General features: G+C 52.3%; 47 protein-coding genes, 5 tRNA genes, 3 rRNA genes and 3 pseudogenes (1 of these 58 running past the window's edge). 35 read left to right on the top strand and 23 right to left on the bottom strand.

The features are described from left to right. Positions 1 to 187: 187 nt before the first annotated feature. The 7 genes from FHN83_RS16020 (at position 188) to dkgB (ending at position 6,426) form a co-directional block, all read left to right on the top strand. Positions 188 to 1,723 (top strand): 16S ribosomal RNA (locus FHN83_RS16020). 70 nt (positions 1,724 to 1,793) lie between these two features. Next, positions 1,794 to 1,870: transfer RNA gene (locus FHN83_RS16025), tRNA-Ile, on the top strand. A 105-nt stretch (positions 1,871 to 1,975) separates the two neighbouring features. Continuing rightward, positions 1,976 to 2,051, top strand: a tRNA-Ala gene (locus FHN83_RS16030). 196 nt (positions 2,052 to 2,247) lie between these two features. Continuing rightward, positions 2,248 to 5,147 (top strand): 23S ribosomal RNA (locus FHN83_RS16035). Positions 5,148 to 5,212: 65 nt separating this feature from the next. Further along, a 5S ribosomal RNA gene (rrf, locus tag FHN83_RS16040) occupies positions 5,213 to 5,328 on the top strand. Together the 16S, 23S and 5S rRNA genes with 3 tRNA genes alongside form the textbook arrangement of a ribosomal RNA operon. Positions 5,329 to 5,383: 55 nt before the next feature. Beyond that, positions 5,384 to 5,460, top strand: a tRNA-Asp gene (locus FHN83_RS16045). 162 nt (positions 5,461 to 5,622) lie between these two features. Next, on the top strand, positions 5,623 to 6,426 hold the full coding sequence (gene dkgB, locus FHN83_RS16050; RefSeq protein WP_139564366.1) for a 2,5-didehydrogluconate reductase DkgB: 804 nt from the start codon (positions 5,623 to 5,625) through the stop codon (positions 6,424 to 6,426). Position 6,427: 1 nt separating this feature from the next. Here the strand turns inward: dkgB and yafC are convergent. Further along, positions 6,428 to 7,359: pseudogene (gene yafC / locus FHN83_RS16055) on the bottom strand (DNA-binding transcriptional regulator YafC). Positions 7,360 to 7,464: 105 nt separating this feature from the next. On the opposite strand from yafC, the gene FHN83_RS16060 reads away from it, so the two are divergent. From FHN83_RS16060 to FHN83_RS16070, 3 genes are all read left to right on the top strand, one after another. Next, positions 7,465 to 8,640, top strand: a complete 1,176-nt coding sequence (locus tag FHN83_RS16060) for an MFS transporter (RefSeq protein ID WP_039032073.1) — start codon at positions 7,465 to 7,467, stop codon at positions 8,638 to 8,640. A 139-nt stretch (positions 8,641 to 8,779) separates the two neighbouring features. Beyond that, the gene (locus FHN83_RS16065; RefSeq protein ID WP_039032074.1) at positions 8,780 to 9,580 is read left to right on the top strand and encodes an endonuclease/exonuclease/phosphatase family protein; all 801 of its coding nucleotides are present in this window, start codon (positions 8,780 to 8,782) and stop codon (positions 9,578 to 9,580) included. Between the two features lie 76 nt (positions 9,581 to 9,656). Further along, entirely contained in the window at positions 9,657 to 10,427 is a 771-nt protein-coding gene (locus FHN83_RS16070) for a class I SAM-dependent methyltransferase (protein ID WP_139564367.1), read from the top strand. A 53-nt stretch (positions 10,428 to 10,480) separates the two neighbouring features. Here FHN83_RS16070 and mltD read toward each other — a convergent pair whose 3' ends face one another. Both mltD and gloB read right to left on the bottom strand, forming a co-directional pair. Beyond that, positions 10,481 to 11,848 carry a murein transglycosylase D gene (gene mltD, locus FHN83_RS16075; protein ID WP_039032075.1) on the bottom strand — a complete coding sequence of 456 codons (1,368 nt, stop codon included), beginning with the start codon at positions 11,846 to 11,848 and terminating at the stop codon, positions 10,481 to 10,483. Between the two features lie 71 nt (positions 11,849 to 11,919). Continuing rightward, positions 11,920 to 12,675, bottom strand: a complete 756-nt coding sequence (gene gloB, locus FHN83_RS16080; protein WP_039032076.1) for a hydroxyacylglutathione hydrolase — start codon at positions 12,673 to 12,675, stop codon at positions 11,920 to 11,922. Positions 12,676 to 12,707: 32 nt separating this feature from the next. Between gloB and FHN83_RS16085 the strand changes: the two genes are divergently transcribed. Next, positions 12,708 to 13,424: a class I SAM-dependent methyltransferase gene (locus tag FHN83_RS16085; protein WP_039032077.1), complete on the top strand. Its 717-nt coding sequence runs from the start codon at positions 12,708 to 12,710 to the stop codon at positions 13,422 to 13,424. Here the strand turns inward: FHN83_RS16085 and rnhA are convergent, their stop codons facing one another. Further along, positions 13,425 to 13,892, bottom strand: a complete 468-nt coding sequence (rnhA, locus tag FHN83_RS16090) for a ribonuclease HI (RefSeq protein ID WP_039032078.1) — start codon at positions 13,890 to 13,892, stop codon at positions 13,425 to 13,427. A gap of 145 nt (positions 13,893 to 14,037) precedes the next feature. On the opposite strand from rnhA, the gene dnaQ reads away from it, so the two are divergent. Next, on the top strand, positions 14,038 to 14,781 hold the full coding sequence (gene dnaQ / locus FHN83_RS16095; protein WP_138370696.1) for a DNA polymerase III subunit epsilon: 744 nt from the start codon (positions 14,038 to 14,040) through the stop codon (positions 14,779 to 14,781). A gap of 130 nt (positions 14,782 to 14,911) precedes the next feature. After that, positions 14,912 to 14,988, top strand: a tRNA-Asp gene (locus tag FHN83_RS16100). Between the two features lie 97 nt (positions 14,989 to 15,085). Here FHN83_RS16100 and FHN83_RS16105 read toward each other — a convergent pair. Both FHN83_RS16105 and fadE read right to left on the bottom strand, forming a co-directional pair. After that, complete coding sequence (locus FHN83_RS16105; RefSeq protein ID WP_039032080.1) at positions 15,086 to 15,856, bottom strand: amidohydrolase; 771 nt, start codon at positions 15,854 to 15,856, stop codon at positions 15,086 to 15,088. Positions 15,857 to 15,965: 109 nt separating this feature from the next. Beyond that, complete coding sequence (gene fadE, locus FHN83_RS16110) at positions 15,966 to 18,410, bottom strand: acyl-CoA dehydrogenase FadE (protein WP_139564368.1); 2,445 nt, start codon at positions 18,408 to 18,410, stop codon at positions 15,966 to 15,968. 238 nt (positions 18,411 to 18,648) lie between these two features. On the opposite strand from fadE, the gene lpcA reads away from it, so the two are divergent. Further along, positions 18,649 to 19,227, top strand: a complete 579-nt coding sequence (gene lpcA / locus FHN83_RS16115) for a D-sedoheptulose 7-phosphate isomerase (RefSeq protein WP_039032082.1) — start codon at positions 18,649 to 18,651, stop codon at positions 19,225 to 19,227. Positions 19,228 to 19,272: 45 nt separating this feature from the next. Next, positions 19,273 to 20,040, top strand: coding sequence for a class II glutamine amidotransferase (locus FHN83_RS16120; RefSeq protein WP_039032083.1), 768 nt, complete (start codon positions 19,273 to 19,275; stop codon positions 20,038 to 20,040). Here the strand turns inward: FHN83_RS16120 and dpaA are convergent. Continuing rightward, positions 20,011 to 20,751, bottom strand: a complete 741-nt coding sequence (dpaA, locus tag FHN83_RS16125) for a peptidoglycan meso-diaminopimelic acid protein amidase (protein WP_039032084.1) — start codon at positions 20,749 to 20,751, stop codon at positions 20,011 to 20,013. The genes FHN83_RS16120 and dpaA overlap by 30 nt on opposite strands. Before the next feature lie 424 nt (positions 20,752 to 21,175). Here dpaA and FHN83_RS16130 point away from each other — a divergent pair, with 424 nt between their 5' ends. The 7 genes from FHN83_RS16130 to nqrM are packed head-to-tail and all read left to right on the top strand — an operon-like array spanning position 21,176 to position 27,232. Further along, positions 21,176 to 22,519, top strand: a complete 1,344-nt coding sequence (locus FHN83_RS16130; RefSeq protein ID WP_139564369.1) for a Na(+)-translocating NADH-quinone reductase subunit A — start codon at positions 21,176 to 21,178, stop codon at positions 22,517 to 22,519. A gap of 3 nt (positions 22,520 to 22,522) precedes the next feature. After that, positions 22,523 to 23,761: an NADH:ubiquinone reductase (Na(+)-transporting) subunit B gene (locus FHN83_RS16135; RefSeq protein ID WP_039032086.1), complete on the top strand. Its 1,239-nt coding sequence runs from the start codon at positions 22,523 to 22,525 to the stop codon at positions 23,759 to 23,761. Then, a complete protein-coding gene (locus FHN83_RS16140) occupies positions 23,754 to 24,548 on the top strand; it encodes a Na(+)-translocating NADH-quinone reductase subunit C (RefSeq protein ID WP_039032087.1) in 795 nt (264 codons plus the stop codon). Before FHN83_RS16135 ends, FHN83_RS16140 begins: the two co-directional genes overlap by 8 nt. Next, a complete protein-coding gene (locus FHN83_RS16145) occupies positions 24,541 to 25,179 on the top strand; it encodes an NADH:ubiquinone reductase (Na(+)-transporting) subunit D (RefSeq protein ID WP_032616678.1) in 639 nt (212 codons plus the stop codon). Before FHN83_RS16140 ends, FHN83_RS16145 begins: the two co-directional genes overlap by 8 nt. 6 nt (positions 25,180 to 25,185) lie before the next feature. Continuing rightward, positions 25,186 to 25,782 carry an NADH:ubiquinone reductase (Na(+)-transporting) subunit E gene (gene nqrE / locus FHN83_RS16150; protein WP_039032088.1) on the top strand — a complete coding sequence of 199 codons (597 nt, stop codon included), beginning with the start codon at positions 25,186 to 25,188 and terminating at the stop codon, positions 25,780 to 25,782. 11 nt (positions 25,783 to 25,793) lie between these two features. Further along, positions 25,794 to 27,017: an NADH:ubiquinone reductase (Na(+)-transporting) subunit F gene (gene nqrF / locus FHN83_RS16155; RefSeq protein WP_039032089.1), complete on the top strand. Its 1,224-nt coding sequence runs from the start codon at positions 25,794 to 25,796 to the stop codon at positions 27,015 to 27,017. Continuing rightward, positions 27,017 to 27,232 (top strand): (Na+)-NQR maturation NqrM, encoded by a 216-nt coding sequence (nqrM, locus tag FHN83_RS16160; RefSeq protein WP_176556498.1) that lies wholly within the window; start codon positions 27,017 to 27,019, stop codon positions 27,230 to 27,232. Before nqrF ends, nqrM begins: the two co-directional genes overlap by 1 nt. Before the next feature lie 33 nt (positions 27,233 to 27,265). On the opposite strand, the gene FHN83_RS16165 is transcribed toward nqrM, so the two are convergent. Further along, positions 27,266 to 28,111, bottom strand: coding sequence for a glycerophosphodiester phosphodiesterase family protein (locus tag FHN83_RS16165; RefSeq protein WP_139564371.1), 846 nt, complete (start codon positions 28,109 to 28,111; stop codon positions 27,266 to 27,268). A gap of 159 nt (positions 28,112 to 28,270) precedes the next feature. On the opposite strand from FHN83_RS16165, the gene dinB reads away from it, so the two are divergent. Beyond that, on the top strand, positions 28,271 to 29,329 hold the full coding sequence (gene dinB / locus FHN83_RS16170) for a DNA polymerase IV (RefSeq protein ID WP_139564372.1): 1,059 nt from the start codon (positions 28,271 to 28,273) through the stop codon (positions 29,327 to 29,329). Between the two features lie 146 nt (positions 29,330 to 29,475). Here the strand turns inward: dinB and pepD are convergent, their stop codons facing one another. Beyond that, the gene (pepD, locus tag FHN83_RS16175; RefSeq protein WP_039032092.1) at positions 29,476 to 30,933 is read right to left on the bottom strand and encodes a cytosol nonspecific dipeptidase; all 1,458 of its coding nucleotides are present in this window, start codon (positions 30,931 to 30,933) and stop codon (positions 29,476 to 29,478) included. 260 nt (positions 30,934 to 31,193) lie between these two features. Between pepD and gpt the strand changes: the two genes are divergently transcribed. The 3 genes from gpt (at position 31,194) to crl (ending at position 33,455) form a co-directional block, all read left to right on the top strand. Further along, positions 31,194 to 31,652, top strand: coding sequence for a xanthine phosphoribosyltransferase (gene gpt, locus FHN83_RS16180; RefSeq protein ID WP_032616685.1), 459 nt, complete (start codon positions 31,194 to 31,196; stop codon positions 31,650 to 31,652). Positions 31,653 to 31,751: 99 nt separating this feature from the next. After that, the gene (frsA, locus tag FHN83_RS16185; protein WP_039032093.1) at positions 31,752 to 32,996 is read left to right on the top strand and encodes an esterase FrsA; all 1,245 of its coding nucleotides are present in this window, start codon (positions 31,752 to 31,754) and stop codon (positions 32,994 to 32,996) included. 57 nt (positions 32,997 to 33,053) lie between these two features. Further along, the gene (gene crl / locus FHN83_RS16190) at positions 33,054 to 33,455 is read left to right on the top strand and encodes a sigma factor-binding protein Crl (protein ID WP_039032094.1); all 402 of its coding nucleotides are present in this window, start codon (positions 33,054 to 33,056) and stop codon (positions 33,453 to 33,455) included. A gap of 66 nt (positions 33,456 to 33,521) precedes the next feature. Here the strand turns inward: crl and phoE are convergent. After that, positions 33,522 to 34,573 (bottom strand): annotated as a pseudogene (gene phoE / locus FHN83_RS16195) (phosphoporin PhoE). 303 nt (positions 34,574 to 34,876) lie between these two features. Here phoE and proB point away from each other — a divergent pair. Both proB and proA read left to right on the top strand, forming a co-directional pair. Then, the gene (proB, locus tag FHN83_RS16200) at positions 34,877 to 35,980 is read left to right on the top strand and encodes a glutamate 5-kinase (RefSeq protein ID WP_039032096.1); all 1,104 of its coding nucleotides are present in this window, start codon (positions 34,877 to 34,879) and stop codon (positions 35,978 to 35,980) included. 10 nt (positions 35,981 to 35,990) lie between these two features. Then, positions 35,991 to 37,244, top strand: coding sequence for a glutamate-5-semialdehyde dehydrogenase (gene proA, locus FHN83_RS16205; protein ID WP_139564373.1), 1,254 nt, complete (start codon positions 35,991 to 35,993; stop codon positions 37,242 to 37,244). Between the two features lie 34 nt (positions 37,245 to 37,278). On the opposite strand, the gene FHN83_RS16210 is transcribed toward proA, so the two are convergent. Continuing rightward, a complete protein-coding gene (locus tag FHN83_RS16210) occupies positions 37,279 to 39,912 on the bottom strand; it encodes an EAL domain-containing protein (protein WP_327062091.1) in 2,634 nt (877 codons plus the stop codon). 307 nt (positions 39,913 to 40,219) lie between these two features. Here FHN83_RS16210 and FHN83_RS16215 point away from each other — a divergent pair. The 5 genes and pseudogenes from FHN83_RS16215 (at position 40,220) to FHN83_RS16235 (ending at position 45,566) form a co-directional block, all read left to right on the top strand. Further along, positions 40,220 to 40,295 (top strand) — tRNA-Thr (locus FHN83_RS16215). Positions 40,296 to 40,458: 163 nt separating this feature from the next. After that, positions 40,459 to 41,679, top strand: coding sequence for a tyrosine-type recombinase/integrase (locus tag FHN83_RS16220; protein WP_139564374.1), 1,221 nt, complete (start codon positions 40,459 to 40,461; stop codon positions 41,677 to 41,679). Between the two features lie 241 nt (positions 41,680 to 41,920). After that, positions 41,921 to 43,093, top strand: coding sequence for an ABC-three component system protein (locus FHN83_RS16225; RefSeq protein ID WP_139564375.1), 1,173 nt, complete (start codon positions 41,921 to 41,923; stop codon positions 43,091 to 43,093). Continuing rightward, positions 43,093 to 43,602, top strand: a pseudogene (locus tag FHN83_RS28615) (three component ABC system middle component). The gene FHN83_RS16225 and the pseudogene FHN83_RS28615 overlap by 1 nt, the downstream one beginning before the upstream one ends. Next, on the top strand, positions 43,602 to 45,566 hold the full coding sequence (locus FHN83_RS16235; RefSeq protein ID WP_139564377.1) for a DUF3732 domain-containing protein: 1,965 nt from the start codon (positions 43,602 to 43,604) through the stop codon (positions 45,564 to 45,566). The pseudogene FHN83_RS28615 and the gene FHN83_RS16235 overlap by 1 nt, the downstream one beginning before the upstream one ends. 557 nt (positions 45,567 to 46,123) lie before the next feature. Here FHN83_RS16235 and FHN83_RS16245 read toward each other — a convergent pair. Continuing rightward, on the bottom strand, positions 46,124 to 46,375 hold the full coding sequence (locus tag FHN83_RS16245) for a DUF1471 domain-containing protein (RefSeq protein ID WP_139564378.1): 252 nt from the start codon (positions 46,373 to 46,375) through the stop codon (positions 46,124 to 46,126). Between the two features lie 141 nt (positions 46,376 to 46,516). Further along, positions 46,517 to 47,290: an SDR family oxidoreductase gene (locus FHN83_RS16250; RefSeq protein ID WP_139564379.1), complete on the bottom strand. Its 774-nt coding sequence runs from the start codon at positions 47,288 to 47,290 to the stop codon at positions 46,517 to 46,519. A gap of 148 nt (positions 47,291 to 47,438) precedes the next feature. Here FHN83_RS16250 and FHN83_RS16255 point away from each other — a divergent pair, with 148 nt between their 5' ends. Then, positions 47,439 to 48,332 (top strand): LysR family transcriptional regulator, encoded by an 894-nt coding sequence (locus FHN83_RS16255; protein ID WP_139564380.1) that lies wholly within the window; start codon positions 47,439 to 47,441, stop codon positions 48,330 to 48,332. A 34-nt stretch (positions 48,333 to 48,366) separates the two neighbouring features. On the opposite strand, the gene FHN83_RS16260 is transcribed toward FHN83_RS16255, so the two are convergent. From FHN83_RS16260 to FHN83_RS16300, 9 genes are all read right to left on the bottom strand, one after another. Beyond that, on the bottom strand, positions 48,367 to 49,356 hold the full coding sequence (locus FHN83_RS16260; protein ID WP_139564381.1) for an aldo/keto reductase: 990 nt from the start codon (positions 49,354 to 49,356) through the stop codon (positions 48,367 to 48,369). Between the two features lie 26 nt (positions 49,357 to 49,382). Further along, entirely contained in the window at positions 49,383 to 50,234 is an 852-nt protein-coding gene (locus tag FHN83_RS16265; RefSeq protein ID WP_139564382.1) for an aldo/keto reductase, read from the bottom strand. A 228-nt stretch (positions 50,235 to 50,462) separates the two neighbouring features. Further along, positions 50,463 to 51,569, bottom strand: coding sequence for a PTS fructose transporter subunit IIC (locus FHN83_RS16270; RefSeq protein ID WP_039032103.1), 1,107 nt, complete (start codon positions 51,567 to 51,569; stop codon positions 50,463 to 50,465). Positions 51,570 to 51,612: 43 nt separating this feature from the next. Beyond that, on the bottom strand, positions 51,613 to 51,924 hold the full coding sequence (locus FHN83_RS16275; protein WP_039032104.1) for a PTS fructose transporter subunit IIB: 312 nt from the start codon (positions 51,922 to 51,924) through the stop codon (positions 51,613 to 51,615). 49 nt (positions 51,925 to 51,973) lie between these two features. Next, positions 51,974 to 52,444 carry a PTS sugar transporter subunit IIA gene (locus FHN83_RS16280; protein ID WP_139565446.1) on the bottom strand — a complete coding sequence of 157 codons (471 nt, stop codon included), beginning with the start codon at positions 52,442 to 52,444 and terminating at the stop codon, positions 51,974 to 51,976. A gap of 182 nt (positions 52,445 to 52,626) precedes the next feature. Further along, positions 52,627 to 53,304, bottom strand: coding sequence for a D-allulose 6-phosphate 3-epimerase (gene alsE, locus FHN83_RS16285; RefSeq protein WP_039032106.1), 678 nt, complete (start codon positions 53,302 to 53,304; stop codon positions 52,627 to 52,629). Positions 53,305 to 53,326: 22 nt separating this feature from the next. Continuing rightward, on the bottom strand, positions 53,327 to 54,589 hold the full coding sequence (locus tag FHN83_RS16290; RefSeq protein WP_139564383.1) for a PTS ascorbate transporter subunit IIC: 1,263 nt from the start codon (positions 54,587 to 54,589) through the stop codon (positions 53,327 to 53,329). Between the two features lie 31 nt (positions 54,590 to 54,620). Further along, a complete protein-coding gene (locus FHN83_RS16295) occupies positions 54,621 to 54,887 on the bottom strand; it encodes a PTS sugar transporter subunit IIB (RefSeq protein WP_039032108.1) in 267 nt (88 codons plus the stop codon). Between the two features lie 7 nt (positions 54,888 to 54,894). Further along, positions 54,895 to 55,338 (bottom strand): PTS sugar transporter subunit IIA, encoded by a 444-nt coding sequence (locus FHN83_RS16300; RefSeq protein WP_039032109.1) that lies wholly within the window; start codon positions 55,336 to 55,338, stop codon positions 54,895 to 54,897. Between the two features lie 221 nt (positions 55,339 to 55,559). On the opposite strand from FHN83_RS16300, the gene FHN83_RS16305 reads away from it, so the two are divergent. Further along, the gene (locus FHN83_RS16305) at positions 55,560 to 56,612 is read left to right on the top strand and encodes a LacI family DNA-binding transcriptional regulator (protein WP_139564384.1); all 1,053 of its coding nucleotides are present in this window, start codon (positions 55,560 to 55,562) and stop codon (positions 56,610 to 56,612) included. Positions 56,613 to 56,725: 113 nt separating this feature from the next. On the opposite strand, the gene FHN83_RS16310 is transcribed toward FHN83_RS16305, so the two are convergent. After that, positions 56,726 to 57,671, bottom strand: the 3' portion of a protein-coding gene (locus FHN83_RS16310; protein WP_139564385.1) for an alpha/beta hydrolase. It continues 119 nt past the right edge of the window; the window shows 946 of its 1,065 coding nt (coding positions 120-1,065); its start codon lies off the right edge, out of view — the gene reads right to left on this strand; the stop codon is at positions 56,726 to 56,728.

Below are 57,671 nucleotides of genomic sequence, written 5' to 3' on the forward strand. Positions count from 1 at the left end.
AATATACGCCACCTCGCAACGGTGAGCGAAAGCCGCGTTGCACTGCTCTTTAACAATTTATCAGACAATCTGTGTGGGCACTCAAAGTGACATGGATTCTTAATGTCTTCGGACAATAAATGAATACCAAGTCTCTGAGTGAACATACGTAATTCATTACGAAGTTTAATTCACGAGCATCAAACTTAAATTGAAGAGTTTGATCATGGCTCAGATTGAACGCTGGCGGCAGGCCTAACACATGCAAGTCGAACGGTAGCACAGAGAGCTTGCTCTCGGGTGACGAGTGGCGGACGGGTGAGTAATGTCTGGGAAACTGCCTGATGGAGGGGATAACTACTGGAAACGGTAGCTAATACCGCATAACGTCGCAAGACCAAAGAGGGGACCTTCGGGCCTCTTGCCATCAGATGTGCCCAGATGGGATTAGCTAGTAGGTGGGGTAACGGCTCACCTAGGCGACGATCCCTAGCTGGTCTGAGAGGATGACCAGCCACACTGGAACTGAGACACGGTCCAGACTCCTACGGGAGGCAGCAGTGGGGAATATTGCACAATGGGCGCAAGCCTGATGCAGCCATGCCGCGTGTATGAAGAAGGCCTTCGGGTTGTAAAGTACTTTCAGCGAGGAGGAAGGTGTTGAGGTTAATAACCTCAGCAATTGACGTTACTCGCAGAAGAAGCACCGGCTAACTCCGTGCCAGCAGCCGCGGTAATACGGAGGGTGCAAGCGTTAATCGGAATTACTGGGCGTAAAGCGCACGCAGGCGGTCTGTCAAGTCGGATGTGAAATCCCCGGGCTCAACACGGGAACTGCATTCGAAACTGGCAGGCTAGAGTCTTGTAGAGGGGGGTAGAATTCCAGGTGTAGCGGTGAAATGCGTAGAGATCTGGAGGAATACCGGTGGCGAAGGCGGCCCCCTGGACAAAGACTGACGCTCAGGTGCGAAAGCGTGGGGAGCAAACAGGATTAGATACCCTGGTAGTCCACGCCGTAAACGATGTCGACTTGGAGGTTGTGCCCTTGAGGCGTGGCTTCCGGAGCTAACGCGTTAAGTCGACCGCACGGGAGTACGGCCGCAAGGTTAAAACTCAAATGAATTGACGGGGGCCCGCACAAGCGGTGGAGCATGTGGTTTAATTCGATGCAACGCGAAGAACCTTACCTACTCTTGACATCCAGAGAACTTAGCAGAGATGCTTTGGTGCCTTCGGGAACTCTGAGACAGGTGCTGCATGGCTGTCGTCAGCTCGTGTTGTGAAATGTTGGGTTAAGTCCCGCAACGAGCGCAACCCTTATCCTTTGTTGCCAGCGGTTAGGCCGGGAACTCAAAGGAGACTGCCAGTGATAAACTGGAGGAAGGTGGGGATGACGTCAAGTCATCATGGCCCTTACGAGTAGGGCTACACACGTGCTACAATGGCGCATACAAAGAGAAGCGACCTCGCGAGAGCAAGCGGACCTCATAAAGTGCGTCGTAGTCCGGATTGAGTCTGCAACTCGACTCCATGAAGTCGGAATCGCTAGTAATCGTAGATCAGAATGCTACGGTGAATACGTTCCCGGGCCTTGTACACACCGCCCGTCACACCATGGGAGTGGGTTGCAAAAGAAGTAGGTAGCTTAACCTTCGGGAGGGCGCTTACCACTTTGTGATTCATGACTGGGGTGAAGTCGTAACAAGGTAACCGTAGGGGAACCTGCGGTTGGATCACCTCCTTACCTTAAAGAACCTGCCTTTGCAGTGCTCACACAGATTGTCTGATGAAAATTAGCAGTAAAAAATCTCTGCAGGCTTGTAGCTCAGGTGGTTAGAGCGCACCCCTGATAAGGGTGAGGTCGGTGGTTCAAGTCCACTCAGGCCTACCAAATTTTTACTGATGCTGCGTTGCGGCGACACTCACATACTTCAGTATGCTTCGTGTCACCACGCCTTGCCTCAGAAAAAATTACCGGTACAGAGATGACCACGATGGGGCTATAGCTCAGCTGGGAGAGCGCCTGCCTTGCACGCAGGAGGTCTGCGGTTCGATCCCGCATAGCTCCACCATCTTTACTGCGACAACATGAAAACTTCAGAGTGTACCTGCGAAGGTGCGCTGCGAAGTTTTGCTCTTTAAAAATCTGGATCAAGCTGAAAATTGAAACGACACACTGTGTCTGTTCTCCGTAACAGGAACAGATGGAAAGTGTGTTCGAGTCTCTCAAATTTTCACAACGCGAAGTGAAACAGCTTCGGGTTGTGAGGTTAAGCGACTAAGCGTACACGGTGGATGCCCTGGCAGTCAGAGGCGATGAAGGACGTGCTAATCTGCGAAAAGCGCCGGCGAGGTGATATGAACCTTTGACCCGGCGATGTCCGAATGGGGAAACCCAGTGCAATCCGTTGCACTATCGTTAACTGAATACATAGGTTAACGAGGCGAACCGGGGGAACTGAAACATCTAAGTACCCCGAGGAAAAGAAATCAACCGAGATTCCCCCAGTAGCGGCGAGCGAACGGGGAGCAGCCCGGAGTCTGAATCAGCTTGTGTGTTAGTGGAACGGTCTGGAAAGTCCGACGGTACAGGGTGATAGTCCCGTACATGAAAGCACACATGCTGTGAACTCGAAGAGTAGGGCGGGACACGTGGTATCCTGTCTGAATATGGGGGGACCATCCTCCAAGGCTAAATACTCCTGACTGACCGATAGTGAACCAGTACCGTGAGGGAAAGGCGAAAAGAACCCCGGCGAGGGGAGTGAAAAAGAACCTGAAACCGTGTACGTACAAGCAGTGGGAGCACCCTTGTGGTGTGACTGCGTACCTTTTGTATAATGGGTCAGCGACTTATATTCTGTAGCAAGGTTAACCGTATAGGGGAGCCGCAGGGAAACCGAGTCTTAACTGGGCGTTAAGTTGCAGGGTATAGACCCGAAACCCGGTGATCTAGCCATGGGCAGGTTGAAGGTTGGGTAACACTAACTGGAGGACCGAACCGACTAATGTTGAAAAATTAGCGGATGACTTGTGGCTGGGGGTGAAAGGCCAATCAAACCGGGAGATAGCTGGTTCTCCCGAAAGCTATTTAGGTAGCGCCTCGTGAACTCATCTCCGGGGGTAGAGCACTGTTTCGGCTAGGGGGCCATCCCGGCTTACCAACCCGATGCAAACTGCGAATACCGGAGAATGTTATCACGGGAGACACACGGCGGGTGCTAACGTCCGTCGTGAAGAGGGAAACAACCCAGACCGCCAGCTAAGGTCCCAAAGTCATGGTTAAGTGGGAAACGATGTGGGAAGGCACAGACAGCCGGATGTTGGCTTAGAAGCAGCCATCATTTAAAGAAAGCGTAATAGCTCACTGGTCGAGTCGGCCTGCGCGGAAGATGTAACGGGGCTAAACCATGCACCGAAGCTGCGGCAGCGACACTATGTGTTGTTGGGTAGGGGAGCGTTCTGTAAGCCGTTGAAGGTGTGCTGTGAGGCATGCTGGAGGTATCAGAAGTGCGAATGCTGACATAAGTAACGATAAAGCGGGTGAAAAGCCCGCTCGCCGGAAGACCAAGGGTTCCTGTCCAACGTTAATCGGGGCAGGGTGAGTCGACCCCTAAGGCGAGGCCGAAAGGCGTAGTCGATGGGAAACAGGTTAATATTCCTGTACTCGGTGTTACTGCGAAGGGGGGACGGAGAAGGCTATGTTGGCCGGGCGACGGTTGTCCCGGTTTAAGCATGTAGGCGGAGGTTCCAGGTAAATCCGGTACCTTGTTAACGCTGAGGTGTGATGACGAGGCACTACGGTGCTGAAGCAACAAATGCCCTGCTTCCGAAAAGCCTCTAAGCATCAGGTAACATCAAATCGTACCCCAAACCGACACAGGTGGTCAGGTAGAGAATACCAAGGCGCTTGAGAGAACTCGGGTGAAGGAACTAGGCAAAATGGTGCCGTAACTTCGGGAGAAGGCACGCTGATATGTAGGTGAAGCCCCTGCGGGTGGAGCTGAAATCAGTCGAAGATACCAGCTGGCTGCAACTGTTTATTAAAAACACAGCACTGTGCAAACACGAAAGTGGACGTATACGGTGTGACGCCTGCCCGGTGCCGGAAGGTTAATTGATGGGGTTATCCGTAAGGAGAAGCTCTTGATCGAAGCCCCGGTAAACGGCGGCCGTAACTATAACGGTCCTAAGGTAGCGAAATTCCTTGTCGGGTAAGTTCCGACCTGCACGAATGGCGTAATGATGGCCAGGCTGTCTCCACCCGAGACTCAGTGAAATTGAAATCGCTGTGAAGATGCAGTGTACCCGCGGCAAGACGGAAAGACCCCGTGAACCTTTACTATAGCTTGACACTGAACACTGGTCCTTGATGTGTAGGATAGGTGGGAGGCTTTGAAGCGTGGACGCCAGTCTGCGTGGAGCCATCCTTGAAATACCACCCTTTAATGGCTGGTGTTCTAACGTGGACCCGTAATCCGGGTTGCGGACAGTGTCTGGTGGGTAGTTTGACTGGGGCGGTCTCCTCCTAAAGAGTAACGGAGGAGCACGAAGGTTAGCTAATCCTGGTCGGACATCAGGAGGTTAGTGCAATGGCATAAGCTAGCTTGACTGCGAGAGTGACGGCTCGAGCAGGTGCGAAAGCAGGTCATAGTGATCCGGTGGTTCTGTATGGAAGGGCCATCGCTCAACGGATAAAAGGTACTCCGGGGATAACAGGCTGATACCGCCCAAGAGTTCATATCGACGGCGGTGTTTGGCACCTCGATGTCGGCTCATCACATCCGGGGCTGAAGTAGGTCCCAAGGGTATGGCTGTTCGCCATTTAAAGTGGTACGCGAGCTGGGTTTAGAACGTCGTGAGACAGTTCGGTCCCTATCTGCCGTGGGCGCTGGAGAATTGAGGGGGGCTGCTCCTAGTACGAGAGGACCGGAGTGGACGCATCACTGGTGTTCGGGTTGTCATGCCAATGGCACTGCCCGGTAGCTAAATGCGGAAGAGATAAGTGCTGAAAGCATCTAAGCACGAAACTTGCCCCGAGATGAGTTCTCCCTGACCCTTCAAGGGTCCTGAAGGAACGTTGAAGACGACGACGTTGATAGGCCGGGTGTGTAAGCGCAGCGATGCGTTGAGCTAACCGGTACTAATGAACCGTGAGGCTTAACCTTACAACGCCGAAGCTGTTTCGGTGGGATTTGAGACGATTTTCAGCTGATACAGATTACAGAATTTGCCTGGCGGCTGTAGCGCGGTGGTCCCACCTGACCCCATGCCGAACTCAGAAGTGAAACGCCGTAGCGCCGATGGTAGTGTGGGGTCTCCCCATGCGAGAGTAGGGAACTGCCAGGCATCAAATTACGCAGTGAACCGGGGCAATAAACCGGTGTTTGTAGAAGTATTCGGTGGAGCGGTAGTTCAGTCGGTTAGAATACCTGCCTGTCACGCAGGGGGTCGCGGGTTCGAGTCCCGTCCGTTCCGCCACTTATAAGAAGCCCTGAGCTAACGCTCAGGGCTTTTTTCTTGCCTGTCGTTTGATTATTGCTTCTAACGCAAAAATCCTCTGCTTAATACGCTCTTTTTTCACATAGCACCGATAGCGATAATCCTCTTCATTAACAAACATGATGAAGAAAAGAGGAATTCATGACTATCCCTGCATTCGATCTTGGCACTTTCCGCCTGAAAGACGACGTTGTTATCGCATCCGTTAAAAACGCCCTTGAATTGGGCTATCGCGCAGTTGATACCGCCCAGATCTACGACAACGAAGCAACTGTCGGTCAGGCCATCGCAGAAAGCGGTGTATCGCGTGACGAACTTTTTATCACGACCAAGATCTGGACTGAGAACCTCAGTAAAGAGAAATTAATCCCAAGCCTCAAAGAGAGCCTGAAGAAACTGCGTACGGAGTATATTGATCTGACGCTGATCCACTGGCCATCACCGAACGATGCCGTCTCCGTTGAAGAATTTATGCAGGCATTACTGGAAGCCAAAGCTCAGGGGCTGACGCGTGAAATTGGTATCTCCAACTTCACTATCCCATTGATGGAAAGAGCGATTGCCGCCGTTGGCGCAGAAAATATCGCCACCAATCAGATCGAACTTTCACCTTATCTGCAAAACCGTCAGGTGGTGGAGTGGGCGAAGCAGCACAGCATCCATATTACCTCTTACATGACCCTGGCTTACGGCAAGGCGCTGAAAGATGAAACCATTCTGCGCATTGCTGCTAAGCATAATGCAACCGCAGCGCAGGTGATTCTGGCATGGGCGATGGGCGAAGGTTATGCGGTGATCCCGTCTTCAACTAAACGTGAAAACCTGGCGAGCAACCTACTGGCGCGGGATCTGAAGCTGGATCAGGATGACAAAAAAGCGATCGCTGCGCTCGATTGCAACGATCGTCTGGTTAGTCCGGAAGGCCTGGCACCGAACTGGGATTAAATTAACCCGCCCTCTGTACTCCAAACCCTCTTACAGCTCCTTCGGGAGCTGTTTTACATGCTCGCTCAGAAAATCAATAAAGGCCCGGATCCGGGTACTCACCGCTCTGTCGCTGTAATAGACCGCGCTGAAGGGCATCTGAACCGGCAGGCGCTTATCCGCCATCAGTTCGACTAATTCACCCCGCGCGATCTCTTTATCAATCATATAATCCGACAGGCAAGCAATCCCATTTCCTTCAAGGCATAACTGTTTGAGCGTCTCGCCGCTGTTCGATGATAAACCGCAGACCACTTCATGCAGCTGGCCATCGTGGCAGGCAACGGGCCAGGTATTTAGCGATACCGGCTCCGTGAAGCCTAGGCACAGATGCTGCTTCAGCTCATCAATCGTCTCAGGCTTGCCGAAGCGGGCAATATAGTCCGGAGAGGCGATAATTTTGCGATAGCTGGTAAACAGAGGACGAGCCCGCAGACTGGAATCCGTTAATGTCCCGGCGCGGATCGCCACATCCACCTTGCGTTCGATCAGATTGATAAAGGTTTCCGAAGAGACCAGTGAGAGCGTCATTTCCGGATAACGTTCGCGGAAAGGCTTAATAAGAGGCATCAGGAAATGCAGCACAACGGGGGTCGCTGCATCAATACGTAATAGTCCTCGCGGTGTGCTGCGCGTTTCCATGATCTCTGTTTCGGCGGCGGCCATCTCCTGCAGGATGGACTGTACGCGCCGGAAATAGCGTTCACCTTCTTCTGTCAGGCTGAGCTGGCGGGTTGTCCGGTTCAGCAGACTGACGCCCAGCTTCATCTCCAGCTTTTTGACAGAGCGGCTGACGGCAGAATTGGCCTGTCCCAGCTGTTCAGCCGCACGGCTAAAACTGCCGCTCTCAACGACGGCGACGAATATCGCCAGCTCCTCAGAGGTTGCTTTCATTGTTGCTTTATCCGCAAAATTTTATTGATACTTTGAGCATTTTTGTTATTTAAACACTGGCGCATACTTCGTGTCATCTTAATCCTGATGAGACGGAGTTTTTTTATGCCTCTGGCGCTACTTGCCCTGACGATCAGTGCCTTTGCAATCGGCACGACTGAATTTGTTATTGTAGGTCTGGTTCCAACGATTGCTGACCAACTTGCTATCTCGCTGCCTTCAGCGGGTCTACTGGTTTCTATCTATGCTCTTGGCGTGGCAATCGGCGCGCCGGTGCTGACCGCGCTTACAGGCCGTCTACCGCGTAAGCAGCTGCTGATGGCATTGATGGTGCTGTTCACCGCGGGCAACATCCTTGCCTGGCAGGCACCGGATTATACGACGCTGGTCATTGCCCGCCTGCTGACGGGTCTTGCTCATGGCGTCTTCTTCTCTATCGGATCAACAATTGCCACAAGTCTGGTGCCGAAAGAGAAGGCCGCCTCCGCCATCGCCATTATGTTTGGCGGTTTAACCGTCGCGCTGGTCACGGGTGTCCCGTTGGGCACCTTTATCGGGCAGCATTTTGGCTGGCGCGAAACTTTTCTTGCGGTCTCACTGCTGGGCGTGATTGCGCTGATTAGCAGTCTGGTACTGATCCCGTCCAATATTCCGGGGCGTGCGGCAGCGACGTTGCGCGATCAACTGAAGGTACTGACACATCCTCGTTTGCTGATGATCTATGCTATTACGGCATTGGGTTACGGCGGGGTCTTTACCGCGTTTACCTTCCTGGCACCCATGATGCAGGACCTGGCCGGGTTCTCACCGAGCGCCGTCAGCTGGATCCTGCTGGGCTATGGTGTTTCGGTGGCGATCGGCAATATCTGGGGTGGCAAGCTGGCGGATAAGCATGGTGCAGTCCCGGCATTGAAAATTATCTTTGCCGCCCTGGTTGTGCTGCTTTTGGTCTTCCAGTTTACCGCCTCCATGCAGTATGCCGCGCTGGCGACGGTACTGGTGATGGGGATCTTCGCCTTCGGCAACGTACCGGGTCTCCAGGTGTACGTTGTGCAGAAAGCCGAGCTGTATACGCCCAACGCTGTGGATGTGGCCTCCGGTTTGAATATCGCCGCGTTTAACGTCGGTATCGCGCTGGGTTCGATTATCGGTGGGCAGACGGTTGAGCATTTCGGTCTGTCGCAAACACCGTGGATTGGGGCGGTCATTGTTCTCGTGGCATTTCTGTTGATTGGTCTTAGTGGCCGCCTGGATAAGCCTGCTCGCGTCGCTCTGGGATAGCTTAATGTAAGTACTTACTGACAAAACTACTCAGGAGTTTCTTAGTAATTGCGTTGAAAGTGTGAGCTGAAAACCCTATAACATTAGAACCCGCTACTGATTCTGGACGGGTTCTTGTTGATAGAGGTCGTTTCACACCGTGCGAAAAAATACCTATGCCATGCGTTATGTTGCCGGACAACCCGCGGAGAGGATCTTACCTCCGGGGTCGTTTGCGAGCATTGGCCAGGCATTACCTGCGGGGGCGCCTTTAAGCAGCGACGAAAAAATTCGCGTGCTGGTATGGAATATCTTCAAACAGCAACGTGCTGAATGGTTATCTGTCCTGCAGAATTTTGGCAAAGATGCTCATCTGGTGCTGTTGCAGGAGGCGCAAACCACGCCTGAACTGGTCAGGTTTGCAACCACCAACTATCTCGCTGCCGACCAGGTTCCGGCGTTTGTCTTACCCCAGCATCCATCAGGAGTAATGACGCTTTCTGCTGCGCATCCCGTTTATTGCTGCCCATTGCGCGAACGCGAACCGCTTCTGCGCCTGGCGAAATCCGCCCTCGTCACCGTCTATCCGCTGCCGGATACCCGTCTGCTGATGGTGGTGAATATCCACGCGGTCAACTTCAGTCTCGGCGTGGATGTGTACAGTAAGCAGTTGCTGCCTATTGGCGATCAGATTGCGCATCACAGCGGCCCGGTGGTGATGGCCGGTGATTTCAATGCCTGGAGCCGCCCGCGAATGAATGCGCTGTATCGCTTTGCGCGTGAGATGTCGCTGCGCGAAGTACGCTTTACCGATGACCAGCGGCGCAAGGCCTTTGGTCGCCCCCTCGATTTTGTCTTCTATCGTGGTTTGAACGTGAGCGAAGCCTCTGTGCTGGTGACTCGCGCGTCCGATCACAATCCGCTACTAGTTGAATTCAGTCCCGGCAAACCTGAGAGATAGAGGTGCGTCAGGTCTGCCGTGGGGCAGGCCTGCGCGGGTGCTGCCCTTTATTTTTCATCAACCGAAGGACAGCAAAATGACAACACAGTCCCATCATGACAACGTAGAAAAACAGTTTGGCTCCCAGGCTAAGGCCTATCTGACGAGCGCGGTGCACGCATCCGGGCGCGATTTGCAGCGGCTGGCTGAACGTCTGGCCGATTTTCCTGAGGCCAGCGTCCTTGATTTAGGCTGCGGGGCGGGTCATGCCAGCTTCGTGGCGGCGCAGCAGGTGGCGCATGTGACCGCATACGACTTGTCCAGCCAGATGCTGGAGGTGGTATCAGCCGCGGCCAGTGAGAAGGGATTAAGTAATATCACCACCCGTCAGGGCTATGCGGAATCCTTACCCTTTGACGATCAAACGTTTGATATTGTGATTAGCCGCTATTCGGCGCACCACTGGCATGATGTCGGCCAGGCGTTGCGCGAGGTTAAAAGGGTACTGAAGCCGGGTGGTCTGGTTATCATCATGGATATCATGTCGCCGGGCCACCCGGTACGTGATATCTGGTTACAGACGGTGGAAGCGCTGCGGGATACTTCGCATGTCCGCAACTATTCCAGCGGCGAGTGGTTGTCCATGTTAACCGAGGCGGGGCTGATCTCGCGATCGTTGCAGACTGACCGGTTGACGCTGGAGTTTTCTTCGTGGATCGCCCGTATGCGCACCCCAGAGGCTCTGAGCCAGGCGATTCGCCTGTATCAGGATAGCGCCTCTGCCGAGGTCAAAGCCTACTTTGAGCTGCAGGAAGAGGGCTCGTTTACCAGCGATACCATTCTGGCGGAAGCCCAAAAGGCGGGATAAACAAAAAAGGCACCGAGGGGAATCGGTGCCTTTTTCACAGCTGGTCTCTGAAATCAGGAGTCCGGGGTGGCGTTATTTTTCACAAACAACGTTATCCGGTCGCCAGGCTGCAGATTGTCCGTATCGCTGTTCCAGCGCATCACATCTTTGATGTTCACGCCATGACGCTTAGCAATACTGGAAAGCGAATCACCTTTTTGTACGCGATAGGTAATGCTATCGCTGTTATTGGCGAGACGCTGCGCGCTGTTACCTGCGCCAATCGTCAGGTTCTGGCCCACTTTAAGGCTAGAGCCGCGCAGCTTGTTCCACTGCTGCAGATCTTTAGTGCTCACGCCGAGACGTGATGCGATGCCTGAAAGCGTATCGCCTGTACGTACCTGATAGCTACGGCTGTTAAGCGGTGTGTTATCCGCAATCAACGTAGACTGAACCGCTTCAATTTCACCCGCCGCCAGAGATACCCGTAACTGTTCAGCGTGTTTCTGCGGCACCAGAACGTACTTCGGTCCGCTGTTACCAAGCGTAGAGCCTTTAACACCTGCGTTGAAGGCTTTCAGTTTGGTCACCGAGATACCTGCCATATCCGCAACCTGTCTCAGTTCAACAGGGTTGTTGATACGCACTCTCGCCAGCGCACGACTTTCGTCTGAGGTCGGCAACTGCACGCCGTACTGTTTGCTGTTTTTGAATATTTCACTCAAAGCCAGCATTTTAGGTACGTATAATTTGGTTTCCCGTGGCAGTGGAAGCGACCAAAAGTCGGTAGGTTTACCCCGTGCTTTATTCGCTTTCATTGCCTTCAGTACACGACCCTCACCGCTATTATAAGCAGCGACCGTCAGCAGCCAGTCACCGTCGAACATCTTGTTCAGACGTTGCATCATGTCGAGAGCGGCAGTCGTCGAAGCGACTACATCACGACGCGCATCGTAGTTGCGGGTCTGTTTTAAACCATAATTTCGCCCTGTGCTCGGTATGATCTGCCAAAGACCTGCGGCCTTGGCGCCAGACGTTGCGTGCGGGTCAAAAGCGCTCTCCACTATGGGTAGTAGTACCAGTTCCATGGGCATGTTACGTTTCTTAACTTGCCCTGCTATCCAGTACATATACGGCTCTGCCCGTAAAGTTACATCGTGGAGATAGCTCTTATTGCTTAAATACTTCTGTTTCTGTTCGCGAATCCGGCTGTTTTCCGGAATTCCCATCTTTAGCTCGTCGCCAATAGAGACCCACAAGTCTTGATCCTGTGCGAAAGACGTCCCATCGTCTGCCCATCGCGATTGACTTGTAAACTTCCCTGCTTCCCCTTGACCAGCTGCAGAAAGGCTCTGTGCGTGCTGTTGTACGTTGCCAGTGTTCTGAGACGCCTGGCAACCCACAAGCAGGACAGAGGCGAGTAATATCGCTTTTGCCTTCATGTGTGTGTCAATAGTTGCTTAAAAGACGAGCGATGATAACGACGAATAATTAAAAAGGCAACCCGCAATTGTCAGAAGTCATCTTTCTTTGACCTTAACCATGCAAAACAATCCTCAGGTTGTAACATATTTGTTTCTTCTTTAATTTTTTTAACTAAATCAACATCATCTGTTCTGAGAAATAAATTAATTTTACGTTCATTTTTCAGAGTTACGGGGAGTGTTTTTTGGTTTTTTGCGCGTAACTCATTCACTTTGCGATAATATTCCTGAATCGCTGTATCCTCTGGCAGGATGTGCATCGCAAACTTCATATTCGCTAAAGTGTATTCATGTGCGCAACAAATCAGAGTATCTTCGGGCAGGGCGTCAATTTTCTTAAAGGACTGATACATCTGGGATGGCGTGCCTTCGAACAGCCTTCCGCAGCCCCCAGAGAACATTGTGTCCCCACAGAAAAGATAAGGAAAACTGAAGTACGAAATATGTCCGGAAGTGTGACCAGGTGTGGCAATTACAGAAAATTCCAACCCAAGAATGAGGATCTTTTCGCCATCTTTGACTACGCGCGTTGTTCCCTTATTTTGTGTCTCTGCGGGACCGTATACCACAAGATGCGGAAATTTTGCGCAGATAGCCGCCACGCCGCCAACGTGGTCATGATGGTGGTGCGTCAGCAAAATCGCTTCCGGCTGCCACTGGTTTTGCTCAATGGCTTTCAACACCGGCTCAGCCTCGCCAGGATCGACAATCACACAACGACCATCATCATTGCTCAAAACCCAGATGTAATTGTCCTGAAAAGCAGAAATACTGTTAAGATTCATACATTACCTCTCATAGCGTGGCGGGTGTTTTGATGAAACCGGCAAGGATACCTCAGATTGTTACCGCACCGAAACACTGGGCGGAGTTGCCCTGGGGTGAATACTATCGTGAAGCGCTTGAGCAGCAGCTTAAGCCCTGGTTTGCGAAAATGTATGGTTTCCACCTGCTTAAGATTGGCAATCTGAGCGCGGAAATCAACTCTGAAAGCTGCGCGATTTCGCATCAGGTCAATGTTTCTCTGGGCGGTGAGCCCGTTCAGGTGAAGGCCAACCCGTTACAGCTGCCGTTTGCTGAGAAATCCGTTGATGCCTGCCTGCTGGCGCATTCGCTGCCCTGGTGCGATGATCCGCACCGGTTGCTGCGGGAAGCCGATCGGGTGCTGATTGACGACGGCTGGCTCGTGATCAGCGGATTTAACCCGATGAGCCTGATGGGGCTCCGAAAGCTGGTGCCGGTGCTGCGCCGCACCCCGCCGTATAACAGCCGCATGTTTACCCTGATGCGCCAACTGGACTGGCTCTCGCTGCTCAATTATGAGGTGATGTACCAGAGCGGTTTTCAGGTGATACCCTGGACGCGGCAGGGGGGGAAGATGCTCAGCACCCATTTTCCGGCGCTGGGCTGTATGCAACTGATTGTGGCACGTAAGAGAACGATCCCTCTGACGCTAAATCCCATGAAGCAAAGCAAGGCAAAAACGCGGTTGCGTGCCGCCGTCGGCGCCACGCGACAGTACCGAAAGCCCTGATCAGGCTTCCGGTTTGTATCCTACATCCTCATGCTGAGGATTCATTGCGGCAGCGCGCGCCAGTTCGTCGCAACGTTCGTTTTCAGGATGTCCGGCGTGGCCTTTCACCCATTCCCACTGGATTTTATGCTGGCTAAGCGCCGCATCCAGGCGTTGCCAGAGATCGACATTCTTCACCGGTTTTTTATCCGCGGTTTTCCAGCCGCGTTTTTTCCAGTTATGGATCCACTGGGTGATCCCCTGGCGTACATACTGGCTGTCGGTGCTCAGCACGATATCACAGTGCTCTTTCAGCGCCTCGAGAGCCACAATCGCGGCCATCAACTCCATACGGTTGTTGGTCGTCAGGCGAAAACCTTCGTTGAAGGTTTTTTCGTGTTCACGATAACGCAAAATCGCACCGTAGCCGCCCGGCCCCGGGTTGCCGAGGCACGATCCGTCGGTGTAAATCTCTACCTGTTTACGCATCCTGGCAGACATCCTGTAATCAAAACGGTAAGTCTGACATAAATGGTCGCCATCAGCACTGCAAAATAAAGTCCCTGTGAATTAGCCTTTGAACGCCTGGTCAGGTTGTTTACAATGTCGTCGTTAAAACGAACAGGCTGACAGAATGAGTATTGCAGACACACATAACGCCGACAGGATCATTGTCCTCGATACCGAAACCACCGGTATGAACCAGATCGGTGCCCACTATGAAGGGCATAAGATCATTGAGATCGGTGCGGTGGAGGTGGTTAACCGCCGTCTTACCGGCAATAACTTTCACGTTTATCTGAAGCCAGACCGGCTGGTGGACCCGGAAGCCTTTGGGGTTCACGGGATTGCCGATGAATTTCTGCTGGATAAACCCACCTTTGCTGACGTCGCCGATGAATTCATCGACTACATCAAAGGCGGCGAGCTGGTCATTCATAATGCCTCGTTCGATATCGGCTTTATGGATTATGAATTCAGCAAGCTCAACCGAGGCCTGCCGAAGACAGACACCTTCTGCAAGGTCACCGATAGCCTGGCGATGGCAAGGAAGATGTTCCCCGGCAAGCGGAACAGCCTTGATGCATTGTGCTCACGCTATGAAATAGACAACAGCAAACGAACGCTACACGGGGCACTGCTCGATGCCCAGATCCTGGCAGACGTCTATCTGATCATGACGGGCGGCCAGACCGCCCTGGCATTTAGTTCCGATAGCGATGCACAGCAGCAGTCCGGCGAAAGCGAAATTCAGCGCGTTATTCGTCAGTCCAGTGCGCTGCGCGTCATACTTGCCAGCGATGAGGAGTTAATGGCGCATGAATCCCGTCTCGATCTGGTGCAGAAGAAGGGCGGAAGCTGCCTCTGGCGCGGATAAAAGTGGCTGAAACGCTGGTAAAATGACCGTTCGGATCGTTTTTGCAGCAAACGATTCAAAAGCTGAGAAAAAGCATTGACGGGATCGAGGGCAAACCGTAATATCTGCCTCGTTCCCAAGGGAACACAGCGGAGCGGTAGTTCAGTCGGTTAGAATACCTGCCTGTCACGCAGGGGGTCGCGGGTTCGAGTCCCGTCCGTTCCGCCACTATTCAGAAGGCCTGAGTCAGCAATGACTCAGGCCTTTCTCATTTTATTCGCCAGGTAAAATTTGCCGGGCAACCTCCAGGCCACCCGGCACACAGTTAACCGATACTGAACGGATCGGCATCCTGCCAGGCAGGAAACTTCTCCCGGTACTCTCGCAACGCGGTCAGCGACAGCTCGGCATCAATACGTGTGGCGTGATGCGGCTCAGCGGAGGCAATAATCTCGCCCTGCGGACTAATCACCCGGCTGTCGCCACGGTAGTGATGACCATTGCCGTCGGTACCCACCCGGTTGCAGCCAGCGACATAGGCCTGGTTTTCAATCGCCCGTGCCGTCAGCAGCGCCTGCCAGTGCAGCGAGCGTGGGGCAGGCCAGTTAGCGACATACAGGGCCAGATCATAATCGTTACGGTTACGCGACCACACCGGGAAGCGCAGGTCGTAACAGACCAACGGCAGGATGCGCCAGCCGCGCCACTCAAATACGACGCGCTCGTTACCCGCTTCGTAATGCTGGTGCTCGTCCGCCATGCGGAACAGGTGGCGCTTGTCGTAGAAATGCACCTTGCCTTCGGGCTCTACCAGCAGAAAACGGTTAACCGGCCCGCGCTCGGTCTGCAGCGCGGCGCTGCCAGCAATTAATGCCTGGGTTTGCTGCGCTCTGGCCTGCATCCAGGCGATCAGCTCGTCCTGTGGCAGGGACTGTTTAGCTGCTTCCATGGCAAACCCGGTGGTGAACATTTCCGGCAGGATAATGACGTCGCGTCCGGCGATCTCTTCCAGTTGACGATCAAAATGGCGCAGGTTGGCCGGACCATCCATCCACACCAGCGGTTGTTGCAAAAGCGTAATCTTCAAACCAGGCACAGTTAAGACTCCTCGAATAACCCCATTTTGACACTGTAGCACGACAATCACAGAAACGGGTGGCAATAAAAAACCCCGCACCAGGCGGGGTTTTGTCTACTGAAACGGGTTAGGCGGCTTCAGGTTTACGCACTATCTCTTTCAGCTTTACCGGCTGCGTCGCCAGCTCTTCAGCGTCAAAATCATCAACGTTAATACTGCGCAGACGGCTCTCTTCCGCTTTGATCAGCAGGTCTGCTTCATCTTTAGTAATGATGCCGCCCGCCAGGGCTTCTTTAGCCAGTTCGTTCAGACGGGTGAACGGCAGGTTTTTACCCAGCTGTTTGCAGATCTTCTGATGAATCGGATCGGCAGCCATCACGTCCAGCAGCGCCTCTTCCAGCAGACCGACCGGGTTATGCTCGGTCGGGGCCAGATACTGACCGCGGCCGATACGTGAGCGGGTGGCGCTCGGAACCTGCAGGATCTTCGCAACTTTATGATCCAACTTATCGGACGGTGCCAGATAGTGACGGCCGGTCGGGAAGATCACCACGCGCAGGGCGCCCGCCACAAAGCGGTTCGGGAAGTTCACCAGCAGATCGTCGATAGCCTGTTCCGCCTGATACAGCGCATCCTGCACGCCCCAGTGCACCAGCGGCAGATCCGCTTCATGACGGCCTTCATCGTCGTAGCGCTTCAGCACTGCCGAGGCGAGGAAGATCTGGCTCAGCACATCACCCAGACGAGCAGAAATACGCTCCCGACGCTTCAGGCTACCGCCCAGTACCGCCATCGACACGTCAGAGAGCAGCGCAAGGTTGGCACTCAGACGGTTCAGATGCTGGTAGTAACGACGGGTCGCATCGCCGGTTGGCGTGGCGCTCGTCAGGCCGCGGGTCAGACCCAGCCACAGGCTGCGCATTTTGTTACTGCCGACGTGACCGATATGTTTAAACAGCAGCTTATCGAACGCATCAACATCGTTGTTCTGGGCGGCAGCCATCTCTTCCAGCACGTAGGGATGGCAGCGAATTGCGCCCTGGCCGAAGATCATCATGCTGCGGGTCAGAATGTTCGCCCCTTCAACGGTGATGGCAATCGGTGCGCCCTGATAGCCACGCGCCAGGAAGTTGCCTTCACCCAGCATAATACCTTTACCGCCGGCAATATCCATCGCATCGATGATGGACTGCTGTGCACGGTGGGTACAGTGGTACTTCACGATAGCTGACAGCACAGCCGGTTTTTCGCCCAGCATGATGCCGTAGGTAATTAAGGAAGCGGCGGCATCCATCACGTAGGCGTTGCCTGCGATACGGGCCAGCGGCTCCTCGATCCCTTCCATCTTACCGATAGAGATTCTGAACTGACGGCGGATGTGAGCGTAAGCGCCAATCCCCATTGCTACCGATTTCAGACCGCCCGTGGAATTCGACGGCAGGGTAATGCCGCGGCCAACGGACAGACATTCCACCAGCATGCGCCAGCCCTGACCGGCCATTTTCGGCCCGCCGATGATGTAATCAATCGGTACAAAGATATCCTGACCGCGGGTCGGACCGTTCTGGAACGGCACGTTCAGCGGGAAGTGACGACGACCAATCTCAACGCCAGGGGTGCTGGTTGGGATCAGCGCACAGGTGATGCCCAGATCCTCTTCGCCGCCTAACAGTTTGTCCGGGTCAGAGAGTTTAAACGCCAGGCCCAGCACGGTGGCAATGGGTGCCAGCGTAATGTAACGCTTGTTCCAGGTCAGACGCATACCCAGAACCTGCTCGCCCTGCCACTCGCCCATGCAGACCACGCCGGTATCCGGAATAGCGCCCGCATCGGAACCCGCCTCCGGGCTGGTGAGTGCAAAGCAAGGGATCTCGAGGCCACGCGCCAGACGCGGCAGGTAGTGATTTTTTTGCTCTTCGGTACCGTAATGTTGCAGCAGTTCACCCGGGCCTAAGGAGTTAGGCACGCCGACGGTGATCGCCAGGATCCCGGAGACGCCAGACAGTTTTTGCAGCACGCGAGCCTGGGCGTAAGCAGAGAACTCCAGCCCGCCGTACTCTTTCTTGATGATCATCGCGAAGAAGCGATGCTCTTTTAAAAATGCCCACAGTTCCGGCGGCAGATCGGCCATCTCATGGGTGATCTGGAAGTCATTCGCCATGCGGCAGGCTTCTTCAACCGGGCCGTCAATAAACGCCTGTTCTTCAGTAGTAAGGCGCGGCTGCGGGTAGTTATGCAGCTTTTTCCAGTCTGGGTTGCCCTGGAACAGCTCGCCTTCCCACCAGGTGGTGCCCGCGTCAATCGCCTCTTTTTCGGTACGCGACATCGGCGGCATCACTTTGCGGAAGCCACGGAATACCGGTGCAGAAATCAGCGATTTACGCATGGAAGTGACGTTGAACGGCACCAGAATAATCGCCAGCGGAACCAGCACCCAGGTGTTCCAGATGCCGGTTACGCCCAGCGCAGCGGTCCAGGCCAGTAAGATAAGGCTGCTCAGAATTAAGCTGACCCGGTGATAGAACAACACCCCGAGCAGAACAACGGTTAAGAGAATACTTAAAATCATCATAAAGAATTGCTCCCTGTCTTGTAGGAGGTCTGACCACTTGTGATGATATGGTTGTAGTGGATGTTATTTCTTTTAGCAATGCATTCACAAAATAATTACAACCTGGTTCACATTGTTCAGGTTTTACCCGGCACAAAAAAGCAAAACGTCCGACGATTCGCGCGGCTTTAGCTTCTCGCTTTTACCGCTATCCGGTAAACTTGCTCTGTTATTTCATCAATACTGAAGGATTATCCTCATGTACCAGGATCTTATTCGTAACGAACTGAACGAAGCGGCGGAAACGCTGGCCAACTTTCTGAAAGATGAAGCCAATATCCACGCTATTCAGCGCGCGGCGGTCCTGCTGGCCGACAGCTTCAAAGCGGGCGGTAAAGTCCTCTCCTGCGGCAATGGCGGTTCGCATTGCGATGCCATGCACTTTGCCGAAGAGCTGACCGGCCGTTATCGCGAAAACCGTCCGGGCTACCCGGCGATTGCGATCTCTGACGTCAGCCACATCTCCTGCGTGGGCAATGACTTCGGTTACGATCACATCTTTTCGCGTTATGTTGAAGCCGTGGGCCGTGAAGGGGATGTTCTGCTGGGGATTTCCACCTCAGGCAACTCCGCCAACGTGATCAAAGCGATCGAAGCCGCACGTGAAAAAGGGATGAAAGTGATCACCCTGACCGGTAAAGACGGCGGCAAAATGGCCGGTTCTGCGGATATCGAAATCCGCGTGCCGCATTTCGGTTACGCTGACCGTGTTCAGGAAATTCACATCAAAGTGATTCATATCCTGATTCAACTGATCGAAAAAGAGATGGTTAAGTAAGACTTCGCTGGGGGCAATATGCCCCCGCTGTTGTGGAGGTGATGTATGTGCGAACTGCTCGGGATGAGCGCCAATGTGCCAACCGATATCTGCTTTAGTTTCACCGGGCTGGTGCAGCGCGGTGGAGGAACCGGGCCGCATAAAGACGGCTGGGGTATTACCTTCTACGAAGGAAAAGGCTGTCGCACGTTCAAGGATCCACAACCCAGCTTCAATTCACCCATTGCCAGACTGGTGCAGGACTATCCCATTAAATCCTGCTCGGTGGTAGCGCATATCCGCCAGGCCAACCGGGGTGAAGTGGCGCTGGAAAATACCCATCCTTTTACCCGCGAGCTGTGGGGACGCAACTGGACCTACGCCCATAACGGCCAGCTGAGCGGTTATAAATCACTGGAGACGGGCAACTTCCGTCCGGTGGGGGAAACCGACAGCGAAAAGGCCTTCTGCTGGCTGCTGCACAAGCTGACCGAACGCTATCCGCGCACGCCGGGCAACATGACCGCGGTCTTTAAATACATCGCCTCGCTGGCGGCGGAGCTGCGGGAGAAAGGTGTCTTTAATATGCTGCTGTCGGACGGGCGTTATGTGATGGCGTTCTGCTCGACGAACCTGTTCTGGATCACCCGGCGGGCGCCCTTTGGTGTGGCAAAACTGCTGGATCAGGATGTGGAAATTGATTTTCAGACCGAAACCACACCCAACGATGTGGTCACGGTTATCGCTACTCAGCCGCTGACGGGCAATGAAGCCTGGCAAAAAATCATGCCAGGCGAGTGGATCTTATTTTGTCTCGGGGAGAGAGTAGTTTGACGCCAGCTGTGGCTGGACGACCTCGTGGCTCAGCGGCTTGCTGACCACGTAACGTCCATCCACCACCGAAACGGTCGGGGGCTTATGCGTCTGCTGGAAGTAGTCATAACCCGGCTTCAGCTGTTTCCAGAAATCGGCGTAGTATGAGCTCTTGTGACGCTGCATATTGGCATCGGTCATGCGGAACGGATAGATGCTCACCTGCACGGCAGACTGGCCAAACACCAGCGCGCCGGTCACAAACTGGAAGATCTCATCAATACCGCTGTCCGTCATCGCGTAGCAACCCACCGACACGCAGGCACCGTGGATCATCAGGTATTTCCCGTCATAACCATGCGCACGGTCAAAGGCATTCGGGAAACCAATGTTGATGGCTTTATAGAAGCGGCTGTCGGGTTTTAGCTGGCTACGCTGAACGCTGTAGAACCCCTCCGGGCTTTTGAAATCGCCCTGACGCTGTTTCGGGCCGAGGCCGCCGGAGTAGTTACAGATTTTATAGCTGTCGAGCAGCTGATACGTCTCACCCATCTTCACGAACAGGTCTAACGTGCGCTCTTCCTTATAGATCTGGATATAGACTGGAGAGCCCATCAACTGCTGTTTGTATTCTTTGCTAATCGGCGTTGTTGAGCTGTTGCTGCTGAGCAGCCCGGCAAACGAAACGCACGGAATAAGAAGCATCGCAATGAACAATGCGATTTTACGCATACTACATGTTCCTTGATAAAACCTAACCAACTTGCCAGGACGGCAAAAGAGACCCGAACTCAGAATTATCTGTATTAGGAGCGCTCACATTAGCACCACTGCATTTTTTCGCAAGCGTCGGCGCGTGGGTTTACAAAATAGTTTTACCTTATAACCTGGATTGACTCCGCTGGCATTGAGAACTTTGCGTAATCGGTCGCATTTTAGCACCCGCCGCTGCGTTATCTCTGCCTCATGATGGTGGAAAATGGTACACTGCGCGCGTCTTACGACCGAAGGTCAAGAAAGGGAGCTTTTTCAGGATCATCCGCGATCCTGCTGGTCACATCAGCGACTTCTCGCCACCTTTCTTTTCCTGTGCAACGACTTCTGACTTGTCCGGCTTGCTGGCCGGAACGGTTATTCATGGATATCAATTAACACTATGATTAGAATCAGAAAAGGACTTGATTTGCCGATTTCCGGCATTCCAGAACAGCAGATTTCTCCCTGCGCGCCGCCCCGCCACGTTGCGATTCTGGGGGATGATTACGTGGGCATGCGTCCCACTATGCTGGTGCAGGAAGGCGACAGCGTCATCAAGGGGCAGGCGTTATTCGAGGATAAAAAAAATCCTGGGGTCCTCTTTACTGCGCCCGCCAGCGGGACGGTGGTCGCCATCAATCGTGGCGAGCGCCGGATATTGCAGTCGGTAGTGATCCGGACTGAAGGGGAGGGTGAGCGAGAGTTTACCCGCCACGAATCTTCGGATCTCGCCACGCTCACCCGCCAGGCCGTACAGTCGCAACTGCTGGAATCGGGGCTGTGGACGGCATTTCGTACCCGCCCCTTCAGCAAAACCCCGGTGCCCGACACCGTTCCGGCCGCTATCTTTGTCACCGCCATCGACACCAATCCGCTCTGCGCCGACCCGCAGCCCATTATTCTGGCCGAGCGTCAGGCTTTTGATGCCGGGCTGACCGTGCTTACGCGCCTGACGGAGGGCAAGGTGCATGTCTGCCAGGCGAGCGGCGGCAAACTGGGCGGGCATCCGCAGGGGCAAGTGACCTTCAACACCTTTGCCGGGCCGCATCCGGCAGGCCTTCCAGGCACTCATATCCATTTCCTGGAGGCGGTCAGCCTGACCAAACAGGTGTGGCATCTGAACTACCAGGACGCTATCGCCATCGGCAAGCTGTTCACCACCGGCCAGCTTTGCACCGAGCGAGTGATCGCCCTGGGCGGCCCGCAGATGCGCAATCCGCGTCTGGTGCGCACCTGTATGGGCGCGGACATCAACGAGCTGCTGGTGGACGAAACCCTCGAGGGCGAAAACCGTCATATTTCGGGCTCTGTGCTGAGCGGCAGGCATGCGGTGGGCACCCAGGCATATCTCGGGCGCTTCCATTTGCAGGTCAGCGTGGTGAAAGAGGGGCGTGAGAAAGAGCTGTTTGGCTGGGTGATGCCGGGCAAAGAGAAGTTCTCCGTGACCCGCACGACGCTGGGCCATTTCCTGCGCAACAAGCTGTTTAACTTCTCAACGGATACCAACGGTGGCGAGCGGGCGATGGTGCCTATCGGCAACTACGAGCGGGTAATGCCTCTCGATATTCTGCCGACCATGCTGCTGCGCGATCTGCTGGCGGGTGATACCGATAGCGCACAGGCGCTGGGCTGCCTGGAGCTGGATGAAGAAGACCTGGCGCTCTGCACCTACGTTTGCCCCGGAAAATACGAATACGGACCCGTATTGCGCGAGGTGTTAACCCGCATTGAGCAGGAAGGATAACTGATGGGCCTGAAACATCTCATTGAAAAAATAGAGCCGCACTTTACCCACGGCGGCAAGCTGGAAAAGTACTACCCGCTGTTTGAAGCGACGGCGACGCTCCTCTATACGCCAGGGCAGGTCACTAAAGGCGCCGCGCACGTGCGTGATGCCATTGACCTCAAGCGCATGATGATCCTCGTCTGGTTCGCCGTGTTCCCGGCAATGTTCTGGGGCATGTACAACGTCGGGCTGCAAACCATTCCGGCGCTGAACCATCTTTATGATGCCCAGCAGCTGCAGCAGATCATCGCGGGCGACTGGCACTACCGGGTGGCGCAGATGTTGGGCGTCAGCTTTGCCGCGGATGCCGGTTGGATCAGCATGATGACGCTGGGGGCAGTCTACTTCCTGCCCATCTACATGACGGTATTTCTGGTCGGTGGCTTCTGGGAAGTGCTGTTCGCCATCGTGCGCAAGCACGAGATCAACGAAGGCTTCTTTGTTACCTCGATTTTGTTCGCCCTGATTGTGCCGCCGACGTTACCGCTATGGCAGGCGGCGATGGGGATCAGCTTTGGCGTGGTGATTGCGAAGGAGATCTTCGGTGGCACCGGGCGCAACTTCCTTAACCCGGCTCTTGCCGGACGCGCGTTCCTGTTCTTTGCTTACCCAGCGCAAATCTCCGGCGATCTGGTCTGGACGGCCGCAGACGGTTTTTCCGGCGCGACGCCTCTGTCCCAGTGGGCTGCCCGCGGCGGGGAAGCGCTGGTCAATAACGCCACTGGACAGCCGGTCAGCTGGTTCGATGCCTTTATCGGCAACATTCCAGGCTCGATAGGTGAAGTCTCCACGCTGATGATCCTGATTGGCGGGGCCATCATTCTGTTTGGCCGCGTCGCCTCCTGGCGCATCGTGGCGGGCGTCATGCTCGGCATGATCCTTACCGCAACGCTGTTTAACCTGATTGGCTCGGCGACGAATCCCATGTTTGCCATGCCGTGGTACTGGCATCTGGTGCTGGGCGGTTTCGCCTTCGGCATGATGTTTATGGCTACCGACCCGGTTTCGGCGTCCTTTACCAATAAAGGAAAATGGTATTACGGGGCGCTGATTGGCGCGATGTGCGTGCTGATCCGTGTCGTTAACCCGGCCTATCCGGAAGGGATGATGCTGGCGATCCTGTTCGCCAACCTGTTTGCGCCGCTGTTCGATTACCTGGTGGTGCGTGCCAACATCAAGCGGAGGAAGGCGCGTGGCTGAGATTAAAAATAATGACAGCATCGGCAAGACGCTGATGGTGGTGGTGGTGCTTTGCCTGGTCTGCTCCATTGTGGTGGCAGGATCTGCGGTGGGACTTAAGTCCCGTCAGCAAGAGCAACGCGCTCTCGATAAACAAAGAAACATCCTGGCCGTAGCGGGGCTGATGAACGGTGAAATGAGCGCTGAAGACGTGGCGCAGACCTTTGCCTCACGCATCACGCCGCGTCTGGTTGATCTCAACACCGGCGAACTGCTCGAGACCGACCCGTCTGGCTATAACCAGGCTCAGGCGCTGAAAGATCCGCAGCGCAGCACCGAACTGGATGCCAGCCAGGATCCGGCAGGTATCAAACGCCGCAGCAATACGGCGGAGATCTATCTGGTGCGAGATGAACAACAGCGCGTTCAGGAGCTGGTCCTGCCGATCTACGGCAACGGCCTGTGGTCGATGATGTATGCCTTTGTGGCTCTGAATACCGATGGCCGCACCGTTAAGGGCATCACCTACTACGATCAGGGCGAAACCCCGGGGCTGGGCGGTGAAGTGGAAAACCCGGCCTGGCGCGCGCAGTTTATCGGCAAAAAAGTGCTGGATGACAACGGCCAGCCGGCGCTGAAAGTGGTGAAAGGTGGAGCGCGTCAGGGTGATGAGTACGCTGTCGACGGCCTGTCGGGCGCCACGCTGACCTCAAACGGCGTGCAGCACAGCTTTGATTTCTGGATGGGCGAGATGGGTTTTGGTCCTTTTCTTAAGAAGGTACGTGAAGGAGAGCTGAACAATGGCTGATGCGGGCGAACTGAAAGAAGTTAAACGGGTTCTTATCGGGCCGCTCATCGCCAATAACCCGATTACCCTGCAGGTGCTGGGTGTCTGTTCGGCGCTGGCGGTCACGACAAAACTGGAAACCGCGGTGGTGATGACCCTGGCGGTGACGCTGGTGACGGCGTTTTCCAGCATGTTTATCTCGATGATCCGCCACCATATCCCGAACAGCGTGCGCATTATCGTGCAGATGGCGATCATCGCTTCGCTGGTGATCGTGGTGGATCAGCTGCTGCGGGCGTTTGCCTACGAAACCTCAAAACAGCTGTCGGTCTTTGTGGGCCTGATCATCACCAACTGCATCGTGATGGGGCGTGCAGAAGCCTATGCGATGAAAATGCCGCCGCTGGCCAGCTTTATGGACGGTATCGGCAACGGTCTTGGCTATGGCGTGATCCTGCTGACGGTCGGTTTCTTGCGCGAGCTTATCGGCAGCGGCAAACTGTTTGGTATCACCGTGCTGGACACCGTGCAAAACGGTGGCTGGTATCTGCCAAACGGCTTGTTCCTGCTGGCGCCCAGCGCGTTCTTCATTATCGGTTTGCTGATCTGGGCGGTGAGAACCTGGCGTCCTGAACAGCAGGAAAAGGAGTAACCGACAATGGCTCATTACATTAGTCTGTTTGTGCGCGCGGTGTTTGTCGAAAACATGGCGCTCGCGTTTTTCCTCGGGATGTGTACCTTCCTCGCGGTGTCGAAAAAGGTGTCGACGGCCTTTGGCCTGGGCGTTGCCGTTACGGTAGTGCTGGGTCTGGCGGTGCCGATCAATAACCTGGTCTTTAATCTGGTGCTGCGCGACAGCGCGCTGGTTGAGGGCGTTGATCTGAGCTTCCTCAACTTCATTACCTTCATTGGGGTGATTGCGGCGCTGGTGCAGATCCTCGAGATGATCCTCGATAAGTACTTCCCGTCACTGTATACCGCGCTGGGCATCTTCCTGCCGCTGATTGCGGTGAACTGCGCCATCTTCGGTGGCGTGTCGTTCATGGTGCAGCGTGATTATAACTTTACCGAGTCGGTGGTGTACGGCTTCGGCTCCGGTATTGGCTGGATGCTGGCTATCGTGGCGATGGCGGGTCTGCGCGAAAAAATGAAGTATGCCAACGTGCCGGCCGGGTTGCGCGGCTTAGGGATCACCTTTATCACCACCGGTCTGATGGCGCTGGGCTTTATGTCCTTCTCCGGTGTGCAGCTGTAAGGGCAAATTGTATGGAAATTATTCTTGGCGTGGTGATGTTCACGCTGATCGTGCTGGTGCTCTCGGGGCTGATTCTGGTAGCGCGATCAAAGCTGGTCAATTCCGGCGATGTGATCATTGAGATTAACGATGAGGCAGACAAGCAGATCCGGACGCCTGCGGGCGACAAACTGCTGAACACGCTCTCTGGCAACGGCATTTTTATCTCCTCTGCCTGTGGCGGCGGCGGCTCGTGCGGACAATGCCGGGTCACTGTTAAAGAGGGCGGTGGCGATATCCTGCCGACCGAGCTGTCGCACATCAGCAAGCGTGAGGCGAAAGAGGGCTGTCGTCTGGCGTGCCAGGTGGCGGTGCGCCAGAACATGAAGATCGAACTGCCGGAGGAGATCTTCGGCGTGAAGAAGTGGGAGTGCGAGGTTATCTCCAACGATAACAAAGCCACCTTCATTAAAGAGCTGAAACTGCGCGTGCCCGATGGCGAAGATGTGCCGTTCCGTGCGGGCGGCTACATTCAGATCGAGTGCCCGGAACATACTGTCGCCTATAAAGATTTTGATGTGCCTGAGCAGTACCGCGGCGACTGGGACAGATTCAACCTGTTCCGCTTTGTCTCTGAGGTCAAAGAGCCGACGCTTCGCGCCTACTCCATGGCTAACTACCCGGAAGAGAAGGGCATCATTATGCTCAACGTGCGTATTGCTACGCCGCCGCCAGGCGTGCCGGATGCACCACCGGGGATCATGTCTTCCTATATCTGGTCGCTGAAAGCGGGGGATAAAGTCACCATCTCCGGGCCGTTTGGTGAGTTCTTTGCCAAAGAGACCGACGCCGAAATGGTCTTTATCGGCGGCGGAGCCGGAATGGCGCCGATGCGCTCGCACATTTTCGACCAGCTTAAGCGTCTCGGCAGCCAGCGTAAAATCAGCTTCTGGTACGGCGCCCGCTCCCTGCGCGAGATGTTCTATCAGGAGGAGTTTGAGCAGCTGGCGCGGGATAACCCGAACTTTAGCTTCCATATTGCGCTTTCCGATCCGCAGCCGGAAGACAACTGGACCGGCTATACCGGCTTCATTCATAACGTGCTGTATGAAAACTATCTGAAGCACCACGCCGCACCGGAAGACTGCGAGTTCTACATGTGTGGTCCGCCAATGATGAACGCAGCAGTCATTAAAATGCTGCAGGATCTGGGCGTGGAAGATGAGAACATCATGCTGGATGATTTTGGAGGCTGATGATGATGACCTTCGTGCTGACCTTTGTCGTCTTTGTGCTGGTGATCTTCGGCATGTCGCTCGGCTGGCTGATTAAGCGCAAAAGCATTCAGGGCAGCTGCGGCGGCATCTCTTCCCTGGGGATGGAGAAAGTCTGCGATTGTCCTGAGCCTTGCGACGCGCGCAAAAAGCGCATGGAGCGAGAGGCACAGCGCCAGCAAAACAGGATCCTCTGAAATAAACAGGCCGCATACAGCGGCCTGATTTTTTTACTTCAGCCACTCTCGCGCCTGAGCGGGAGAATCGACCATCACGCCGTCTGCCCCCAGGGCTTTTGCTTTCTGGTAATCCCCTGCGGAATTGACTCCCAGCAGGATAATGTGTCCATTACCCTGAGAGCGGAAACAGTCCATCGCCTCTTTATCCCAGGTCAGGGTTGCCGGAGAAACACCCTCGCCAAGGGTGAACTTTTCCACCACTTCCACCTTGCGGTTCAGCTCCAGCCCGTACCAGTACGCCTCCATTTTCTTTGCTGGCGTCTGGCACACGTGGTTCAGCGAGATATTTGCCAGCCGGGTACGGGTTTCACTCCGGGTGACAAAGCGTGAAATTTCAGCTGGCAGAGCATCCAGATAGCGATCTTCCGTTGAGTACACGCGCACGCGTTTCAGGCTATTGGTCTCTTTCAGCACGGTAAGCAGCTGTTTGCCCATTTCTGCCGGATCTGCATCAGGGGATTTGATATCAATGTAGAACGGAGTCTCAGGCCAGCGTTCAAGCACGGCTTTCAGCGTCGGGATCGTGGCGCCAGCGACATTCTCTTTCCATTTCGCGCCTGCATTAAACGTCGCGAGTTCCGCCTGGGTATACCGGGACACTTTTCCCTGCGCCGTGGTTAACGCACTTAAATCGCTGGGACGATACAGGACAGGCACGCCGTCACGGCTGAGCTGTACGGTAATCCAGATAGCCTGAGCGTGGTTTTCCAGCGCCAGCGCGATCGCCGGAAGGGTATTCTCTGGTGCGTCTGCGGTTCCACCACGGTGGGCGATAATCTGTGGGTCCGCCCAGGCGTGAGTGGCGATCAGCAGTGAAGCAATAATCATCTTTTTCATGAATAATTTTCCATTTAAAATATTTTAATTTTATGAATTTTAACGATTTATTGACGGGATCTTGTACCACGATTTAGTGACAGAATTGAGACAGTAAAACTGCTGACGCATTTTTTGTACTTTGTTATACTGGATGTAATTACAGGTATGGTGAAGACGATGCGCAAAATCATCCATGTCGATATGGACTGTTTTTTTGCTGCGGTGGAGATGCGGGACAACCCGGCGCTGCGGGATATCCCCATTGCCATTGGCGGCAGTCGCGAACGGCGTGGCGTGATCAGTACAGCTAACTATCCGGCGCGCAAGTTTGGCGTGCGCAGCGCCATGCCAACCGCGATGGCATTAAAACTTTGTCCCCATCTTACCCTCTTGCCGGGGCGCTTTGATGCCTATAAAGAAGCGTCTCACCATATCCGTGAAATCTTTTCCCGCTACACCTCCCTGATTGAACCCCTGTCGCTGGACGAAGCCTATCTGGACGTCACCGACAGCCTGCACTGTCACGGTTCCGCCACGCTGATGGCTCAGGAGATCCGCCAGACGATTTTCAATGAACTGCAGCTCACCGCTTCGGCGGGCGTCGCGCCGGTAAAATTTCTCGCCAAAATCGCCTCGGACCTCAATAAGCCCGACGGCCAGTATGTGATTACCCCTGACGAGGTTCCGGCGTTTATCAAAACGCTGCCGCTCGGCAAGATCCCGGGCGTGGGTAAAGTCTCCGCCTCCCGGCTGGAGAGCATGGGGCTGCGCACCTGCGAAGATGTGCAAAAAAGCGATCTGGCGATGCTGCTCAAGCGCTTTGGTAAGTTTGGCCGCGTGCTGTGGGAGCGCAGCCAGGGCATTGACGAGCGCAATGTTAACAGCGAGCGGCTGCGTAAATCGGTTGGTGTGGAACGGACGCTCGCCGAGGATATCCACGAGTGGGAAGCCTGCGAAGCCATCATTGTTGAACAGCTTTATCCTGAACTGGAGCGGCGGCTTACGAAGGTCAAACCGGATCTGCTGATTGCCCGCCAGGGGGTGAAGCTGAAGTTTAACGACTTTCAGCAAACCACGCAGGAACACGTCTGGCCGCGTCTCAACAAAGAGGATCTGATTGCGACCGCGAAGAAAACCTGGGAAGAGCGTCGGGCAGGACGCGGGGTTCGGCTGGTGGGGTTACACGTCACGCTGCTGGATCCGCAGCTGGAACGACAGCTGGTGCTGGGGCTGTAAAAAAGCCCGGTGGCGCTAACGCTTACCGGGCCTACAAACTACTGCCCGGTGGCGCTGAAGCTTACCGGGCCTACAAAGGGCATTAATCCGTATGGCACTGTCCGTAGGCCCGGCAAACGCAGTGCCGCCGGGCATCAGACCGCACCTTACTTAGCCGGAATCGCTTTCAGCAGTTCGGTCAGCAGGGTCCAGTAATTTCCCACGCTTTCGATATGAACCTGCTCATCCGGAGAGTGCGGACCGGTAATGGTTGGCCCGATGGACACCATGTCCATGTCCGGGTACGGCTTTTTAAACAGACCGCATTCCAGACCTGCGTGAATAATCTGAATGTTCGGCGTGCTGTTGAACAGACGCTGATAAGTTTCACGCACCAGCGCCATCACCGGAGAGCTTGCATCCGGCTGCCAGCCCGGGTAGCTGCCTTTGGCGACGGTTTTCGCGCCAGACAGTTTGCCCAGAGATTCCAGCGTGCTCACCACGTAGTCTTTACCGCTGTCGATCAGGGAGCGGATCAGGCAGATGATCTCTGCGCTGTCGTCACCCATGGTCACCACGCCGACGTTCAGGGAGGTTTCCACCACGCCTTTCGCCACGTCGGAGTTGCGGATCACGCCGTTTGGCGTGGCGTTCAGCAGCTGAACAAAACGATCGCGTGACGCTTCAGTCAGCGCCGCTTTATCGCTGGCGATCGCTTCCAGAACCATGGTCAGGTTCTTCTCTTTGGCTTCCAGTTCGTTTTTCAGGATATCCACATAAACGGAGGAGAGCTTTTTCAGCGCATCGGCTTTGTCTGCGGCAACGGCCAGGGTCGCGAAGGCTTCACGCGGGATAGCGTTACGCAGCGTACCGCCGTTGAAATCCACCAGACGCAGATCCAGTTCGGCAGCATGACCGGCCAGGAAACGGGCCAGCAGCTTGTTGGCATTGCCCAAACCTAAGTGAATGTCAGCGCCGGAGTGGCCGCCTTTCAGCCCTTTCAGCGTCAGCTTAAAGGTCTGGAACCCTGCCGGGATCGCTTCACGGGTCAGTGGCAGCGTGGAGATAAAGTCGATACCGCCCGCGCAACCCATGTAGATTTCGCCTTCCTCTTCGGAATCGGTATTGATCAGGATATCCGCCTGCAGCCAGTTTGCCTGCAGACCAAATGCGCCATCCATACCGGCTTCTTCGGTCATGGTCAGCAGCACTTCCAGCGGGCCATGCTCAACGCGGTCGTCGGCCAGCACCGCCAGCGCAGAGGCCATACCGATGCCGTTATCCGCACCCAGGGTGGTGCCCCGGGCTTTAACCCAGTCGCCATCGATGTACGGCTGAATCGGGTCTTTGGTGAAATCGTGAACGGTGTCGTTGTTCTTCTGTGGCACCATGTCCAGGTGAGCCTGCAGCACAACAGGTTTACGGTTTTCCATGCCTGCGGTAGCAGGTTTACGGATCAGAATGTTGCCAACCTGGTCGCGTTCGGCGTGCAGCCCTTTTTCCTTCGCCCAGCCCATAATGTGTTCGGCAAGCTGTTCTTCGTGATAGGACGGATGAGGAATGGAGCAGATTTTGGCAAAAATATCCCACAGCGGTTGTGGCGATAGTTGAGACAGTTCAGACACAGTAAGTCTCCTTGTCGATCTCCTGCAGACAATCTTGCAGGTCACGGGGTTAGCAGGTTAAGAGTTACCACAAGTCAGACTTGCGAGGTGGGTTTGAGAATACCACTTTCTCTGTCGGCTGGTAGGGGTAAGCAAGTAAAAACTCCCGCTGTAACCGCTTAGCACTGGTTTTTAGTGCTTCAGATCTCTATAATCTCGCGCAACCATTTTCCCCCTCGAACACTTTTTAAGCCGTATAAACACAGGCTGGGACAATTCACATGAGCGAAAAATACATCGTCACCTGGGACATGTTGCAGATTCATGCACGTAAACTGGCTGCACGCCTGATGCCATCCGAACAGTGGAAAGGCATTATCGCTGTCAGCCGCGGCGGTCTGGTACCAGGGGCGCTGCTGGCACGTGAGCTGGGTATTCGTCATGTCGATACCGTGTGCATCTCCAGCTACGACCACGACAACCAGCGTGAGCTGAAAGTGCTGAAACGCGCTGAAGGCGATGGTGAAGGTTTCATCGTGATTGACGATCTGGTTGATACCGGCGGTACGGCAGTCGCTATCCGCGAAATGTATCCAAAAGCGCATTTCGTTACCATCTTCGCTAAACCGGCCGGTAAGCCGCTGGTTGACGATTATGTCATTGATATCCCGCAGGATACCTGGATCGAACAGCCATGGGATATGGGCGTCGTATTCGTCCCACCTATTTCAGGCCGCTAATAAATACATTTTTAACGCCCGGTGATGCCGGGCGTTATTTTTTTCGCCTCTGTCGCGTTACAATGATGCCCTCTGACGTATCTATAGAGGCAGCGCGCAATGTCCCAGGCGAATCTCAGCGAAATTCTCTTCAAGCCCAAATTCAAGCACCCGGAAACCTCGACGCTGGTTCGTCGTTTTAACAGCGGCGTACAACCCTCAGTACAATCGGCGCTGGATGGCAAAAACATCCCGCACTGGTACCGCATGGTGAACCGTCTGATGTGGATCTGGCGCGGCATCGATCCCCGTGAAATTCTCGACGTGCAGGCGCGTATCGTCATGAGCCAGGCCGAACGTACCGACGAGGATCTGTACGATACGGTGGTAGGCTATCGCGGCGGCAACTGGATTTACGAATGGGCAAAACAGGCGATGCTCTGGCAGCAGAAGGCCAGCCAGGAGGAAGATCCTCTGCTTAGCGGCCAGCACTGGCTGCACGCCTGTAACCTCTACAGCATCGCGGCATACCCGCACCTGAAAGGCGATGAACTGGCGGAGCAGGCCCAGGCCCTGGCGAACCGCGCCTACCAGGAAGCGGCCCAGCACCTGCCTGGCCGGATGCGCGAAATCAGCTTTACCATCCCCGGCGGCCCGGCGGTGACCGGCTTCCTGCATATGCCCCCGGGCGACGGCCCTTTCCCGACGGTGATGATGTGCGGCGGCCTCGACTCCCTGCAAACCGATTACTACAGCCTGTATGAGCGCTACCTGGCGCCGAAAGGGCTGGCGATGCTGACCCTCGACATGCCATCGATTGGCTTCTCGTCAAAATGGAAACTGACGCAGGATTCCAGCTTGCTCCACCAGCATGCCCTGAAAGCGCTGGAACAGAATCCGTGGGTGGATCACACCCGGGTGGCGGCGTTTGGCTTCCGCTTTGGCGCCAATGTCGCCGTTCGTCTGGCCTATCTGGAATCATCACGCCTGAAGGCGGTGGCCTGTCTGGGGCCGGTGGTTCACGCCCTGTTAAGTGAACCCGCCCGTCAGGGCAGCGTGCCGGAGATGTATCTTGATGTGCTGGCCAGCCGACTGGGTATGCACGATGCCTCGGACGAGGCGCTGCGCGTGGAGCTCAATCGCTACTCCCTGAAAATGCAGGGGCTGCTGGGCCGCCGTTGCCCTACGCCAATGCTCTCTGGTTTCTGGAAAAACGATCCGTTCAGCCCGGAGGAGGAGTCCCGCTTAATCACCTCGTCATCTGTGGATGGCAAACTGCTGGAGGTGCCGTTCAGCCCGGTGTATGAGAATTTTGACAAAGCCTTGCAGCAGATCACGCGCTGGATCCATCAGAGATTGAGTTAAGAGATTGCTAATTTTTTGAGGTTTGGTAAAACAGTGGCTTCACAAAAGGAGATCGCAATGACGTTACCGAGTGGACATCCGAAAAGTAGAATGATCAAGAAGTTTATGGCTCTTGGCCCCTACATCCGCGAAGAGCAGTGCGAAGAGAATCGTTTCTTTTTCGATTGCCTGGCCGTGTGCGTTAACGTAAAGCCAGCGCCGGAGAAGCGCGAATTCTGGGGATGGTGGATGGAAATGGAAGCCGAAGAGTCACGCTTCACTTATAACTACCAGTTTGGCCTGTTCGATAAAGAGGGTCACTGGCAGGCGATGGCCATTAAGGATCCGGAAGTGGTCCAGCGCCTTGAGCACACCCTGCGTGAATTCCATGAAAAAGCCCGTGCGCTGCTGGCAACGTTCGATCTTAAACTCGAGCCTGCTGATGATTTCACCAACGAGCCGGTGAAATTAACGGCATAACGTCTGGCGCGAAAAACAGACAATAAAAAACCCGGCATCGAGCCGGGTTTTTTTTATTTGCATAAATCAGAACTGGTAGGTCACACCCAGCGCAACGATATCATCGCTGCTCACGCCCAGTTTATTATCGTCGTCAATCTGGTTGATTTTATAATCAACAAACGCCGACATATTTTTGTTGAAATAATAGGTCGCGCCGACGTCGATATATTTCACGATATCTTCATCACCGATACCTTCAATATCCTTACCTTTAGACTGGACATAACCCAGGGAGGACGCAGACCAAAGTCAAATTGATATTGCGCAACGGCTTCGAAGTTTTGCGCTTTATTAGCGAAACCACCAGAGATTGGCGTCATATTACGCGTTTCGGTGTACATGGCTGCCAGGTAAACGTTGTTCGCGTCATATTTCAGACCGGTGCCCCAGGCTTCAGCTTTTTCACCTTCGCCGCGTGCCAGCAGATTCTGGGCATTGGTGCGGTCAGAGTTGGTGTAAGCGCCGCTGATAGCGAAATCGCTGCCGCCGAAATCATAGGTCAGTGCAGTACCGAAACCGTCGCCGTTCTGTTTTTTGGCTTCGCGCCCTTCGTTTTTACCCTGATATTGCAGGGTCAGATCCAGGCCATCAATGGCGCCGAAGAAGTCGGTATTACGGTAGGTTGCCAGACCGCTGGCGCGTTTGGTCATGAAGTTGTCGGTCTGCCCGGAAGAGTCACCGCCGAATTCCGGGAACATATCGGTCCAGGCTTCAACGTCATACAGCGCGCCCAGGTTACGACCGTAATCGATTGAACCAAAGTCCTTCAGCTTAATACCGGCGAAGGCCAGACGGGTTTTCTGCGTTGCGTCGCTTTCGGCTTTATTGCCGGAGAATTCTGCTTCCCAGCGGCCATAACCGGTCAGCTGTTCGTTGATCTGCGTTTCGCCTTTAAAGCCGAAACGCACGTAAGTCTGGTCACCATCTTTAGCATCATCATCGCTGATATAACGCATGGCTTTTACTTTACCGTACACGTCCAGTTTATTGCCGTTTTTATTAAATACTTCGGCTGCCTGTACAGATGAAGTTGCCACAACGCTCATTACCACTAATGCCAGAGTACTCTTTTTCATTTTCAATCCTGGTTTTATATATACGCGCTAATATTCGCTGAACAGTCAGCTGATGCTTATGTTCCGTGAAAAAACAGGAAGGGTTTTAACTTTCTGTAATGAACGTTTTATGACAATCTCAGAATAATTTTAAATAAATGTATTTTTCTGTTTCAGTAATAAAAGTGTCAAAGTTTGCCGCTACGCTTCCTGATCCCGCGCAACAAAGTGGTGGCCTTAGTGCTAAGGCGGTTGGCAACAGGCCCCAGTCCTGATAAAAAGTCTGATTGATATCATTTCCCCTATTTTGAACGGCAGAGAATCATGAGTGACAGCCAGACGCTGGTGGTAAAACTCGGTACCAGTGTGTTAACAGGCGGATCGCGCCGCCTTAATCGCGCCCACATTGTTGAGCTTGTGCGCCAGTGCGCGCAGTTGCACGCCGCAGGGCATCGTATTGTGATTGTCACCTCCGGGGCGATCGCCGCCGGGCGTGAGCACCTGGGCTACCCCGAACTCCCCGCCACCATCGCCTCCAAGCAGCTGCTGGCGGCGGTAGGGCAAAGCCGCCTGATCCAGCTCTGGGAACAGCTGTTCTCTATCTATGGCATTCACGTCGGGCAGATGCTGCTGACCCGCGCCGATATGGAAGACCGGGAGCGTTTCCTCAATGCCCGCGACACCCTGCGCGCGCTGCTGGATAACAACATTGTTCCGGTGATTAACGAAAACGATGCGGTCGCTACCGCAGAAATCAAAGTTGGCGACAACGATAACCTCTCAGCGCTGGCCGCCATTCTGGCTGGCGCGGATAAACTGCTGCTGCTGACCGATCAGCAGGGTCTGTTCACCGCCGACCCGCGCACCAACCCACAGGCTGAGCTGATCACCGATGTGAAAGGCATCGACGACGCGCTGCGCGCCATTGCGGGCGACAGCGTCTCTGGCCTCGGCACCGGCGGTATGGGCACCAAGCTGCAGGCGGCCGATGTGGCCTGCCGGGCGGGGATCGACACCATTATTGCCGCAGGCAGCCGTCCGGGCGTGATTGGCGACGTGGTGGAAGGCATTTCGGTAGGCACCCGTTTCCATGCCGAAGCCACCCCACTGGAAAACCGTAAACGCTGGATCTTCGGCGCGCCGCCGGCCGGCGAGCTTATTGTGGATGAAGGCGCGACCGCCGCGATTCTGGAAAGAGGCAGCTCATTGCTTCCAAAAGGAATTAAAAGCGTGACAGGTAACTTCTCCCGTGGTGAAGTGATTCGAATCTGTAACCAGGAAGGGCGCGACATTGCCCACGGCGTCTGCCGCTACAACAGCGACGCGCTGCGCCGGATTGCAGGCCACCATTCACAGCAGATCGATGCCATTCTCGGCTATGAGTACGGCCCGGTTGCTGTCCATCGCGACGACATGATCACCCGTTAAGGAGCAGGACATGCTGGAACAAATGGGCGCCGCTGCCAAAGCCGCCTCGTACAAACTGGCGCTCCTTTCCAGCCGCGAGAAAAACCGCGTGCTGGAAAAAATCGCAGAGTATCTGGAAGCCCAGTCCCACGAGATTTTGCTCGCTAACGAGCAGGATCTGCTGGAAGCCCGCCGCAACGGCCTGAGCGAGGCGCTGCTCGATCGTCTGGCATTAAACCCCGCGCGCCTGAAAAGCATTGCCGACGACGTGCGTCAGGTATGCAGCCTCGCCGATCCGGTAGGGCAGGTGATTGACGGCGGACTGCTGGACAGCGGCCTGCGCATCGAACGTCGCCGCGTGCCGCTGGGGGTGATCGGCGTGATCTACGAAGCCCGTCCCAACGTGACCGTAGATGTTGCCTCGCTGTGCCTGAAAACCGGCAACGCCGCCATCCTGCGCGGCGGGAAAGAGACCTGGCGCACCAACGCCGCCACGGTAAAAGTGATCCAGCAGGCGCTGGAAGAGTGCGGCCTGCCGGCTGCTGCGATTCAGGCGATTGAAAACCCGGATCGTGCCCTGGTCAACGAAATGCTGCGTATGGACAAATACATCGACATGCTGATCCCGCGCGGTGGCGCAGGCCTGCACAAGCTGTGCCGCGAGCAGTCGACGATCCCGGTGATCACCGGCGGTATCGGCGTATGCCATATCTTTGTGGATGACACCGCCGACGTCGACCCGGCCCTTAAGGTCATCGTCAACGCCAAAATCCAGCGTCCAAGTGCCTGTAACTCGGTGGAGACGGTGCTGGTGCATCAGGACATCGCCGACACCTTCCTGCCAGCGCTCAGCAAGCAGATGGCGGAAAGCGGCGTCACCCTGCATGCCGATGCCAACGCGCTGACACAGCTGCAGAGCGGCCCGGCGAAGGTTGAAGCGGTGAAAGCGGAGCAGTACGACGACGAGTTTCTGTCGCTGGATCTGAACGTGAAGGTGGTTGCCGATCTCGACGACGCCATCGCGCACATTCGTGAACACGGTACCCAGCATTCCGATGCGATCCTCACCCGCACCCTGAGCAATGCGAATCGCTTTATCAACGAAGTGGACTCTTCTGCGGTTTACGTCAACGCCTCTACCCGCTTCACCGACGGCGGCCAGTTTGGCCTGGGCGCCGAAGTGGCGGTAAGCACCCAGAAGCTCCACGCCCGCGGCCCGATGGGGCTTGAAGCGCTCACCACCTACAAGTGGATCGGCTTCGGCGACGATACTATTCGCGCGTAATCCCTTGCGCGGGCAGCAACTGCTGTTGCCCGCGCTATCCCTGATTATTCTGGCTTGCCCGTTCCTGTGCCGCCGAGTCCAGCGCGGCGATTTGCTCCTTCAGCGCCGTCAGGCTAAGCGGCCTGCTGATTAAGTACCCCTGGGTTTCATCGCACTCCATCATCATCAGCTTTTGCAGCTGCTCTTCGGTTTCCACCCCTTCTGCGGTAATGCTCAGCGAGAACGCTTTGCCAAGGCCGATAATATTTTCGACGATGGTGTTGGCGCTGTCGCTCCCCGGCATGCCGTCGATAAAGGATTTATCCAGCTTGATGCCATCGAACGGGAAATTGCGCAGGTAGCTCAGGGAGGAGTAGCCGGTGCCGAAATCGTCCATCAGCAGCTTCACGCCCAGTTTCTTCAGCGCCAGCATGATTTCGAGGCTGTTCTCCGGGTTCCACAGCGTGGCATTCTCGGTCACTTCGATCTCCAGCCGGGCCGGATCCAGCTGCGACTCCTGCAGCGCCTCCCTGATGCGATCCACCACCTGCCAGGATCGGAACTCGACCGCAGAGATGTTCACCGATACCGAGAGGCCATGCAGCGTCTGCTGCGCATCCCGGCAGGCAGTTTTCAGCACCCAGTCGCTGAGCGGGATAATCAGCCCGGTCTCTTCGGCGAGGGAGATAAACTGATCCGGCATGATCAGACCAAGTTCGGGATGATGCCAGCGGATGAGTGCCTCCACGGCGATGATCCGTGATGAGTTGTGGCCATAGCGCGGCTGGTAGACAAGACTGAACTGCTCTTTCTTGATGCCCTCGCGCAGGCTCTCTTCCATCTCCCGGCGCTGCACTATCTGCTCTGCCATTTCCGGGGTGTAAAACATCCACCTGTTACGCCCGGTGGTTTTGGCCCGGTACAGCGCAATGTCGGAGAACCGCAGCAGCTCGCCCGCGTCGACGGCATCATGCGGTGCCATGGCGATCCCGATGCTGGCCCCGATCACGATCTCATTTCCGTTGATCAGGAAAGGACGCGTCAGCTCGGTGATGATGCGTTCGCACAGGGTCTCAATGTAGCGCCGGTCGTGAATGTCGGAGATGATCAGAATAAACTCGTCCCCGCCCTGGCGCGCCACCAGATCGTAATCCCGGATGCAGGCCCGTAACCGGGCCGAGACCTCATGCAGCACGCTATCACCGGCACCGTGGCCGAACAGATCGTTGACCGGCTTAAACTTATCGAGATCGAGACTCAGCATCGCCAGCGGATGTACCTGCGTAGGCTGCGCCCGCAGCTTGCCCTCCAGAAACTCGCGCATGCGCACCCGGTTGGGCAGCCCGGTGAGATCGTCGTGTCGGGAGAGATACTCCACGCGCGCCTGGGCCTCGACTTCGAGGGTGACATCCGTGGCGGTGCCGCGGTAGCCGGTGATCCCCTCCGGCGCGACAACGGGTTTGATCGCAATGTGGCAGTAGCGCTGGTGGCCCATCGCCGACAGATAGCGGCAGTGCAGCAGGCGGCGATGGCCCGTCTGGCCGGGCAGGGTGATCCACTCCACCAGCGACTGGTTTTCTGCCTCCATAAACTCGCTGAGTGGGCGGCCGATCCAGGACGAGATACTGTGCCCCGTGATCCCCGGAAAACGCTCAGAAAGCCAGGTGAAACGCAGTTCGGTGTCCGTCTCCCAGATCCAGTCCGTGGTGGCCTCGGCGACGTCACGAAAACGTCTTTCGCTGGCGGTCAGCGCCAGACGGTTCTGCGCCAGCAGCCAGGTATTTTCGTCATACATACGCGCCTTTTTCAGCGCGTTGCGCCCCAGTATCACGCCGGGAACAGCGGTGCAGAGCGCGAGCAGGATCAGCAGCGGCAGGATATAGCGCATCAGCTCCCGCCCCGGATCCTCACTTTTCCACTCAAAAGTGACCTGCTGACCATCAACCGGGAGCGTCGCCGTCCCGCGGCGACCTGCCAGCTTCGGCGCGCCCTTATGCTGCACGCGTGTCTCGGCGATTCCGTACTCCTCACCCAGCGCGGTGAGCTTACGCCCATCCAGCACGTCCACAAACACCAGCACCGAGGCGGAACCAGGAGCAACATTAATGCTTGAGTCATCACCCGTGGTGATGCGCGCTGCCGCCACGAGTGCCGGATGGCCATCCTTCATCACCACCGTACTCGCCACTGGCATGGCGTCAGGCTTATCTATTTTTTGCGTCAGATCGGGCAAGGGATCGTCACCCAGCCAGGATTGCAGGGAGTGCGCCACCAGCTTGCCGTTAATCACGCTGTAGCGAGTCTGCCCGCTACCGTCGAGCACGAACAGCCCTTCGTACTCAAAATCGCGCCACAGCGAAGCGCCCATATTCTGGCGGGTATAGGCCCAGTCAGTGTCCACCCTGGGGTGAAGATGCTGGTAGGCCTCGCCCCACCAGGCATAGTCTTTGATGTGGGTCGTGAGCGTATCGACACGGTTATAGATCGCCTTTTGCAGCAGCATGGCGCTGTGCTTATCGCTGTCTTCGTTGATATTGCGCACGATGGTCAGCAACGCGATGATGGCGATGATAAACAGCATCGCCAGCAGAGACACCATCACCAGCAGGGCGCGTTTGATAAAGCTGGCGGTTCTTTTCGGCTCAAGGTCCGTGCCGGCTACGTCATCGGAGACAAAAAATTTATGCATTATTCACCCACTCTCTCAGGCTTTTCTTCGTTCCGGTCTCTGTAAGTATCGACCTGTTCTGGCGGGGCTTGATTTTAATAAGTTAAAACTGAAGATAGACGATCCTGGAAAGATGCGGGGAGAGGGGGCAGGCAGTGTGGGTAAATAGTCGCCAGCGAAGCGGTTGAAAAAGCCAAAAGAGGGCAGTAACCCTTCGGTTTGTGTTGATTTTGTTCATGGTGCTGCAAAAAACAACAACCAAAAGGCGAAGGCTTGACGGGGTGGGCGCTTTTTCTTACCCTTTTACACCGAAGCACCCCTCCTGAAAGCCGATATAGCTCAGTTGGTAGAGCAGCGCATTCGTAATGCGAAGGTCGTAGGTTCGACTCCTATTATCGGCACCATTTCAAACTCTTCCCAGGTCTACCGAAATCAACTCAAAGCCCGTATACTGCGGACTCTAGCCCGTATCTTATCTCCTGTTATCAACTGGACTCAACCAGAATCAAGTTACAGTTGGGGGCATAAGTGGGGGCATTCTGTGTTCGGTTCAGGGAGATGCCCCCAATGAAGCTTAATGCGCGACAGGTAGATGCTGCTAAACCCAGAGAGAAAGCCTATAAGCTGGCAGATGGAGCTGGTTTGTATCTTGAGGTTGTTCCTTCTGGTTCCAGATACTGGCGGATGAAATATCGCTTCAATGGAAAAGAGAAGCGTATGGCTTTTGGTGTCTATCCGGCAGTGTCCCTTGCACAAGCGAGGGCACTGCGTGATGAAGCCAAGAAAAAGCTGGCTGAGGGTATCGATCCATCATTTGCTAAGAAAGAAGAAAAGCTGGTTCGGGATGTGCAGCTCAACAACACGTTCCAGTCTGTGGCGCTTGAATGGCACGGAACGAAGGTAAGCCGATGGTCAGAAGGTTATGCCTCCGACATTATCGAAGCTTTCAATAAAGATATTTTTCCCTATATCGGCCAGCAGCCGGTGAATGAAATCAAACCGCTGGTTCTGCTTAATGTGCTGCGTCAAATGGAAAGCCGTGGCGCGACAGAGAAGGCCAAGAAGGTTCGCCAGCGTTGCAGTGAAGTTTTTCGTTACGCCATCGTTACCGGCCGTGCGGAATATAACCCTGCAGCGGATCTTACCAGCGCGATGTCAGGGCATGAATCGAAGCATTATCCCTTCCTTACCGTTGAGGAGTTACCTGATTTCTTTAAAGCTCTCTCTGGTTATACAGGCAGCCCGCTGGTTGTTCTTGCCGCACGTTTGCTGATCCTTACGGGAGTTCGCACCGGCGAGCTTCGAGGTGCTTTCTGGAGTGAGTTTGACCTTGAGAAAGCGGTGTGGGAAATTCCTGCCGACCGAATGAAGATGAAATGGCCTCACCTTGTCCCCCTCTCTACCCAAGCACTAGAGATCGTACAGCAGCTCAAAGTGATGTCTGGGCAATATCCTCTGGTGTTTCCTGGGAGGAATGATCCCCGCAAAACGATGAGCGAAGCGAGTATTAATCAGGTGTTTAAGCGGATTGGATACACGGGGAAGGTAACGGGGCATGGTTTCCGTCACACGATGAGTACGATTTTGCATGAGGAAGGGTTCAATACGGCGTGGATTGAAACCCAGCTTGCGCATGTCGATAAGAACGCGATTCGTGGGACGTACAACCATGCGTTGTATCTGGAAGGAAGGAGGAAGATGATGCAGTGGTACGGGGAATGTATTGAAAGTATGTTTGAAAGAAAAGTAGCCGTTAAATTGCAGGCTAATACAAAGGAGCGGTATTGAGCTAGATTGTTCCTTCTAAGCATTCTGCAATGTGACGGTTGCTAAGGAAGCTATAAAGCAAACCGCATAATGCATGATATGCAGATATGATTCGTCGTGATGTTCTTCACGATGTCGCGTTCAACATTAGATTTAGTATGGAATTATGCTTTCGTATTTTTTATACTTTCTTCAAAATTATCCATAATTTTCATGTTGTTCAGATTATATCCTGAACCAGAACTGCAAGGTAGCAAGCCGAATGAGTATAGGAAAATCCTCCCAACCAAAGTCCAGCGCGCCTGGCCAATATTTGGGATTTGCGCTTCAACCTGTTCGCCTCTGCTACCATCTTCTCAACTGTTCTGATGATGCATGTGTATCGCTCGAGTATCTTGACGACGTAGCCGTACATTATCCTGATGGCCGGATTATATTGGAGCAGACTAAAAGTGCTTTAACACATAACCCTTTATCAGACTGGTCGGAGGATTTCTGGAAGACAATTTCTAACTGGATCGACATAGTGACAGTAAATGATATATGTCTTAGCAAAGTAAGTTTTCGCTACTATGTTACACCTGCAAAAAATATAGGTACAATTTGTTCGCTATTTCATAACTCCAAAAATGATGACGATATTAAAAAACTAATGTTTTTTTTGCAGAGTGAACTGAAAAAATTAAAATCAGAACCTGCATGTATGAAATATATTTCTCGGTTTCTTAATGCTACACCAGAAGAACAAAAAGCAATAATTACAAATTTAGTTATAGAGAATGACAGAATAGATCCGCTTGATTCAATTCGTAAGTGTTTAAAACCTACAATTGCAGAAGAACTAATTGAACTAACTTGCCGGTATGCGATAGGAATGGCAAAAGAAAAAGCGGATGGGCTTATCCGTAATAAACAAAATGCAGTTATATCCGTGCAGGAATTTAGAAGGGTGTTTATAAATTTTGTACAGAAAAATAATATTCCTGGATACCTTCAGCCACTCAGTACAGAAATTAATAATTCTGATGCTGAAGCATTGCTCAAACGGGCCCCCACGTTTATAAAACAGCTAAAACTGATAGAACTTCGTCAAGATCGTCAGCTTAGGGCTGTCAGTGACCTATTAAAGACGGACGCTAACATAACCATGTGGGCCGAAAATGGACTAATTTTTGAGCAAAATATTTCTGAATGGCATAATTCATTATTAAGACAGTACGATGCAATATGCGATGATATTGAGGTTTGCCACTCCGACAAGTCTGAAATAAGCAGAGGGAAAGTTATTTATAGCCATTGTTCTGCTACAAAAGTATCCTTCGATAATAAGATAGTCCCTGAATATTTTACTAATGGAGGTTTCAATCTTCTGGCTGACGATCTCCGTTTAGGATGGCATCCGAATTATATAGAGCTTCTCGATAAGGATGAATAGTGAGAATCGAACTGAGAACGCCCGAGCTGAATGATGCAGCTTTAGTACAAAATAGTGCTTTGGGAGCCTTTTTTTTATGGGTATTTTGTCGGTATTATCAACAATACAAGAAGGAGTCTCCAACTATTACTATCAGTTTTCTTGTTTTACCGCTTATTTTACATAAAGCTACTGTTACACTAATTTGTAGCACCTAAAAGGCCTCAGGTATACATCTCTTTGCAGGGAAAATACAGAAAAAAAAGGAAGCAATATTTACTATTCATGAAAGAACGCTTCAGTTGCGATCACTTACATTTGAATCTTTAAGTGTTGCTGAAGACGCTGGATTAATAGAAATTGACGTTAAAACAGCCACATTAAGGGTTAGATGTGATGGTTCAGAGGTTGATTTACCATTGCTCTCTGACGAGTTGAAAAAAATTCATGCTTGCTGTGATAAATTAGCCTTTTGGTTCTCTGAAGTTTCGGATCAACAAATTGCGAAAACATTGATGGTGGATTTCTGATGTATTTCCAAATAAGAAAATTGATACTTTGGCCTAAAACAAATCAACAACCACGGGTTGTAAAATTTGAACCCGGAAAAGTTAATATTATCAGCGGTGCATCAAAAACAGGTAAGTCGGCTGTTATCCCTATTATTGATTATTGTCTATGTTCTGATAAGTGTGCCATTCCAGTTGGTGTCATTCGAGAATCATGTTCATGGTTTGGTATACTGATTGATACGGCTGAAGGTCCCAAATTGCTGGCACGTAAAGAACCTGGTAATCAGCAAGGGACTAGTGAAATGTATATAGAAGAAGGTGATGGAATAATTATACCTTCATTAGCTCCTCAGAAAAATAGTACAATGACTCATGTGAAAGGAATCTTGGATCGTTTGGCAGGTTTATCAGATTTAGCATTTGAACCAACTGGACATGATAATTTTCGCAGTCGTCCAAGTTTCCGTGACTTAATGGCATTTATTTTTCAGCCACAAAATATAATAGCAAATCCAGATGTTTTATTCTTTAAAGCAGACACTACAGAGCATAGAGAAAAGCTTAAGACTATATTTCCGTATGTATTGGGGGCTATTAGCCCCTTGGTTCTTCAGGCAAGACATGAATTAGATAGAGTTACTCGGCAATTACGTCGTAAAGAAACAGAACTTAAAACACGTAAAGCCTCAGGAGATGCCTGGCAACGAGAAAGTCGGATTTGGTTGTCACTTGCTATTGAATACGGGCTTTTACCCGTAGAACAGTCTATTCCTGACGAGTGGCCTGCAACTTTAAAACTTTTGAAGTCAATCCTTAAAAAGGATATTCAAATTTCTCAACCTTCTTTAAGCTCAACACAATACGTTATCACTGAATTAAAGAAATTGAGAGATAGAGAAACAAATAATATTGCACAAATTAATAAGATTAGAAGCCAGCTTATAGAAATTGAGAGACTTAACGATAGTAGTGATTTGTATAAAAAAGCTCTTGAAGTAAAAAGAGAACGTCTTAGTTTATCCACATGGATTCGTGAACAATATGCTAAAGCTAAAATAATTGAGCCGTTAAGTGAGGTACGAAGTTCAGAAAAAATTAGGCAGCTTTGTCTCGCACTTGAAGGTATTGAATTGCAGTTACGTTCCTATCCACAGGTTAACCATTCTTTGGATAAAGAAACTTTACATCTTCGCTCACAATTAAATGAGTTTACGAAAGAATTAACGTCTATCAGGCAAGAAATACGAGCGCTAGAGAAACAGTCAGAAGAAGTAAAAAAATATAATACTCAAGGAGAATTGATCTCCCGTTTTATTGGTAGATTGGAAGAAGCTTTACGCTTGTATCAAAGTACAGATGTGTTAACTAAATTGATAAGTGAAATTAAAGAATTACAATCAGAGCAGAATAAGTTATTAAAAATAGTATCGGAGAAAGAAATTTCACGTAAGCTTGATATAGTGCTTGATAAAATTCAACGAGCAACTGGGAAATTGTTACCCCATCTAGATGGGGAGTGGCCAGACTCACCTGTCAGGTTAATTATTAATGATTTAACTGTAAAAGTTAGTAGAGGGCAGCGAGATGATTATCTTTGGGAAACTGGTAGTGGGGCAAACTGGTTGGCTTACCATATTGCTACAACATTAGCTTTGCAATGGGTGTTTACGAGAAATCCTCAGCATCCTGTACCAAGTTTGCTCATTTATGATCAGCCAAGTCAAGTATATTTCCCTGTAAGGCAAGCAGGAATTATAGACAATGAAAATAATGAGCCAGAATGGCAAAACGAGGATGTTGTTGCTGTTCGTAAAGTATTTAAAGTTTTAAATAAATTTATATCTTCAACTGAAGGTATATTCCAGTTTATTGTACTGGACCATGCTAATGAAGAAGTTTGGAATAGTCTGGAGAACATCCATTTAGTTGAGGAATGGCGTGGTGCAGCGTTGATTCCATATGATTGGATTGCTCGTGATTAACTGTTTTTACTGTCCATGGTAGTATTGTTCTTTTGTTTCAAATATATGTTAGTAAATATATCTTTCCCTCACTGGTAGGTGAGGGAAAGAATGTTAAACTAATTTGAACCAAATCGATAATTAAAATCTTTTGAAGTTTTAATTTTTTAATTTTTTTGTGTTGTATTCTTTAAGACCTTTATTTTTATGTTGGGGGGGGAGGGTGAGTTTTTTACTGGGATATAATAATTGGAAAACATTAATGTTCTCTCAGTTGGGACTCGGAATCATTCTTACAATCAATGATAATAATGAATTTAACCATTCTAATTAGTGCTTTTTTCGCTATCTGGAATTATTTTATTCAGAATGTGGTATTGATTTTACCAAATTATTAATCCGCATGAAAATCCCACCTGGAATATCCTGCTGCGCAAAAACATCCTCTATCTTCAGCGGTTTATGCAAGTTTGAATCAATCCATTGAGTTATCTCATCGATGATGTATTCTGTTCTGAACATAAATCGACGCTCACTATAAGAGGGCTGTGAAACATCCTGTTCGGGATGCTAATGATTTACTTATAGATTTCAGCAACCCCATGTAGCCTGTTATCCCCCGTTGCCGACAGGATTTTGAATGACGTTGCCCCTTGCTCATCAGCTTTACGGGAAAGCGTATTCGATAATTCATCAAGCGTATAGGCATTGCTGGCTGAGACTACACCCATTTTTTCTTTCCCATCTGCATGGTTAATTTCCTGAGCGGCAGACGCGGCATTCACTGAAATGAATCCCATGACCAATGTAGTAATAAATAATGTTTTCATAGCTAGGGCCTCATTTAAAAATATGTTTAAAACAGGACTTGTATCAGGAGTAACTTTCTCCGTCTGTGTATTCAAATATACAGACCTAAGCTGTCATGATGCTGACCGCTTTATGACAAAATTGTCAGCGTTGTAGATTGGTTAATTTTTTGAATACAAATTCAGCTCGTTAATAATGCACTCAGGTTCTTCACGCAGAAGCATATTGTCTATGTCCAGAACCCCATCAATTTTTTGTGGATCATCAGCCAGCAGATCTGCAAATAATGGGGTAAGATCCTGCTGTGCTTCACCTCGTTCAGCTACCAGCTCGAAGGTTTTATTTTTTGCCTCTTCGTTGGTCAGGGCACTGACCAGAACCCGGGCGATTTGCTCCCGGGATATCACACCATCTTCTGGTGTTCCCGCATGGCGACGATCTCCCTGAAGCATAACGATTCGGTGTTCATCATCATTGTTGTAATCAAACCAGCCGGGCCGGACGATGGTATAGGGATGACCACTGGCCCTGACCAGACGCTCGGCACGTCTTTTCCAGTCATGAACCTCAGTACGTTGATTCCAGGTACTGAGTCGTTCAGTCACGCCAATCGTGGTCATCAGGCTGATATGAACAGGTGTATCCTTGAAAATTCGTAAAATATTACGCACTCCGCCGTAGTCGATCGCTCTGGCACCAATACGACCCTGACCATCAGAACCGAGCGTGAAAATGATGGCATCAATATCTTTCGGCAATTCGGTGAGTGTTTCAGGTAGTGATACATCGCCGTAAAAAACATCCGTTCCACGAGGAAGTAATTTTATTTTGCGTTTATTTCTGACCAGCGCGACGGGCTGATGGCCCATTTCAATAGCGCTATTCACGACATGAAGACCAATACTTCCTGTCGCGCCTGCTATGAGTATTTTCATGATAAATCTTCTGATAATTCGGACTTATTTTCGATAGGGTCAGAATATCAATTATCATTATTGTCAGTAATAGGGCTAAAATGATTGTGTCTATGAACACCCTTCATGAGTGTGCGATGAAGGGAATGCCTCCATAAGGAAATCGCCGATGCTTAAAGAAAACTTCAATGAACTGCAAATCTTTCTTGTAGTGGCGAGGGAACGAAGTTTTACCAAAGCAGCGGGTAAACTGGGCGTTTCTCAGTCTGCACTCAGCCACGCGATGAAGGCCCTGGAGGAAAGGCTGAATATCCGCCTTTTGACCCGCACGACCCGAAGCGTTGCCCCTACAGAGGCCGGTGAGAGAATTATTGCCTGTCTTGAACCTCGTATTGCCGATCTGGAGCAGGAGCTTGAATCGCTTGTTCAACTGAACGGCACTGCCTCCGGCAATATCCGTTTATCTGCCGGGGAGCATGCCGCACGAAGTCTGGTATGGCCGAAGCTAAAACCCTTCCTCAGGGAATATCCGGAAATCAATGTTGAACTGGTGGTTGATAACGGCTTTGTCGATATTGTTGAGGGGCGTTTTGACGCCGGGATCCGCCTGGGCGAAAGCGTGGATAAGGACATGATTGCGGTAAGAATTGGGCCGGACATGAGAATGGCCGTGGTAGGAGCGCCGTCTTATTTCGCTGCAAATCCTGCACCTGAAACGCCGCACGAGCTACAAAATCATCGGTGTATCAATATGCGCCTGCCAACAGCCGGTGGGCTTTACCACTGGGAGTTTGAGAAGGATGGGAAACCATTACGGGTCAGAGTGGAAGGGCAGCTAACGTTTAATCTGCAGGCGGAAAGGATTGATGCGGCGTTATCGGGTTTTGGCCTCGCCTGCATACCTGAAGACAGGGTGCAGGATTATATAAAGTCGGGAGAGCTTATTCAGGTTTTGCAGGACTGGTGCCCATCTTTCCCCGGATATTATCTTTACTACCCGAGCCGTAAGCAGCATCCGCCCGCATTTGCGCTGATGATCGATGCGCTTCGCTACCATGAATAACGGGTCCGCCAGTCTCAGCGGACCCGTCCGGGTATTAACGTCCTGTGCGAGCCTGGTGCTCAGGAGAGTAACGTTCGCCGACGACTTTAATCGTTTCAAGCGCCTGGGTTATCTGTCGCGAGTCATCCTGAGAAAGGATGATGTCGGTGGCCCCAAGGTTTTCCTCCAGCCGGTGCAGTTTCGTGGTACCAGGGATAGGAACAATCCACGGCTTTTGTGCCAGCAGCCACGCCAGCGCGATTTGTGCAGACGTCACACCTTTCTCTGCCGCCAGTTCACCCAGCAATGAGACCAGCTTTTCATTGGCTTCAATCGCCTGCTCTGCGAAACGCGGCACTTGGCTTCTGTAATCATCCTTCCCAAAAGTGGTTCCTGGCTTAATCGAGCCCGTCAGGAAGCCCTTGCCTAATGGGCTGAAGGGCACAAAACCAATGCCCAGTTCTTCCAGCAACGGCAGGATCTCCCGCTCAGGCTCGCGCCACCACATGGAGTATTCGCTTTGTAGGGCCGTGACAGGCTGTACGGCATGCGCACGACGAATGGTTTGCGCACCCGCTTCGGACAGACCGAAATGTTTAACTTTGCCTTCAGCTATCAGGTCTTTTACCGTACCCGCAACATCTTCAATCGGGACATCCGGATCGACACGGTGTTGATACAGCAGGTCAATGACATCAGTCTTAAGACGGCGTAATGATCCTTCCACAGCTTCACGGATATGCTCCGGACGGCTGTTTAAAATCTGCTGCTTGTTGTCGTCGCCAAAAGTAAAACCAAACTTAGTGGCAATGACCACACGGTCACGAAACGGTTTTAAGGCTTCGCCGACAACTTCTTCATTGAGGAAGGGGCCATACACTTCAGCGGTATCGAAGAAGGTGACGCCACGTTCAACCGCTGCGCGAATGAGCTCGATAGCCTGACGAGTATCGGTCGCCGGGCCGTAGCCGTGGCTTAAGCCCATGCAACCGAGCCCAAGCGCGGAGACTTCGAGTCCGGATTTACCCAGATAACGTTTTTGCATTGAATGAATACCTCTTTTATCGCGACTTAAACATCAAGTTTGCGGCCAGTCAGCCATTCCACCATCGCCGGGTCGCGGTGAGAGAAGAAGGCGCTGGTTGCGGTGTCGAGGGCGGAAATCTGCAGCATATCTTCAGAGCTGAGTTCAAAATCGAGAATGTTGATGTTCTCTTCCATGCGTTCTTTGCGCACCGATTTCGCCAGTGAAATGATGCCTCGCTGGAAGATCCAACGCAGCACAACCTGACCCACGCTTTTGCCGTACTTCTGGCCAATCGCCGTTAACACGGGATGCTGGAACAGGCCATTTTTACCCTCAGCAAACGGTGCCCAGGCTTCCGGTTGAATGCCATGGCTTTGATTCCATGGAACGGCATGTAGCTGCTGGTTGAAGGGGTTAACTTCAATCTGGTTCACCGCAGGGGCAACTTTGTTGAAGGCGATAAGGTCGGCCAGTCGGTCAGGATGGAAATTGCTGACGCCAATGGCGCGAATTTTGCCTGCCTGTTGCAGTTCTTCCATGGCGCGCCAGGCCCCATGGACATCGCCATAAGGCTGGTGAATCAGGTACAGGTCAACGTAATCAAGTTGCAGTCGATTCAGGGAGCGTTCGAACTGGGCTTTAGCGCCTTCGTAATTCGTATCCTGTAGCCAGAGTTTGGTCGTCACAAAGAGCTCGTTACGGGCGATACTGGTCTGTTTCAGTGCATTCCCGACCTGGGTTTCATTCTGGTAAGACGCGGCGGTATCGATCAGGCGGTATCCCGTATCGATGGCATCAAGAACGGCTCTTTCGCATTCAGCAGCATCCGTCATCTGGAAGACACCAAAGCCCAGCAGGGGCATTTCAATACCGTTGTTCAGTTTTACAGTTTGCATGACGTTATCCTTCAGCTCTTGTGTTGGAAAATCATAACGCAAACTGATTTATTCGATTAGATGGGGTAATTAGCTAGGGTTTATTAGATGTGTTCATTAATCAAATGGTACTGGTTCTGGGTATCATCAAAAGGCTCTATTCTTTTCGTAAGGGATGCAGATATTTATCTGCATCCCTTAAATAAGCCCATAATTTACTCAGCTGGTTATTTGTGGTGACGTATATACTTAGCTTATTTTGATGTCATCCAGGTTAATATCCTCCTCTTCATGATCATTGTTTATGACAACATCCCGAGGAACATCTTTTTTGATAACTGCATAGACAGTCGCTGTGACCAATATATTAACCAGTAATGCCATAATACCCGCCATTGGGTGTGACATTGTTGGAATCATTAAAACGCCGCCAAAAGGGACGGTTGCATCTGCGCCATATACCATGGTGATGGCACCGCCACAGGCACCACCAATTGCAGCAGCCGCAATACCGCGAACGATGTCATTCATCACTATGGGTATAGATCCTTCAACAATATTGACTACCCCCATAGGAACCGCCGATTTTAACATTTCGATCTCTTCGTTATTGTAGATGTTTTTGCGAAGAAGTTTGGCGATAAAGAATGCAAGCCCGAAACCGATAGGTGTTGCAGTGTTAACTAACTGCAGAGCCGTAATGGGCTCATTTATACCTTGCGCCTGAAGCGTTAAAACGAATGCAAAGCACGTTTTATTGATCGGCCCGCCAAAGTCAATGATACATAGCGCTCCAATAACAGCACCTAAGAGTAAATTAGATGAAGTCCCCATACTTCTCAGGAAAGATGTCAGCGCATCGGTAAAAATACCAATCGGCGTACCGATGATATAGACCATGATTAACGCACTGAGAATCGATGCAAAAAAGGGCACAATCAGTGTCGGCATTAAGCCCCGGGCCCAGTCCGGGACCTTCATATTTTTAATGATAGCAAGGGCGATATAGCCTGAAATGTAGCCCCCGATCATGCCTCCGATAAAACCTGCACCAATGGCGTTAGCAGCCAGACCTACGACAAAACCGGGTGCAATGCCGGGCTTGCCTGCAATCGAGCCAGAAATACCGATGGCAATCACGACGGGTAATAGTCCGAGCGCCTTGGCTCCCATGGTTGCCAGGGCCTGCCACAGATCAAACTCACCGGGTACTAAAGCGTCCTGAACCGTACCCCCAAGACCCATACCGATAGCAATAATAAATCCAGCGCCACACACTATGGGAATTAAGAACGAGATAGCAGTTAGCAGATGACCTTTAGGATTCGCTGCTTTCCATATTTCTTTTATATTCATAAATTACGCCCTTTAATTTATAGAGGATACGCACAGGTAAAAGTTATGAATTCACTAATTCACCGAGCTTTTCAATAAGCTTGTTGGGAGATTTCACAGCCATTTCCGTTGGAACTTTTACTATTCTCTTTCCGGCGAACCGTTCTTCTCCAGATACCTGAACATCAGCGGCGAGCAGCACAATATCGGCCTGGGCAATTTCTTCAGCGGTTAAAGCGTTCTCGATACCAATAGTTCCTTGCGTTTCAATTTTGACATTGTGACCCGCTTTTTTTGCTGCAGTTTCAATTTTCTTTTGGGCAATATAGGTATGCGCAATCCCTACGGTACAGGCGGTAATTCCGACAATATTCATCTCTTTCACCTTGATTTATTTAATGGTAAGCAGTTACACAACCCATTTTTTAAACGCCAGCACCTTCGCTTTCAGCATTTAAAAGATCAATAATTCTCTGAGGGTCATTCTCTTGCAGTAATTTATCAATAATCTCTTCATCCGCCAGCGAGCCAGAAACATGAGCCAGCAGCCGAATATGGGTCGCATTCTGATCGACTAAGCACACCGCAAATAAAATAATGCATCGGACATCACTGCCATCCATGGTTTCCCAGGGAATATCATGTTGGGTTCGTCCGATTGCCAGTGCCGTCCGCGCTACGCCGGAAGATTTGCCGTGCGGGATTGCAATATGATTTTCAAACCCGGTTGAATCCAGTTCTTCACGAAGCCAGACATCTTTCAAAAAATCAGCTTTATTAATGACGGCGCCATCCTGCACCAGGAGATCCGTTAATTCTTCAATGGCCTCTTCTTTCGTTTTTGCCGCCATATTTAATTTGATGTTTTTTACATTAAGTACATGAGAAATATCCATCATCGACCTTCGTTAAAATAAAGTCAGGGTTAATTATCAAAGTGCATAGATTTCACCTTGATAATAAATGAGGTACAGCACTCTCAACCGTAAAAATCAGGCGCGAGGGCAAAGAGACAGACCGGTTAAATAGACTCTTGGTCCTGCGCGATGGCTCAATACGGCTGAGCGCGCTGCAATTTTCAGGCAGCGACTTCGCGCTGGTAGATATCGACCATTTTATCCCAGGCATCGCTGACATTATCCGCCAGCGAGAACAGGCCCGATGTTCCCACAATAAAGACGTCGACGCCGGACTGGGAGATGACATTAAAGGTCTTCTCGTTGCAGGAGCCGTCAATTTCCGTCAGGTAGTGGTAACCATGCGCTTCGCGCATCGCAATCAGTTGTTTGATTTTGTTGAGTGATTCTGGAATAAATTTCTGCCCCGCATAGCCTGGATCAACCGACATGACGGTTACTTTATCCAGCAGGTGCGCGTACTCTTTAATAGCATCCGCTGGAGTAGCCGGGTTCAAAACCACGCCACAGCGGCGACCAGCATCTTTAATCTGGTTCAGCAGACGGAAGATTTTGTTATTCGCCGTCTCCGGATGGAAGCTGATAATATCTGCCCCTGCATCAATACACATTGGAATAATATCTTCCGGGTGATTCACCATCAGATGCACATCAATTGGCACATCGGTAATTTTCTTCAGGTTTTCGATAAAGAACGGTGATAGCGTAATATTCTTGACATAGCTACCGTCCATAATATCAACGTGATAAAAATCAGCCCGACCATTCATTGCTGTAATTTGTTCTCTGAACTGCGTTAAATCCATACACATTAACGAGGGCGAAAATTTAGCTGCCATACCTCACCTCCAGAAGAGTTAATTAGTTAAACAGTGACACGACATGCCCAAGAATGATGCCAACAACGCCGAAGTCTGCATCGCCAAAGGTGGTGGATGCAAAGCCAAGGTCGCCCATCAGAGGCAGCAAAATCGCAGGCAAAAATGAAATCAGCAGACCGTGAGCGAATGCACCCACCACCGCGCCGCGCCGACCGCCGCAGATGTTGCCGTAAACGCCCGCCGTCGCGCCGCAGAAGAAGTGCGGCACCAGGCCGGGAACGATGACGCTTAAGCCAAAGAGTGGACACAGGAACATGCTCACCAGACCGGCTGCAAAGCTTGACAGAAATCCGACGATCACCGCGTTCGGGGCGAATGGAAAGACGGTAGGGCAGTCGAGCGCCGGTTTGGCATCTTTCACCAGCTTGTCGGCGATGCCTTTAAAGGCCGGAACAATTTCGGCAATAATCATGCGCACACCCGCGAGGATGATCCACACGCCTGCCGCGAAGGTCAGCGACTGAATAATGGCGAAGATGATAAAGTTCTGACCGCCGCTGATGCTGGTTTCAACGAACTCTTTGCCTGCTATCAGGACCAGAATCACGAACAGGATCATCATTGTCAGCGAAATGGCGACGGAGGAGTCACGCAGGAAGTTCAGCGATTTCGGGACCTTCAGCTCTTCAATCGACGGACTGCCTTTACCGATCGCTTTCCCCACCAGCGCCGACAGCAGATAGCCGGTTGAACCAAAGTGGCCCAGCGCCAGGTCATCAGTACCAGTAATTTTGCGTGTGAACGGCTGCAGAATAGCCGGAGAGACCACCATCATGATGCCGAGGATCACCGCCCCTACCAGTACCACCCAAAACGGCGACAGACCGCCGACAGAGAGGATGACAGCCAGCATTGCCGACATATAGAGCGTGTGGTGCCCCGTCAGGAAGATGTACTTCAGCGGCGTGATACGGGCAAGGACGATGTTAAACAACATCCCCAGCACCATGATCATTGCCGTCGCGGTGCCGTAGTTTTTCTGCGCCAGCGCTGCCATGGCGTCGGTATTGGGTACCACCCCCTGAATATGGAAGGAATGCTCAAACAGTTGGCTAAAGGTTGTTAACGTCGTGGCGACAATCGCCGCCCCGGATGTTAATATCACAAAACCCATAATGGTTTTGAGGGTTCCGGAAATAACTTCGGAAATGGCTTTTTTCTGCAATAATAAGCCGATCAGGGAAAACAGACCGACCAGTATTGCTGGTGTACCCAACACATCATGAATAATAAACTGCAGCATAGAATGACTCCGTAAGGCCGCAAATAATTAATCAGAGATTTTCGGAAAGAATTTCTTTGATTTTATTGTTATCCAGCAGATTAGATAAACCAAATACCTGTGCAGAATGGTTTGACAAATGTTCAGCAATATCTCTGGCGCTAAGAATAATATCGGCCGTTTCGCTTTTTGCTGACGTCAGATCGGTATGGGAAACCTCGGCTTCTTTATTCAGCTCTTTAATTATTTTTTTTACGTTCATTTCAACGATAAAACTGCTGCCTAAACCGTTACCGCAAACAATCAGAACTTTTTTCATCTCTACCTCACTGCCCGTTGATAACGGTCTGAATTGATTCCATTGATGATGCCTTCAGCAGTGCTGAGAGTCGTTCATCATCGCTAAAAATGTCCGCCAGGGCTGTAATCATATTGATGTGCTCATCTCCCGAAAGCGCACATAACATAATCACAACGTAAATAGGGTCATTCTCTTCTGCGGCAAAAGAAACGCCTTGTTTAATATGTAAAAGCGATAGCCCGTTTTTAATTGCTCCTTGTTCCGGGCGAGCATGAGGCATCGCCAGGCCAGGTGCCAGAACATAATAAGGACCAAGTTCCCGGTGGCTGTTAAAAATGGCTTGAATATAGTCTTCAGTGATCGTCTCTTTCGCCAATAAGGGTTGAGCCGATAATGTAATGGCCTGTTTCCAGTCGCTAACTGAATCTACAATCTGGATATTTTCTGCAGGTAACCATCTCGTAATCATAAATACCCCGATAGCGTTGAAAGTGGGACTACTATAGTGGAATGTTTTCGTGGCTTACCGTGATCATTCTCTCAAAGTTAGCGCTAACATGGATGAATGTTAAAATTATTGTTACCGCTAACTTTGCTAATCAAACTTATCATTACTTTTCAGTTGTGCAATGCGCAAAACGCTAAACATCAATTACAATGGCTGCCCATTCAGGCGAGAGGAGGACATCAGTGCAGACCTTAGAAGCGGACGATAGCGGGAGAGAAAAACGCAGAAAAAACACCGGTAAAATCACGCTCGCTGAAGTTGCTAAACTGGTCGGCGTTAGCACGATGACCGTGTCGCGCGCGTTACGTATGCCTGAAAAAGTGAATCCTGAACTGCGCACCCGTATTGAAGCGGCGGTGAGCGAGTTGGGCTATGTGCCAAACCTGCAGGCCCGTAGCCTTGCCTCTGCTGACTCCAGCCTGGTGATGGGCGTGGTTCCCTCTTTTTCCTCCCCGGGCTTTCTTGCCGTCTCCGAAACGCTGCAGACCGTGCTCGGGACCCAGGGCTACAGCATGATGTTTATCGAGTCCGGCCAGGGGGGGCAGAGTGAAGAGAATGCGTTTGCGCAAATGCTCGCCTACAACCCGGCGGCGATTGTCCAGTTCAATATTGATAACATCAGCAGTTGCTCGCAAATGATAAGTAACACTGGCGTGCCGGTGGTGGAGATTGGTGCCATCAATCGCGACGCAAGCTGGGTCAGCATTGGCGTTGACTACGCTGCAGCCATCAAAAAACTGGTCACGTCGCTGGTACAGGCCGGATACAAAAATATCGGTCTGCTTTGTACTGCCTCCAATAACATTATGTTTCGCCAGGTACTGAGCGGTTGGAACAGCGCTATGCTCTCGGTTAACAACTCCCCGCATCGCGTGGTTACTTCTCACCTGCCAGCGGGTATTACAACCGGTTTGAACCTGCTGGGCGATATTCGTATCACCTGGCCTGAGCTGGATGCCCTGATTTGTACATCTGATGAAATTGCCTGCGGCTGCATTATGGCCTGCAACGGTGCGGGGCAAAAAGTGCCCGACGCGCTGGCATTGGCAAGTTTGAGTGGAGGGACCCTTGCAGCGGTTTGCTCCCCGGCTCTGACTGCGGTCGAATTCCCCTGGAGTGAAACGGGAACTGTGGCAGGAAAAACGTTGCTGGATCTGCTGGCGGATAAATCGACAGATAAAGTCATTGAATTACCTTCAACTTTACAAGTTCGTGCCAGCACAAGAAAACAATAGGGCGATTAACATTACTGATTTGTTATCCCGCCAGATACGGCAGGATAACTGTTGGTCACCGGGCGTCGGCATGAGAGTGTCGGGCTGATTCTCTCTGTTGATAACATCTTGCCCTACTGCAGATCTTTTTCCTTCAAAAATTGACTAACCAAATCAGCAATCTGCACATTATTTAAATCAGAGAACGGGAAGTGGGTATTACCTTTTATCCCTACTTCAGGCAGATGCGTCACCGTCACATCCCCCCCATGCTTGTTCACCACATCACGCCACTCGCGAGCCATCGCCAGACGTACGCGCCAGCTGTCCTGCGCGGGCATGGCGACAGGTTTATCCGGTATGTTATCGCCGTAAATAATCAGAATCGGGATTTTGGTCAGAGCCATAAACTGCTCCATCGGCACTGGCTCACCCTTAAGCGTGTCGAACGCGCTTGGCATAGGGGCTGGGAGTTCTTTTTCCGGGAAGACAAAGCTGCTGCCAGGCTCAAAGGCGACAATGGCTTTGACCTTGTCATTTTTCATCGCCGTGTACCAGCCTGGTCCGCCACCCTGAGAGTGAGTGAAGAGGATAGCGGGGCCGGATTTATCCACGACGGCGGACATTGCATCAGAGATGACATTGATATCAAACGGCCCGGTGTTTGGGGTCATCTGACGGAAATACTGATTCAGTGCTTCTTTGTCGTGAGAGAACTGAACGCCCTTAAAATACTCTGGCCACACGCCAACGCGGAACTGGTTGAACCACATTTGTTCATCCGGTTTAGGCGTAACAGTACCTTCTACCGTCGTACGTCCGGCGCTGCCCCGACGCGGCTGATCGACAAGATAAGTTGAGAACCCGCGACGCAGGAAGATGTTCTGGAACCCTTCGCGACCATCCGGGGTGCTTTCCCAGGTGCGGGAGAACTGACCCGCGCCGTGCATCATGACGATAGGGTATTTATGCGGATTCTCCGGGATTTGGTAGAACACAGAGGCATGATCGCCATGGTAAGTTTGGCCAGCTGAGTCCAGCGGCTTTTTCGCGTCAAATGTTCCTGGTGCGGTGATAATA

Origin of the sequence: Leclercia adecarboxylata (genome assembly GCF_006171285.1) — a bacterium.
GTDB classification, from domain to species: Bacteria; Pseudomonadota; Gammaproteobacteria; order Enterobacterales; family Enterobacteriaceae; genus Enterobacter; species Enterobacter barmai.

Bases quoted from the DNA above. Each gene is read 5' to 3' on its own strand.
- FHN83_RS16280 (WP_139565446.1), bottom strand. From the start codon at position 52,444: ATGGATATTTCTCATGTACTTAATGTAAAAAACATCAAATTAAATATG.
- FHN83_RS16220 (WP_139564374.1), top strand. From the start codon at position 40,459: ATGAAGCTTAATGCGCGACAGGTAGATGCTGCTAAACCCAGAGAGAAA.
- rnhA (WP_039032078.1), bottom strand. From the start codon at position 13,892: ATGCGTAAACAGGTAGAGATTTACACCGACGGATCGTGCCTCGGCAAC.
- FHN83_RS16245 (WP_139564378.1), bottom strand. From the start codon at position 46,375: ATGAAAACATTATTTATTACTACATTGGTCATGGGATTCATTTCAGTG.
- proA (WP_139564373.1), top strand. From the start codon at position 35,991: ATGCTGGAACAAATGGGCGCCGCTGCCAAAGCCGCCTCGTACAAACTG.
- FHN83_RS16135 (WP_039032086.1), top strand. From the start codon at position 22,523: ATGGGCCTGAAACATCTCATTGAAAAAATAGAGCCGCACTTTACCCAC.
- frsA (WP_039032093.1), top strand. From the start codon at position 31,752: ATGTCCCAGGCGAATCTCAGCGAAATTCTCTTCAAGCCCAAATTCAAG.
- FHN83_RS16165 (WP_139564371.1), bottom strand. From the start codon at position 28,111: ATGAAAAAGATGATTATTGCTTCACTGCTGATCGCCACTCACGCCTGG.
- fadE (WP_139564368.1), bottom strand. From the start codon at position 18,410: ATGATGATTTTAAGTATTCTCTTAACCGTTGTTCTGCTCGGGGTGTTG.
- gloB (WP_039032076.1), bottom strand. From the start codon at position 12,675: ATGAATCTTAACAGTATTTCTGCTTTTCAGGACAATTACATCTGGGTT.
- FHN83_RS16270 (WP_039032103.1), bottom strand. From the start codon at position 51,569: ATGAATATAAAAGAAATATGGAAAGCAGCGAATCCTAAAGGTCATCTG.
- crl (WP_039032094.1), top strand. From the start codon at position 33,054: ATGACGTTACCGAGTGGACATCCGAAAAGTAGAATGATCAAGAAGTTT.
- FHN83_RS16210 (WP_327062091.1), bottom strand. From the start codon at position 39,912: ATGCATAAATTTTTTGTCTCCGATGACGTAGCCGGCACGGACCTTGAG.
- FHN83_RS16130 (WP_139564369.1), top strand. From the start codon at position 21,176: ATGATTAGAATCAGAAAAGGACTTGATTTGCCGATTTCCGGCATTCCA.
- FHN83_RS16145 (WP_032616678.1), top strand. From the start codon at position 24,541: ATGGCTGATGCGGGCGAACTGAAAGAAGTTAAACGGGTTCTTATCGGG.
- mltD (WP_039032075.1), bottom strand. From the start codon at position 11,848: ATGAAGGCAAAAGCGATATTACTCGCCTCTGTCCTGCTTGTGGGTTGC.
- FHN83_RS16300 (WP_039032109.1), bottom strand. From the start codon at position 55,338: ATGATTACGAGATGGTTACCTGCAGAAAATATCCAGATTGTAGATTCA.
- proB (WP_039032096.1), top strand. From the start codon at position 34,877: ATGAGTGACAGCCAGACGCTGGTGGTAAAACTCGGTACCAGTGTGTTA.
- FHN83_RS16255 (WP_139564380.1), top strand. From the start codon at position 47,439: ATGCTTAAAGAAAACTTCAATGAACTGCAAATCTTTCTTGTAGTGGCG.
- FHN83_RS16085 (WP_039032077.1), top strand. From the start codon at position 12,708: ATGAAACCGGCAAGGATACCTCAGATTGTTACCGCACCGAAACACTGG.
- FHN83_RS16290 (WP_139564383.1), bottom strand. From the start codon at position 54,589: ATGCTGCAGTTTATTATTCATGATGTGTTGGGTACACCAGCAATACTG.
- FHN83_RS16250 (WP_139564379.1), bottom strand. From the start codon at position 47,290: ATGAAAATACTCATAGCAGGCGCGACAGGAAGTATTGGTCTTCATGTC.
- nqrF (WP_039032089.1), top strand. From the start codon at position 25,794: ATGGAAATTATTCTTGGCGTGGTGATGTTCACGCTGATCGTGCTGGTG.
- FHN83_RS16060 (WP_039032073.1), top strand. From the start codon at position 7,465: ATGCCTCTGGCGCTACTTGCCCTGACGATCAGTGCCTTTGCAATCGGC.
- FHN83_RS16120 (WP_039032083.1), top strand. From the start codon at position 19,273: ATGTGCGAACTGCTCGGGATGAGCGCCAATGTGCCAACCGATATCTGC.
- gpt (WP_032616685.1), top strand. From the start codon at position 31,194: ATGAGCGAAAAATACATCGTCACCTGGGACATGTTGCAGATTCATGCA.
- lpcA (WP_039032082.1), top strand. From the start codon at position 18,649: ATGTACCAGGATCTTATTCGTAACGAACTGAACGAAGCGGCGGAAACG.
- FHN83_RS16265 (WP_139564382.1), bottom strand. From the start codon at position 50,234: ATGCAAACTGTAAAACTGAACAACGGTATTGAAATGCCCCTGCTGGGC.
- dkgB (WP_139564366.1), top strand. From the start codon at position 5,623: ATGACTATCCCTGCATTCGATCTTGGCACTTTCCGCCTGAAAGACGAC.
- dinB (WP_139564372.1), top strand. From the start codon at position 28,271: ATGCGCAAAATCATCCATGTCGATATGGACTGTTTTTTTGCTGCGGTG.
- FHN83_RS16070 (WP_139564367.1), top strand. From the start codon at position 9,657: ATGACAACACAGTCCCATCATGACAACGTAGAAAAACAGTTTGGCTCC.
- nqrM (WP_176556498.1), top strand. From the start codon at position 27,017: ATGATGATGACCTTCGTGCTGACCTTTGTCGTCTTTGTGCTGGTGATC.
- dnaQ (WP_138370696.1), top strand. From the start codon at position 14,038: ATGAGTATTGCAGACACACATAACGCCGACAGGATCATTGTCCTCGAT.
- dpaA (WP_039032084.1), bottom strand. From the start codon at position 20,751: ATGCGTAAAATCGCATTGTTCATTGCGATGCTTCTTATTCCGTGCGTT.
- FHN83_RS16235 (WP_139564377.1), top strand. From the start codon at position 43,602: ATGTATTTCCAAATAAGAAAATTGATACTTTGGCCTAAAACAAATCAA.
- FHN83_RS16260 (WP_139564381.1), bottom strand. From the start codon at position 49,356: ATGCAAAAACGTTATCTGGGTAAATCCGGACTCGAAGTCTCCGCGCTT.
- nqrE (WP_039032088.1), top strand. From the start codon at position 25,186: ATGGCTCATTACATTAGTCTGTTTGTGCGCGCGGTGTTTGTCGAAAAC.
- FHN83_RS16225 (WP_139564375.1), top strand. From the start codon at position 41,921: ATGAGTATAGGAAAATCCTCCCAACCAAAGTCCAGCGCGCCTGGCCAA.
- FHN83_RS16275 (WP_039032104.1), bottom strand. From the start codon at position 51,924: ATGAATATTGTCGGAATTACCGCCTGTACCGTAGGGATTGCGCATACC.
- alsE (WP_039032106.1), bottom strand. From the start codon at position 53,304: ATGGCAGCTAAATTTTCGCCCTCGTTAATGTGTATGGATTTAACGCAG.
- FHN83_RS16295 (WP_039032108.1), bottom strand. From the start codon at position 54,887: ATGAAAAAAGTTCTGATTGTTTGCGGTAACGGTTTAGGCAGCAGTTTT.